Below are 57,671 nucleotides of genomic sequence, written 5' to 3'. Positions count from 1 at the left end.
TGGCATGGCTGTTTAGCCAGCATAAGAACGCGCCAGCAGAAGAGCAGCAACGCCAATTGGCCAGTATACAAACGGTACTCCTTGCCTTGAATCGCTTGCCTGAAGCGACATCTCCACAACGGCTGGCAATCTTTGCCCAGCGTCTTACCGGCGATCCACATTGTCTGGATGTGGGGCGGCCTGCGGGTCGCCTCTTCCTCATGGCTCTGAATGATCTCACTGATCCACCACTGGATGCCGCTTTCCAGGGGAGGGCCATGGAACTTCAGCTCTATCACAATGCTCATTTACTTGTCGATACCATCTCATCATCAGTGGCCGTTTTTAATCTGGCGCATGCTGTGGATCTGGATGACAAATCTGATCCATTACTAGAGGCGGCTGGTGCTCGCATCCTTCTGCTGCCGCTGGCGCAGCTTCTGCGCTGGCGACGCATTACACCAACCGCGCCCACTATCTATTTGATCGAGAATCCGCAGGTTTTTGAGGAGGTTGTTGCCAATCTGGCTGACTCTCCAGAGTCCAGGGCTCCCACCGTTATTTGCACATCTGGCTGGCCTGGAATGGCTGTGATGAAATTATTAACTCTTCTGGCGCAAGATGCTTCTGACCGTCATTTTTATTATAGCGGTGACTTTGATCTCAAAGGTTTGCAGATTGCGTCCTATCTGCAAGATGCCTATCCGCAGCACTGCCGATTTTGGCACTTTGATCCCCAGGATTATGCTATGGCATTGGGAACGGGTGAGGGCATTGTGGCCTCCAGTGATGAATTGCAGCAACTTCAGTTACTTAGCGAACGTTTTGGCTCCCTGATAGAGCAGATGCGGATGATTGGACGCTGGGCTTATCAGGAAGGTATTGTTTCTTTGCTGATCTCCGATTGTTGTTTGACCTGACTAGCAATACATTGCATTGCCTCATCAGATCTCTGGCACCGTCTCTCTTAGGGGTTATTTTCCTGCATCAGCGAGCGCTTGTTCTAGAATATCAGCGACGCCTAGATGCGGTGCGAATTGCCTCAGGTACACGGTATCTAGCGTATTTCCTCGTTTGATCACTTCAACGATATCATTCCATTGTCGTGTGGATATTCCTCCTCCCATTTTCCATCAGTTGAGTTTTGTGAGAATGACATCTTCTGGCGAGGCCACGTAGAAGGGGCGGTTTCCTGGTTCAATGACCTCCTCCCGCGCACGCCCGAGTTCGTGGCGTGCAAACTCGCTTGACTTCAGCACGAACACGTCAACTTTGATGCCCGTATCATTGTGGAGCACGTTGAATGAAGACTGCTTCACAATGGCCCCTCGGATCATAGAACCGTCAATGTAATAGTCATTTTCAAGCACGTTCACAAGCGTTTGGACATGATGCCGCTGAATGGCCGCAATAATATCGACATCTTGCGTTGCTCGTCTTCTTCCGTGAACGGAGCTCGCCACTGATCCTCCGATAAAATAGGGGATGTTGAAGCGATCGAAGGCATCAACAAGAGGCGTAATCGCTTGAATAATCTCTGGGGTATTCATGGGCGAAGAGGAGGACATGCGCATTTCCTTCCTGCAAAGTGAAACTATTCAACTGTGTATGGGACCGTGCCTGAATGTGTATACTGTTATGCCAGATCACGATACTGGTGTTTCGCTATGAATGCCGGCGTCGATGAGTGCCTGTGATAAGAGTGCTGCAATACCGAGCATTGCGGCCCGTTGGCATAAAGAGGTGACATTTATTGTCGGTGCTTGTACCTTGAGGAGACCCAATATATCGTTCCATCGATCATCGGCGGCATTCTCCTGTCTCTGATAATCAATGAGATTCAGCAGTGTCATGTCTTCAGGCGATGGGAGAAACAGTGGGGCGCTTCCTTCGATGAGCATATGGGGTTGTCGACGCTCCAGGGCCTCTTTTTCAAGTGCAGTAGAGGGAAGGATGACGTCGATTTTTATGAGACGTGAGCGATGCAGAACGCTGAAAGATTCCCGTTGGAGGAGAGCAAGGGTGATCTCGTCTGGATCGAAGGCATAGGTGTGCTTCAGATGGTCACAGAGGAATGCAATGTGGTCCTCATTGAAATTGGCTAGAAAGTCAACATCCTGTATGGATCTAGGGAAGCCGTAGATTGAGCTTGCCATGGAACCCATGATAAGGATAGGGATGCCGATCTGTTCCGCGATCTTGATGATCGGGAGGGTGGCTTCCTGAATGTCTGGAGCTTGGAGGTTCCAGGGATGCTGTGTTTCAATCGCATGAGCAAAGAGGTGTGCCAGGTGACTTCCGTATTCGCGGGCGACGAATTCCATTGCACGGTCCTGTGGAGATGATCCGGGTGTTGTCTCAAGGTTGGCATACGCCATAGATTGTGTCCAACTGCGGATCGACGTGAACTTTTTGGCAACAGAAAAGGCACGGATGCGAGCAATCTGTATCCGTTCGAACTCGGGAGATGTATCGACCGATTGTGTTCTCATTGCGCCTGCTCCATGATCTGTGTTCTTCTCGAAGGATACCGAATGTTGACGAGTATGTCAAGTTCCGATGCTTATTTAGTAGTGAAAAGATGTTTATTATTTATGGGATATATAAGATGCTTTACAGGAAAGACCTACCTATTGCGTTCTGTTCTCTTTGTTTCCAACTCAGCACAATAGCGCCCTCGCTTTTTCCCATCTTGTCGAGATAGTTGCCTGTAACAATTTCTGTTTTTCTATGTTGCATCACGTGCTCGATGCCGTAAAGTGAAGCAAAGGCCATATGCTTTCATGTATCACGCTTTACACGGTGTGATTCGTCTTTCTTTTCTCCAGCGTAATCAGCGCGGCCCCAGAAGGGACACAGATCTCGACGCCTTCATGCTGAAGCTCGGGGGTGATCCTTTTTAGCTCATCAACAAATTTGGATGGCGCCCGATACCACTTCGCAAACGCATCGGGGAACTGGTTAGAAAGGAGCTCCTTGAACTGTTTGGCTGTTCCAGACCACTCTCGTTTCTCTTGCATCAATAAACAGATGGGCTGAAAAAGAGGAGATGCGCGCAATGAGGCTTTCAACTCTGCATCCTCTTTTTCCTGGTGCATCTGTTTGATCTCGGCACCTATTGCCTCATCGCTGAGCTCTTTGCCTGCCATTTGCAGTCGTGTCTTTGCTTCGGCCACCTGCTTGATGTCGACTTTTCCTAAGATGCAAATGACAGCATACAAAGATTCGGGCTTAAGAAGCTCTGCTCGTGAATAATCGTCATTGGCCTCCTCATACCTGAGCAATTTCTTCAACACACCGGCTCTGCCGACGAGTAGCGAGGGATTTTTCGGGCTCCGCTTCAGCGCTTTATTATAGACAGAGAGTGCCTGTTCATACCGCCCCAATTTCTTGAAGGCGTGGGCTTGAGCACTATACACCCTGATAAAATCTGGATTGAGGTGAAGGGCACGAGCGTACGCTTTGGCGGCCTCGGCGAACTGCTCAAGCTCGCAGAAGGTATCGCCGATCTTTTCATGTACCAGGACATCCTTCGGATCAAGCTGGGCCGCTTTTTGATAGGCAGCGAGCGCGCCTTCGTACCGTTGCTGTAAGGTCTGGATGTCGCCTTTCTCTTTATAAACAGATGGTTTGGCGGGGGAGAGCTCTTGGGCCTGTTGGCAGGTGGTCAATGCCTCATCATAGCGTTTCAGGCAGACGAGGACACGGGCTTGAGCGAGATAGAGATCCTCATCTTGAGGATCTAATCGTAGCGCTTGCTCATAGGCGGCCAGGGCCTCATCATAGCGGCCCAAATAACTCAACATGCGACCTTGCCCCTCATATCCCTCTGCCCATTGGGGATAAAGCGCGATACACCGCTCGCATGCTGCTAATCCGTCTGCATATCGTTTGTGGTCTGAAAGGAAGAAGAGCTTCCACTGATATCCCTCGAAGCTCGAGGGAGTGCGCTCGATAAATTGATCGTAGGTCTCCAGGGCATCTTCGTCACGACCTACTTGTGCCAGCAGTCTGGCTTTGTCTTGGTACAAAAACAAATCGTAGGGGTCTAGGCAGATCGCTTGATCGTACGCGGCAATCGCGTCCGCATTGCCTCACCAGAAAATTTCCTCCTTGCCTTTCTTCAAGTGAGTTCTTCTTCTGCCTCTTGAGCGAATTTTCCCTTTCATATTTCCTCTTTCTTTCACCTGGAGATACGATCTGGTACGCAGGGGTCAATAAAACCATTGAGCGTGTGCGCCCCAATGTCATCGTTACGCACTCCTGTGGCGCAATCTGGCAGCAAAAAGGTTACATCGTGATGGTTGCCGCACAGACGGTCGCCGTTTGCCAGGCTGCCCCGGAAAGTGTGGTGGTGGCAATGCACATGAACGCGGTCGATCACGCCACTATTTAGCGTACCGACCTGCGTACATTCGCCAGCGAGCAGGGCATTCGTGACACACAGCTTGTGATTCCGCAGTACGGTGAAACGCTGAACTTTGATTGATGTGTTAACCTTCCTCATCCATGACCTGGATCATGTCCTGTTGCGCGGTGCCTCGATTGGCCTGCATCTCCAGTACTTCCCAGTGGGATTGATCGCCCTGTTGCCAGAAACGCAGGGTGATGGAGCAAGATCCAACACGGAGGTGGTGGAGCGTGATGTCGGGCAACCAGTTGGGGAGCGTGGGATGAACGTAGAGGCGTTTGTGCGGTGCGTCAGCGCGTAGCCCCAGGATGGTACGCAACATATGGAAGATGCTGCCGGTGGCCCAGGCCTGTGGGATGTTGGCGCCCGCCGGATAGAGAATGGGAAAGTCTACCTCGCCAGCACGCTGCACGCCCGCGAAAACCTCTGGTGGCCGGTAGGCATCAAAGCGTTCGATGGCATCAAAGATGCCGCGGATGATCCGATTGGCTTCCTGCGCCAGCCCATAGCGCTTGAAGCCGTCGGCGATGATCCCGTTGTCCTGGGGCCAGATGGGGCCGCGCTGATAGGCAAAGGGGTTGTACGCAGCATTGTTGCGCGAGAGCGTGCGAATGCCCCAGCCACTCCACATATCTTCCTGCAAAAGCCGCCGCGCGGTGCGCTCGGCCTTATCCTGATCGGCGATGCCACTCCAGAGACATTGACCAGCGTTGGAGGCGACCGAGGTAATCTGCTTTTTATCAGGATCAAGCCCAAAGGCGAAGCAGCCCTCGTCCTCCATCCAGAACTTCTGGTTGAAGCGCTGCTTGAGTGTTTGCGCCTGTTGCTGCAGCGCCTGCGCCTGTTCTTGCTCGCCGAGGGCCGTGAAAACTTCAGCCATGCGCGTTTTGGCGTCATAGACGTAGCCCTGCAACTCGCAGAGCCCCTTGGGCTGCTTGACAGGTGTGCCATCAGCGTAGACAACGGCATCGCCCGCATCTTTCCAGCCGACATTGTCATAGTGGTATGGTGAGAAGCTTTTGTATTCCTGAAAACCGTCGCCGTCAATGTCGCCGTAGTGGTCGATCCAGTGCAGACATTTCTCGGCCACTGCGCGATATTCTTTGAGCAGTTCAACATTCCCTGTCCAGCGATAGGTTTCAGACAGGACGATCAGATAGAGGATGGTGGCATCGGCGGTGGCGTAGAATGGTGTAAATGGTACTTTGTGGAAATGCGCTAACGCTAACTCGCCAAAGCGGATCTCATGCATGATCTTGCCCGGCTGGGCGTCACGCTGATCATCGCGCTCCTGCGCCTGATGTTCCGCTAGCCGTTTCAGGGCGCCGCGCGCAAATCCTTCCGCCACAGCCATATTTTGATACGAGACGGTCAGGCTATCACGGCCAAAGAGGGTGACAAACCAGGGCACGCCTGCTGCGGGTATCTATGCCTCGTCGGAGACATCCATATCATAGATACGCAGCGCACCCATATCTTCTACCGCCTGTTGATACACACGATAGATATGGTGATTTGAAGTCGTGATACCTGTGCAGTGTGCCTGCCAACGCTCCTGTCGCTGCTCAAAATCGTTGCTTTGTTCTCGTCCTGATGTCAGAAGTGCTTTCGTTGCATTCATGTCCTCAGATGGCTGGCTGCATGATTCTGGCGCAGGCTTTTTCACGTGTTGCCCATGCTCAAGCCTTATCTCGCAACAGGTATGCCAGTGTTGATTGGGTGCCAGGGCTATCTCAATGCGGAGACGTCCATTCGCATAGCCCACCGCCACCTCATTGAGAATACAATAGCGTATCGCACGATGAAAGTCCTTGTTATCATAGGTCGTGTAGAGTTGCCTGTTTTGGGCATCCCATTGCGTCTGTTCCTGGCCTCGTTGGACGATATGTTTTGACTTCACCTCGAAGAGATCGGCGAAGTCGGAACGCATTGATAGCTCGAGCAAGAAGTGGATGGATTTGCCCGTGTAGTTAGCAATGTCTATATCTTCATGAATCCCTTCGTGCACGACACGATTAATTGTGACGCGCAGGGTTTGTTCATCAATGACTCCATCTTCTGTTTCGATGTGTGGATTGGTCAGGTGATAGCGCGCGGCATAGAACGTAAGCTGGCTTGAATTAATGACCTGTAACGGTACCTGGTTGATATACAGGCGATAAAAGCTCAGGAAGCGTGTATCGATGGCGTACACTCCCTGATCAGTATTTGAAATGATCTCTCCCGCCTGTGTCGTGACCATAAAGGTACGGCCCTGGCTGATGGTGATCGTAGGTGGACCTACTCGTATTTCGACTGGCATTCTGTTTTTCCTCTACCCTCTAAGCTGAGGCAAGCTCAGCACTTATGATGTTTGCTTCAAGTCCTTGAAGCTTTAGTCATAAAGGTTGTCTGATGTCGGGCGCGCATGTCCGCGATGAATATTTAGAGCTTTATCCAGGTGGTAGCAGGCGGTAATGAGTGCGAAATGGGTGAAGGCCTGGGGATAGTTGCCCAGGGCCACGCCTGCCGGACTGATCTCCTCGGCATACAGGCCAACGTGATTGCTGTATGAGAGCAGCTTTTCTAACCGCAGGCGTGCCTCGTCAAGTTTGCCCGCGCGCGCCAGGTCTTCTACCAGCCAGAAGCTGGCATGCGCTAAAGGTTCCTTCGTGCCCTTCTAATCCGTCATCCGCCGCACCCTGTGTGTAGCGCTTCACCAGGGCGCCGGCGCTCAACTGGCGCTTGATGCGCTCCACGGTGGAGAGCATGCGCGGCTCTCTAGTGCCGGTAAAATTCGTGATCATCAGCAGTAGGGCGCTGGCATCGATGGCATCGCTTCCATAATATTGCACGAAGCTTTGCTCTTTCTCGTTCCATGCCTTGTCCATGATCTGCTCATAGATCTGAGAGCGGATCTCCACCCATTTCTCGGTCGGGGCGGGCCAGCCGCGATCGCGCGTGATACGGATGGCGCGGTCAAAGGCTACCCAGCTCATCATGCGTGAGTGCAGGAAGTGCTTTGGACCTCCGCGTATCTCCCAGATCCCCTCGTCAGGCTCCTGCCAGTGGTCTGCCAGCCAGTCCAGAAGACGGCGCACATTGAGCCACAGATCATAGCTGATCGCCTCGTACTTATTGAAGATGAAAATAGCATCCATCATCTCGCCGTAGATGTCCAGCTGCGTTTGTTCATATGCCCCATTGCCAATGCGCACGGGACGGCTCTGCCGGTATCCCTCTAAGTGATCGAGGGTGATCTCGGTCAGTTTCTGCTGTCCATCGATGCCGTACATTGGCTGTAGCGTGCCGCTGTCATTCAATTGATGGCAGCGTTCATCCAGCCACCCCATAAACGCTTCGGCTTCCTGCGTCAGTCCAAGTGAGAGCAGGCTATAGAGCGAGAATGATGCGTCTCGTATCCAGGTATAGCGATAGTCCCAGTTGCGCTCTCCTCCAATTGATTCTGGTAAGCTCGTGGTGGCCGCCGCCACAATCGCTCCGCTTGGTGCATAGGTGAGCAATTTCAGGACCAGGGCCGAACGCTGTACCATCGTCACAGATCGGATCAATTTGTGGTCATGAGCAGGTGTACCAACCTCTGTCGGTTGGGGCGATACGGAAAAAACCGGCCTTATCCGCATCCAGAAGCGCGCCAAAGATGCTTGGTGAGTCAAAGCGAGGCAGGCAGCACCAGTCAATGGAGCCATTCTTACCCACCAGCGCTACGGTGTGCAGATTGCCTATGAGCGCGTAATCCTCAATCGGGAGATATTTTTGTGTTTCTGACATATATCTATCCCCTATAATCCAGCGGTAGTACGTGGGAGCCCACCTTCGATAAAGAAGGTCGCGCCTTCGTTCGCAAACTGAATAGCGATGGCACTGCCAATGCCACTATCGGATCCGGTAACAATGGCGATCTTCTGATCGATCTGTCCCATATGAGTATCCTTTCATTTTTTCAGCATATATTTATTATGTAAAAGAAGTTATAAACGCACGTATTGCTTGTACAAGAGCTTTTACAGCGGGCCAGCCTGACTGATTGCTTTGTGATTTCGCCCAATTCACCTCCTCGTATCGCTACGATAGTAAGTGGCTTATGCAAAGTGTAACTGGCGATGGTAAGGAAATAGTAAAAAAAGATGAACGCGAAAATATCCATTGCTTCCACTCAATCCCCGCTCATAGTGCCGCTGCAAGAATTTTTACCAAGTTATAACCAAAAGAATCTACACTATTCACATCAGCGTAACGAGAAGCCAACAATTTATAGATATTAATGCAGGCCCGGAGCCTGTTTATGCTGTAGAGTTCTATAATTAGCCGGAGAAGGAAGAACAAGAAATGAGTACAAAAGTCAGCGACTTTCTACTAGAACGTCTCTCGGAATGGGGTGTCAGGCGTATTTATGGTTATCCTGGTGATGGTATCAATGGCATCCTGGGTGGACTAGAGCGTCATCAGGATCTTTTTGAATTTGTTCAGGTGCGCCACGAAGAGATGGCGGCCTTTATGGCGACCGCGCATGCCAAGTTTACTGATGAGGTCGGCGTCTGCCTGGCTACCTCTGGCCCGGGCGCGATTCACCTCCTCAAGCTCTACTGGAATGACAATAGTACGCTCGGCAAGGAATGGATCAGGTTCACGAGAAAGAATGTGCCGGTGAATAAGGATGTCGTCTATACTTCGTTGGATGACGAGGTTCCGGCCTCACCCTGGCTGGCCCTGCCTGGAGGAAAAAATCTAGGCATTGGTCGGCACTGGCATTTCTTCTCCGTTATCTTCTGGATACTTAATGGGCTGATTTATGTGGTGCTGCTCTTTGCCACCGGTGAGTGGGCGCGTCTCATTCCGACCTCGTGGTCGATTGTGCCGGCAGCCTTTCACACCTTTCTGACCTATATCACGTTGCATATCCCGCCCGCCAGCGAATTTCATCCTTATGATCCGCTGCAGCAGCTGGCTTACGCTGGTGTCGTCTTTTTGCTTGCTCCGTTTATGCTGCTGACGGGGGCGACGATGTCGCCGGCGGTGGCCGCCCGCTTCCCCTGGTACATCAAGATCTTCGGGGACGGCAGGTTGGACGTAGCCTGCATTTCTTGAGCTTGCTGGCCTTTATCGGCTTCATCATTATCCATGTGTCCCTGGTGCTCATCGTTCATTTTCAGAACAACATTCGCGACATCGTGCTTGGTAGCGACCGGGCTAACTTCTGGTTGGCGCTTGGTATTGCTATCGCGGCATCTGGAGGCCAGTCTGGATAATCGTCTGTCGCTACAGAGCGAAAAGATGCAGATGGCGACATTCTCGTGGTTCGCGTCGGGGCACCAGTTCGATGCCCAATTTTTCAATCAGATGCTACAGGGGGAGTCTGGAAATGAATTCACAGCCGACAATCCGTCATATATCAAGTTTATCGACATCCACACGGGGAAGACGCTCTACCATTCATCTAATCTGAAAAGCGAAAGTTTTACCCTCGATCAGACCGATACGGAAACGATTCAACAGGGGCAGAATGTATTTCGTACGTACCAGCAAGATGGAACCCTGCAGGTGCGTACCCTGACTTTTCCGATACGTGATCACGCCCATGCCATTATTGCGATTGCCCAGATTGGTGGCTCACGGGCATCGATCAATGAAATGCAACGCGTTCTTCTCTTATTTCTGGCTGCGGGAATGCTCGTCGCGGCCTTGTTGGCCTACGTCATCGGCTCTCTCGTTGCCAATCGAGAGCTACGCCCATTAAGTAATTTAAGCTCAACCATGCTCGATTTCAGCGTGGACAGTCTCGGTGTGCGCCTTGCTCCTACATCATCGGCCACTGAAATACAACAATTGACCTATGCCTTCAATCACATGACAGAGAGATTAGAGAAAAGCTTTCAACTCCAGCACCGATTTGTTGCCGATATCTCACACGAGTTGCGCACCCCCCTGACAGCCATTCGCGGACAGATAGATATCCTTTTGATGGACCCCGATCTTCAGGGCACCGCTCATCAAGATGTACAAGAGATTAACATAGAGCTCCGGCGTGTCTCATGGCTGCTAACAAATTTACTGCTGATGGCCAGGGCTGAAGTGGGCATTGTACCTGCGCTGGACGAGAAGCATGTACAGGTTGTAGAACTAGATACGCTCTTGATCGAGATCTTACGACAACTGCAAGGTGATAAACAGCCCGTTATGCTGGAAATGGGGCAGCTAGAGCAACTCAGCGTACGGGGCGACAGAGATCTGCTCAAACATATGATTTTGAATATCTGTGATAATGCGTTGCAATATACACTGCCCGGGGGACATATCTTCGTGGAATTAACCATGCACCAGGATCCTCCTCACAGTATAGATAGCGAGTAGTGTAATCGGTGCACCTCATGGGCTACGATTCATATCTGTGATACAGGTCCAGGTATCGCGCCCAAGGATATACCACATATCTTTGAACACTATTACCGTGCACAGCAGCCAAACTCCCGCAGTAAGCATGGTGCCGGGCTAGACCTCTTCGTTTCCCGCCTCATCGCTAGCGCGCACAGTGGCGATATCACCGTTGATAGTCAACTCACAAAAGGATCATGCTTCTACATATGGTTACCAATGAAGCCTGTTAATTGACCGTCTGTCAAATCCCTTGCCTATCGGGAAGCTGAGCTCTATACGTTTTTTCGCTCAACTGCATCGCTGTATCTTTTCTTTCCACCGGGCCGTACTGTCATTATGGCACCTTCTCCTAATCTTTTACTATCACAGCAATATCTCGGATACGGCCAGGTTCTACCTACTCGAAGCCACACCCAGGCTGTGGTGTGAGATCCCGCTACTTATCGCATTGCCTCACCAACATTTTCCTTTTTTGTCCTCACAAATGCTATAGTTGGGGAACGCATCAGCAACCACCAGGCTTACTTCCATGGATGGCTCTATCTCTCGCGCGCGAAGCGCAGCACTAATGCCAGCATCGCTTCCTCCGATGATTACCAGGTGCATAATTGAAGCTGTCCTTTCACTGGAGGATAAACGTGATACGACGTCAGGCAATGGGTGTTAAGCCATGCGTTGCCCTACACTGTCAGCGTTTTGTGTTGATAGCGACGTTCGACGAGTGTCAAAAAGTAGCGAATCCGGGTGGTGAGCTGGGTAGCTGTTCGTTCAAAGGCCTGATAGCGTTCCTCTTCTGACCCTTCTCCCTGGACGGGATCGGGAAAGCTCCAATGAATGACCTCAGCTTCAACCGGCCAGGCGGGGCAGGACTCACGCACACGATCACAAACCGTAATGACATAGTCAAAATGCAGATCGCTCAGTTCATCAATATGCTTGGAACGGAGGTGGGTATGATCAACATCTAGGGACGCTAACACCTGAATGGTAGAGGGATGGACACCGGTGGGCCGGGTTCCTGCACTGGCGACCTCGACCCGCCCAGCGCTCATCTGCCGCAAGAGGGCTTCAGCCAGTAAGGAACGTGCGCTATTATGGGTACAGAGGAACAGAACACGCAGTGGTCGTTGCGGGATTGGCCACTGCTGCGGATCAGATGGCACCTCCAGGCTCCCAATCGCTGGATGTAAGACGTTGCCTGCGCTCAGATAGAGCGCACGCAGTGCTTCGAGATCAAGGCTATAGTACAGTGATCGCTCATCAGCGCTGCTGCGCCGCTCTTTGACCAGATGTTGTTCTCGCAGTTTCCGCAAATGATACGAGACGACATTCTAGCTGAGTAAGCCTGTTATGCGTCCTGAACCCTTATGCCAGGCTCGTTGACAGGTACCATTCTTCATGTTATGATCACCATAAATCCCTATTGATAACAATATTTTCTCTTGATTTGCTAACAAGTGGCTCAATAGTTGTTGCAATATTGCTCAGGATTATAATGGCAAAGAAGAACACAAGCTACCGGGTTATTTACGATCAATTACGTCGGCATATCTTTTCAGGTCACTATCGTCCAGGTGACAAGTTACCCACCGAAATGGAATTGGCAACGACCTTTGGTGTAAGTCGTGCAACAGGGGGTGCTGCGCTTAAAGCGCTTGAGCATGAGGGGTTAGTCAGTCGCTCTCCTCGCAGCGGCACCATCGTAACTCACCGCATCCTCGCTTCCCAGAATGGGAATAACCAACGCCTGATCGCCTGGATACAGCCCATCAACGATTTATATGCCTCGGAGCTCCTGCGTGCATGTCAGCATGCTGCGCATGAAGCCGGCTACTCTTTCCTCTTTCAATTGACCGATGATACTATCACCGAAGAAAAGGCTATTCAGCAGGTACGAGCCATCGGTGTCAGCGGAATCATGTTATTTCCTCGTGATGGCAAATCCTATAACATAGAGGTGCTACGTCTGATCGTTGATAAATTTCCGTTGGTGCTTCTGGATCGCTACCTGCGTGGTGTTGATTGTGGCGCAGTTTACAGCGACAATGTTAATGGTGCTCGCGATGTTATACGCGAACTGATCAATGCGGGGCACCGCAATATCTGTGCTGTTAGTTACAATACACAGGGAACGACCAGTATTGAGGATCGTCTTGAGGGGTATACCCTGGCGCTCACCGACGCAGGCATCGCCATTGATCGTTCACATATTTACATAGAAGAGCAATACCATTTGTTGTATCAAAACGAGCCCGTCTCGCAATCGCTCGTTGAGCAGTTTGCGGAATACCTGCGCAATAAACCAGAGATAACCAGCATTTTTGCTACCAATGGCCTGCTCGCCGAGATGGCCATGCGGGCGGCATTATACCTTGAGCTTGCTGTCCCGGAACAGTTATCAATAGTTTGTATCGATGCGGTGATGTCACCTTTGCAACTTACGCCTCTTTTTACCTATGGGGGACAGCAAACTCAAAAGATAGGGGAGACTGGCATTGAATTGCTCCTTGAGCAGATTGCAGGTTCTCCGCCTCGCCAGGTTGTTCTCCCCATGAAAGTAGTCTCTTCAAATTCAGTTATGCCTCCGTATGATCGCACCACGAATGCATAAGGTTATGCAACGCCTCCCTATGTAGTTTGTGGTGCCGTACTTGAGTATCTGGCAAATATTTGAGGTAGGGGTGGGATCTCTTGCTCACCCCATGAGCCAGGTTGGTCAGCCAGTGTAAAATGTAACACGCCTCCATGTACAATCTCATGATGGCGCAGCCATGCTCGTTGGAGTGGCAAGCCATTGAGTGTCGCCCCTACAATATAGCGTTGCCTTTCGCCAGCTTCAGGTGCCTCGATGATGAGATGGCTACCTTCATTTCCCAGTGCAATCTTGATACGTTTAAAGGCAGGAGGTGTAAGCAGATAAAGATCCTGTCCCATCACGGGATAGAGTCCCATACTACTACACATATACCATGCGCTTTGACAACCCATATCCTCATTATCGCTGAGTCCGTCACGTGTGGCATGGAAGTGTTGTTGGAGGAGTGTATATACACGTTCAGCTGTTTTGTCTGGCCGGCCAGCATAAATATAGAGGTAGGGAGTATGGAGCATAATCTCTTTCGATGCGTAATAGCCGAGCTCAAAAAAAGTATCCAGGTGTTGTATAAACGCTTCGGTTCCTCCATGACGTTCAATCAATCCAGCGAAGTCTTGCTGAACATTAAATGACCATTGCCAGCTATTACCCTCATAAAAATAAGGATCAAGCCACTGAAATATATGTTTATGTGTTGGATCAAATGGTTCTACCCAGGAACCATCATGGTTTTTGGGGGCAAATGTATGGAGGTCATCACGCCATAGATTCCATACGCGCTGGGAATAAGTATGGTATTCTTGAGCCGTCTCATATTGTTTCAGATACATGGCCAGTGTTCCGATGCACCAATCTTGATAGGTATATTCGAGATGTTTGGAGACGCTACTAAGTGGCACATCGGTAGAAACATATCCCAGGGTTGAGTAGTCTTGCAGATACCTTCCATAGAAAAGGGGGTCTGGAGATTGCACCTCATTATTTTTGCGCATGTAATGCAATGCTTTCTGATAATCAATTCCCTGTAAACCTTTGAGCGCGGCCTCACAAAATAGAATATCAGCAGAGCTACCACCTTGTATTTTAGCGCTGTGACCTGCGATCCAGGCATCAGGTAGCCAGCCAGTATGCTCTGCAATATCCAATAGGGCGTTCAGAAAGGCTATCTCTAGATCAGGATGAAAGAGCGTGATCAGAGCATTGGCGTTGCGAACGCTATCCCACACACAATAGAAATCCGTAAATTGGCGTACACCAGAGTGCCAGGAAGGGTTTTCGTCATCCACCCCCAGGTCACCAGGCATACAGAGCAAGCGGGTAAAGAGTGTGTAAAAAAGTGTTTTTTGCTCAACTGTTCCTCCACTCACGCAGATGCGAGAAAGCTCGTGTTCCCAGATTTCTACAGCTTCTGCATGGATCTGGGAAAAGCTTTTCTGCCCCACCTCTTGCTCGACGTTTGCGCGTGCCTTAGCAATACTGACATAGGAGATGCCTACAGAAAGATTGACCTCGTGTGCCAGACCAAAAGAGGCCAGTGCCTGGCAATTAGGACCGACCGCAAATAGATTTTGTGTTGAATCATCCTGGCTGTATGCTGTACGTTGGAGTGCTTCCTGATCGAAGTGTGCGTAGAAGTAAATGGAATAAGGAAACTGATGACCCCAACCACCCTGGAGATCGGCTCGCCCAACAATCTCAGTCGTCGAAATCCATTCGATGTGCCCGCTTATCGAATGCGCACTGTCCTCCCTGCTTGTTTGAATTACTGAGCCAGCGTCAAGCAAGATCTGTGCCTCCGCTCCATCTGGAAATGTATAGCGATGAACACCAACATGTGAGGTGGCAGTAAGTTCTGCTTTGATATGTGCAGGTTCTAACATTACATGGTAGTAGCCAGATCCAGCCTGCTCTTGCTGGGCTATGTATCCCTTCTGAGCGGTATGTACATCAGTGATAAAAGGGAGGATGCCAATATTGCCGTAGCGCCCTTCGCCACCTGTGCCGCTGACGTGAGTATGACTAAAACGAATGATAGGCTGCCCGCTCTGATATCCATTGGGTGGATGTGGAATAGCGGTGTCAGGTCCTGGCCGGACCAGGCTCAATGGTAGATAGGGTCCACATAGACAACTCCCCCAATTATCTACGCCAATAAAGGGATCAACAAATTCCTTCATCCTCCAATGATCCTTTCAAACCTGTTTGTGTGAGTCGCGCTTGCTGATGGCACTGAGCAATTTTTATGCATGTATGCCCTGGTTACGCTCATCTCTTCTTGCGATATATAGCCCCGAAATAGGCCGGGGCACATCGCGTGTGAACGCAGTGTGCCCCGGCGTTGATTTTCTGGCTTTAAGTTCGGGGAGTCTTATGACCAGAAGTCTTTGTGGCAGTGCCGAAGGTTAAGCCTGCCCGCTCTGGACAGGCTTAACCTTTATTGTGCTGTCACAGAAATGTTGCGCCAGCTTGCCGTTCCACTGTGAGTGCGTATTCCGATCTGACCGGTTGTAGAGGAACAACCATTGTCAGTATAATTCAAGGTACCCTGGTCGGACGAACCTGCAGCAGAGGCTGCAATTGACAATGTGCAGCCCTGTACACCAATATTCAGGTGATACCAGGTATAGGTAGAGACGCCGCCGGGAATAGTTCCACTGCCCAGCGTTGTCCAACTGCCGTTGCTCTCACGTCCCAGATAGAAGCCTCCACTGCTGATGCCAACGACATAGCCGCTTAGCGCATCAATGCCGGTTGAGGGATCTGTGACGCGAACTATGAAACCAGCATCATCATCGTTGGCGGTGAGTTGTACATCACCAGACAATGTATAGTTACTCCATGCAGTGGAACCAACGACAGCTTTGTCTCCCTGACCACTGTATGAGGTATCGCTATAGACGCCATTAGAGACCGACCAGTTTCCACCATAGGTTACCCAACCTGCGTCAGTGCCACTGGAGAAGGGATCGTTATATGGTAGCACTCCCGCATTGGCCGAACCTGCAACAATCTGACAGTTATTATCTGCTGTTAACTGACCTGCCAACTCAAGCAAGCTACTGCCGTCGCTAGAAGGTAAGAGGGAGGACGAGTAGTTGGCACAATGATCGCCGCTATTTGGTATATTGACATTGAATGGAGCTGTCATTTTGTACCAGGTTCCGGTGCCGCTGAAGTCGGTGGTTGTCAAGAGCGTCGAACCACTTCCTCCATTGGGACTGTTACTAAGGTATTTGCCAACGAGGATTAATTCACCATTTGGTCCGCCCCCAGGACTCCAGACCAGGCCGGTCGTGCTGGTGAAATAGCTACCATCACTTGCCTGGGGTATAGAACCAAGATTAGATGCATTTCCCCAGTTGTCTCCATCAGAGGACGTTCGTACATGAACCGAGCAACCAGGATTCCCACACACCTCATATGCCATTATGTATGAGCCGTCAGGTAGTTTCACAACGCTGGCCATGCCGGGACGAGTATTATTGTCATTGACCGCGACATCGTATACTTCAGATCCCCAGGTCTGGCCACCATCTGTCGATATGACATGTCCAAGTAATTGATTATAGCCATCGCCTTGATGGCGCTCATCTGAGAAATAGCATATCAGGTTCCCATTATTATCTATTGCGAGATCTGGCTCCCACAGACCTTTTCCGCTCCCTTGCCCACCAGTCGCGACGTAGCTCAGAAAATTCCAGGAATTGCCTTGATCTGTACTATACCAGATACCAATGGAAAGGCCAGTGCCAATAGTTCCGGCCAGTAGCAGGGTCCCGGCGCTCAATGATCCCGTCTGCTGAGGTACCTCGAAGAGTGCGACACAGCAGTTGCCTGCGGAGGCATCGGCAGGGCTGACCGTACTGAGATAGTTCCAACTACTGCCACCATTAATGCTTGTATAGACAGGGAAGGCCTGACCATTGTTGGTATCAGCTGACGCAATTAAGGTTCCGTTTGGTAAGCTCGAGTTATTACTATGCGCCAGGCGAATAACACGTGGATAGTCCGTCAGGCTAGTTCCAACAGCAGTCCCACTCGCAGCATGAATTGGCGATACTTCATAAGCAGCCCGAAGGGCAAAAAAACTGAGGGTGAGTGCACATACCAGAGCCAGCTGACTCAACATTGACCAATGAGATTTCACCATCATTGTGGTTTCTCCTTCATCAAGGATAATCTTTGATGAGCAAAGGAGTACAACCATCATAGCTGTACTGCTATTCACGTCATGAAAAAGCTGTTGCATGTCAAATACTGGTTGCGACAGCAAAATAGCGTTTCTACACCTCCTGTTGCTATGAGGCATGAATTCAATTGACGGTAAATATTCATAAATTGCTAACAATTTAGCTGATACATATGTATCATATCAGGTTTTGCGTTGTCAATAGTGCCGATGATAAACTCTGCTCGGATCCTGCTTTTGTGCCTATCTACTCTGCTGTACTGGCTCTAGGAGCTTAACGATATCGATGAGTATTTGAACGGAGGTAAAGGATGACGAGTTGGGTCTGTAAAAATGTAATGCCTAACTGATCATAAAATTAATTGTTGACAATTAGGAAATTATTGTTTATATTTTGTTCATAGCCTTTCAGGTCACTGTCGCTATGTTGATACTTTACCCGCGTATTTATTGTTTTGTAACAGCTTTTTTTATTTAAGGATTGATAGCAAGAGAACCAGGAAGCAACTGCCATTTTCTCAGGAATGTTAGGTTGGCTTCTTTTTCCTGGTGCTTCTCTCGTGTATCAGTCAGGAGAAGAGCAACAATGTGGTACACTTCTTCCGAGTTGAATGCGCAGGATGCATCAACTCATACTCGCACTTGTGGGCGCTGGTTGTCCTTTGTTTCTGTTTCTATGTTGCTTCTGGTGGTGTTGCTTTCGGCCTGTGGAGGCTCAACTACTGGGAGTCAACCGAATATTACCTTAAAGCTTATTACCTGGAACAACCCGGCAACCGTCAAAGCATTGACCAAACTGGACAATGCATTCCACCAGAAGTATCCTAATATTACAGTGCAACCAACAATCGTTAGTTCGGACACGTACGATTCGCAGCTGGCGCCTACTCGCTTGCAGGCAAATGATGTAGATATCTTGTCTACCGAGGGGGGTTCACTACAACGCCTCAATCGTGGACACCCAGTGCCGCAAAACCAACCTGGCAACAATGGGTAGATGCTGGTCTGATTAAGGATCTTTCTGGTCAGCCTTTCTTGAATAACTTTTATGCATCGGCCATCAAGAATGCCTCGACGTACAATGGGAAAGTATACTCGGTGCCCAGTGGCCTGGTAGCGTATACGGGCATTATGTACAACAAAGATATTTTTTCAAAGTATAATTTGCAGGTACCTAAAACGTACAGTGACTTTGTGCATGTGGCTGATGTACTGAAATCCCATGGCGTAAGTGTAATTACTACTGGCGCGAAAGAAGCATGGCCGGTGAACTTGATGGCCTACAGCATTATGGCAGGTTATCAACCCGATCAAATGGCGACACTTAAGGGCTTGTGGACCGGCTCAGTGAAATTTACTGATCCGAAGATGGTACTGTTGCTACAGCATGCGCAGAAGTTTTTGAGCTATATGGAAACCAACTTTACTGGTGAAGATAGCTCTGCGGCACTTGGTCGCTTTGCCAGTGGGCAGACCGCAATGCTATTAACAGGCTCATGGGATGCCCCAACAGCGTTGTCGACAAATCCTGGCATACAACTGGGTTACTTTCCCACACCTCTGAGCGATACTGCCAGTGATAATTTACACCTACAAGGAAAATATGCTGATGAATGGTATATCGCTGCGCACTCTAAGAACCAGGATGCAGCTTTGAAATGGGCTCCAGTTTTTCTCTGATCATCAGAATTATGCAACATTTGCCGGCACTAATGGCATCTTACCGGTTCAAGATGTCTCGGTGAATGTACCGCTAAGTGCTGAACTGAAGCCTTATATTGCTGACTTCCAGGTCGCCTGGGACCAAATCTCAATCCAACCTAGCAACGTTGGCCAATATGCCGTTGGCGTCTATCCAAACCTATCACTTCTCTCTCCAGCCGGTAACATCGCAGGAGCGCAGGAACTGGCACAAAAAGCAGAGTCAGATTGGGCGGCTGCACTACAGAAAAAATAGTACATCCAGGTAAGATATGAGATGAAGGTTTCGTTGCGTGCTGATGCATGCAATGAGACCATCTCGTCGATTTGCACCGTGCCTGCCTGGTGTATGCGTGCAACATCCTCTGCATTTTTTTGTTCATACCGCTTTACGTGGTTGAATCATATATAGAAAGGAACACAGAATGTATGGTAAAGGTTGGTCCAGAGCTGTTCCATATCTATGCTTCCTCCCTGGATTATTGCTTTACGTGGTGATTACGCTTGGCCCCTCGCTCGCCACAACAGTGTTTTCGTTTACTGACATTTCAGGTACGCCCAACACGCCCTGGCATTTTATAGGCCTGGCTAATTATAGTGAATATCTCTTTGGAAGCAATGCGCGTGATAATCTGGCTGCCTTCCAGCGTACAATCATTTTCTGTATTTCCGTTACGCTGATACAGAATGGTGTTGCGCTTTTCCTGGCAGTACTGCTCAATCAGAAAATCAAAGGGTCCACTTTTTTTCGCACCCTTATCTTTTTGCCAACCGTGCTTGGTGTAACGGTCATTGGACTGGTATGGACCATTATATTCAACCCCATCAATGGTCCTGTTGAGCAATTTTTGCATCTTTTGAACCAAAACTCCCCCTTGTTGGGCTCTTTTAACCTGGCATTCCCACTTGTCATCTTCGTCCAAATCTGGTCATCAGTTGGATTTGCAATGGTGATTTACCTGGCGGGAGTACAGACCATTCCGGCTGAACTGATTGAGGCTGCACGTATTGATGGTGGACGCCCCTGGCAGGTTTTCTGGCTTGTGACCTTCCCCTTGCTCGCATCGTTTGTCACCATCAATGTTTTGTTATCCATTATCAGTTCTTTGCAAAGTTATCAATTAATCTATGTACTCACTGGTGGTGGCAATGGCAATGTAGGTGGTTTCAACACTAGTGTGCTAAGCTTACAAATTTTCAGTTCTGCATTTTCCCAGGGGATGCGCCAGGGATATGCTTCAGCGCTAGCTGTGCTGCAATTTCTTCTGGTTTTGATCATTGCGCTTATTGCCCAGATATACCTGCGCCGTAGAGAGGTTCAACTATGAATAACTATCTATCCAAATCGACTGCCACTAGAGATGATCAGGCAGTGGATGTACCTGTAGCAATCTCTCAACGGAGTAAACGCTATGTCAGGCCTGACTCGATGCAAAAGCATCGTCTATCGGTGTTGACTGTTGGAAGCTATGCTATCATCTTGCTTGCCACGGTGCTGTATCTCTTCCCTCTGGCATACCTGGTGAATATCTCATTTAAGACATTGAGTGATTACTTTCAGAATCCGACCGGTGTGACAAAAACGGTTGCCTGGGTCAATTATGTAAATGCCTGGAATGAGGGAAATTTTGGCGCCTATTTCTTCAATACCGTCTTTTATACCATCGTTGCAACAGGTGTTTCGGTGCTTTTTTCGCTTTTTATCGCATTTCCTATAGCGCGTGGATATGTAAAAGCTAGTCGCTTCTGGTATACGCTCTTTGTTATTTCATTGTTCTTACCATCGGCGCTTATCCCTCAATTTCAGCTCATTTTGCATCTGGGACTCTACGATACGCAAATCGGCTATATCCTTGTGGCTTCCAATCTAGGTCTGGGTCCATTTTTGATTGCCGGTTACCTCAAGTCAATTCCAAAGGAACTGGATGAAGCAGCAACCATCGATGGCTGTGGTTATGTTCGCTATGTTTTGACGATTATTATTCCCTTGTCCAGACCTATTCTTGTGACTGCGCTCCTGTTGCACGCTATTGATGTGTGGAACGACATCATTGGTCCAACAATCTATCTCTCTAATCCCTCGTATTCTCCCATTTCTCTGGGCCTATTCTCGTTTTTTGGTCTCTATACTAATGACTGGGTTACGTTGGCAGCGGCGACAGTGATTGTTGCAGCACCATTGATTGTGCTCTTTATTTTTCTTCAGCGCTACTTTATATCGGGGGCTTTATCCGGTGCCCTCAAGGCATAACTTGTCATATGGGCCTTCTGGGACTCATTGCATGGGTGAGGATCAGCCCTTACAGTATCGACCATAAGGGCTGATTGTACTTGATTGTACTATCTGATGTTTCTATGGAAGAAGGTTATACTTGTACCAGTTGCCATTGTTGATTGGCGCCACCCCAATAGCTCCATTGTTGGATGGTCGCGCCATCACTGGTCGATTGGCCATTAACATCAAGCACTTTACCACTGTTGCGATTAACGATTTCGTCGTAGCCACCGCCTACGTCGACCAGGCTCCACTGCTGATTCGTTCCACCATTATCAGTGTACTGGTCCACTCCTCCTCCATCCGCCGTTGACTGGCCGCTGACTTCGAGGACCTTGCCACTCCCGACGTTGACGAACTTATAGTAGCCATTTCCTACAGAAACCATATTCCAGTGTTGATTGGCGCCACCATTATCATGGAACTGGATGATCGGCGCGCCATCGTCTGTTGATGCCAGGTTCACATCAGCCACTTTGCCACTGTTGCGGTTGACTAGTTTGTAGGTCGCTGTTGTGCCACCACCTCCACCGGTTCCTCCGTTATAGGTGGTGTTGGGAATAACGAAGGTAGTGATCGATTGGGCCGGCAAGGTGGTGCTGAGTGTGTTGTTGGAGATAGAGAGCGCTGAGAGTTGCTGCAAATTCTCGCTGGCCGTGGTTTGATAGGGGGTCGCCGAACTACCAACGCTGGTGAAGGCGGAGAGATCATACGAGACGCTGCTGTCGCTGCTACTATTGTTGGTAGCGACGATGGTTAACGAATTGCTGCCGGGATTCAATGCGGTAAATGTGCTGGCATCGTTGTTACCGATCATGATAGAGCCTGGACGGACGAATTTACTGTAGTTACCCATTGCGTAGTAGCGAGCCGGATACGAGATATTGTTGTTGCCATCGCGTAATGCCAGCCCCCACACATCCTGTCCGTTCGCGCCAGCCCCTCCCTCGTTGACCGCCTGCCAGGCAACCCAGGCGCTGGGATGCAGATGTTGCTCATCATCAAGGACCTCGTTTGAAAGCGCGAGCGCCGCATTGATATCTGAGCCTTGCGAATAGGCACCCCATTCGGACATCCAGAGCCGCTTGTTATCGGTCTGCCCGATGCTGGCGTATGCGGTATTGCGATCGCTATCACTGCCGGCATAGGTGTGGGTATTCCATTGGGCCAGGTCTGCTTTCGTGCTGCTCGAGTATGAATTGTAAGCATTGACCGAGTTGCCTACGGAGAAGTCGTCCGGGGCACTGATTTGCGTATAGGCTGAGGCGCCGTTCTGGTTCAAGGCAGTGGCGAGCAGGGGAATGATAGTATTCTGGGTGCTGGTCGAGACATACATGCCTTCCTGGGTTCCCGTTGAGTTCCAGTAGGTACCACTGGGTTCATTGAATGGATCGACGGTTTGCAGCGTGATGCCGAAACTATCATGAAAGTGCTGGTCGATGGTTGCGATATAGTTCGCATAGTCATTATAGTGGGCGGAATTAAGATTCTCGGCTCCGTTGGGTCCGCCGGCGGTGCAACTGTTGTTGAGCATCCAGGCGGGAGGAGAATTGACAAATCCCTCGAAAACGTTCGCTCCACGCGCCTGCGCCGCCTGGGCGAACCAGAGCTGATTGGCATCCTGTGTCCAATCGAAATTGCCCTGAGTCGGTTCAAAGGAAGGTACGTTTCTCCCCTCGCCCATCTGATTATGGCAGACGTTGCCCGGACCGTCTGCGCCAAAGTTGTAGCGAACGACGTTAAGGCCGATACCTTTGTTGGGATCATAGAGAGCATCGGCCAGTGAGGTCCGTTGACTATCGCTCCAGCCACCGATAATATTGGCCCACCAGGCGAGGCTCGTTCCCCAACCTTGAAGCGTCTGGTATTGTTGCCCTGGTGAGATGACTATCGAGGTTGCGGCAGAGGCTTTGGATGCATTAAATAGCTGAAGTGAAAAAAGGGTCGCTCCAATGACCAGGAACGAAAGGCCAGCCATGGCGTATTTTTTGCAATGTTGTAACACGTACACTCTCCTTGTGGAATCGCGATACCTCATTGTGCGCAGAAGCAAAAGGGCTACCTATTGCTCCTGTACAATAAAACAATCTGATATTCAGAGAGCGAAAAGACTCTACAATCCTTGTAGTTTTTCATAGTCAGTAAGTACTTGCTCTCTCAATGTTTATTATATTAACATAAATAAAGGCAAATAGATAGAGTGGCGGTGTTTTTACATGGATAGAGTGGCATGTCCTGACGCTTCTAAAACGGCCTCACCCTTGCCTGATCCTATTTGTAGCACCCTTGTAGCGTTTACGTTATGCAGGGGTAGCCCATTAGTCATCGGGCATTATAGTATGTTCTATGAACATTTATTATATTAACATAAGTACCTGGAGATGGATTGAGGCCGTTGCTCTAACGTCTGAGGAAAGAACCGCCATGACCCCTGCCGTCGCTGAGCGCATGCGCAATTCGGATGAAGGCGGATTCAGGAGGAAGCGTGGTTATCAGCAACCACGCTTCCTCTTTTTCTATTTCACATCATGATTCCTCTTGCCAAAAATGCTTGCCTTGCCTGTGTTTTAATTCCTTTTAACAAAAAAACCAACGGAAAATCAAATGCATTTAACGTTGATTTAAAAGGTACTTGGTATATTTAAAAAGGTGTTGCTATTAAAAACAGGATGTTGCTTTTTTGTGAAAGGATTCATCTCATGGGTGCCTCTTTTTATTCCCGGCGTACGATGCTGGCGGCGGGTACACTTGCGTGCCTGGTCGCGCTGGTAGCTTCCCTGGCCATCAGTGGTTTCTTAGGTACGCCCCACACCTACGCGCAGACAACGCTTCCCACTCCCAGTCATATTGTACTGGTCATGGAAGAAAATCACTCTTACAACGAGATCATTAATTCAAGCAGTGCCCCCTATATTAACTCTCTGGCCAATAGCGGCGCACTGTTTACCCAATCCTTCGGGGTCACCCACCCCAGCGAACCAAATTATCTGGCGTTATTTTCAGGATCTACGCAAGGAATTACCGATGATTCGTGTCCCCATACATTTAACCCTCCTGATCTGGGTGGAGAATTAATCCAGGCAGGTTTGAAATTTGGAGGCTATTCGGAGAACCTACCCTCGACCGGTTCGACGGTATGCACTTCAGGGAACTATGCACGTAAGCATAATCCCTGGAGTAACTTTACCGATGTCCCATCCACTGCTAACATGCCCTTCACCAACTTCCCCACCTCCAATTTTAGCTCGTTGCCAACCATCTCTATTGTGGTGCCAAACCAACTCAATGATATGCATAGCGGGACCATCCAGCAAGGCGATAGCTGGCTCAAAACTAATATCAATTCGTATGTTCAATGGGCGAAGACAAATAACAGTCTCCTTATCGTGACCTGGGATGAGGATGATAGCTCACAAAACAATCAGATCCCTACTATTTTCGTTGGCCCCATGGTTAAAACCGGTCAGTACGCTGAACAAATCAACCACTACAATGTGCTGCGAACTATGGAGGACATGTACGGGTTGCCAGCCGCTAATAACAGCTCGAGTGCCTCGTCAATCGCGGATTGCTGGCAATCTATAGCTACCCCCACACCGAGCCCAACATCGACGCCAAGCCCAACGCCCACGGCAACGCCAAGCCCAACGCCAACGGCGACGCCGAGTCCAACGCCAACGGCGACGCCGAGTCCAACGCCAAGTCCAACGCCAAGTCCAACGCCAACGGCGACGCCGAGTCCAACACCGACGCCCAGCCCCACTCCAATTCCTGGCGGTAGCAATATCCTGAACAATAGCGGTTTTGAGAGTGGTTCGAGTTCCTGGACTGAGAGTTCTTCAGGTGGCTATGAGATCGTAGATAGCAGCAATCCCCATACTGGTAGCAATAGTGCCTACCTTTGTGGCTACGATTCTTGTACCGATACGATCTATCAAAAGGTCACTGTTCCATCCAGTGCCACGAAGATTACACTGAGCTACTGGCTTTATATCAGTACCAATGAAACCAGTAGTAGTACATGCTACGATTACTTCCGTGCACGTTTGCGTACAAGTAGTGGGGCAACTATCTCAACGCCACAGACACAGTGTAATATTGATGCGCAAGGTTGGACCCAGTATACTTTTGATGTGACTTCGACGCTGTCAAGCTATAAGGGTCAGCAGGTTCAGATTGCCTTTTTAGGCACTACCGATTCTTCGCTCTCATCATCTTTCTATGTGGATGATGTTGCTCTGACTGTTCAGTAACGATTCCTTACAGCTAAAACCGAGGACTTCTCAGAGGTGCGTTCTCTGATAGTATCGTTCGAGCCTGATTTTCCTTTGGTTGATTGAGTCTGGGTGCATGTTCCCCTCTTTGATGCTCTCATGAGGGGGATGGCACCCACCAGGCTTGCTACTTCTTCTTAGTGCGTACCCAGGTAGAAGTGGCGCTGAGGGGTGTCCGTTTTTGTCCTATCTAGAAATCTTAAGCCAGAAGCGTTATACCGAGACAGCTAATCCTTGCATAATAAATTGTGCTGTCTGGCTGGCCTGCGCCACCAGGGTCTGTTCTGATTGGCCCAGTACGCGGGCAGACAAGATAAAGGACTCTGTGAGTGAGAGCACCATGAGCGCGGTGGCATCGATATTGTGAACGCGAATTTCTCCCCGAGCCTGAGCCTCTTCAAGGACCAGTGCAATAACCGCAACGTAATCGCGGAGCAGTTTGGTTGCCTCTGCCCTGAAGGCTCGATTGACGCCATACAGCGCGCTCATATAGACATTAAATGAATCGCTCTCTTCTTCGGCCAGGCGTACGAATGCCAGGAAGAGCTGCTCTAAACGGGTCTGAAGATTCCCATGTTGAGCCAGCGCCCCCCGGATAGCGGCTAACTGTGATTGTGCAATAAAACGGAGCATAGCCAGGAAGAGTTCACGCTTATTTTCAAAATAGAGATAGATGGTGCCCTTTCCAATGCCAGCTTTTTCGGCAATGAGGTTAATATTAGCTTGATCAAAGCCGAGACGAGCAAACTCTTTGGCTGCTTCATGAATGATATGTTGGCGTGTGGCCTCTCGCATTTGCTCATCTACAATCTTGGGCATCGTTTCCTCCCTGATTATCTACATTTTTTGCTAACGTGTCCTTTATCGTACCACATTTATGGGCACTTAGTCAGTAAAAAAACACTGCTTGCCAGGGCTATTTAATGTTTCTCTTTGGCGCCTGCGGCGCCGGGTTGGGTGTGTGGAGTGGGCGACTGCGGCCGCCCACTCCACACACCCCACACCTGAAAGATGTACATTCTCTGAACGAACATTAAATAGCCCAGACTGCTTGCGAATATTCGATAGGACATTTGCGTGTTCCCTGAGATATTTTACATGAAAAAAGATTCATCGTGTTTGTCCCGATTGCACAGCAGGGTTTTCTAATGTTCGTCTAGAGAGCGCAGGGAGAGCACGAGCAAGCGTTACGATGTCCATCCTTTCAGGTGTGGGGTGTGTGATGGGCGGCTGCAGTTGCCCATCACACACCCCACACGTCCCACCCCGCGCCGCAGGTGCCAAAGAGGAACATTAAAAAGCCCTGATTGCGCCGTTGTTTTTTATTGACTAGCTGCCCATTTATGTTGTATGATAAGAATACTTATTTTGAAAAGGCCCATGATTAGAGACATTGCCTTATCTGCGATATCTTTTTTTATGCTCATTAATGAGTGGGCGACCATTCATTAATGAGAGATTTCAGCGTTTGTTTGTTAATACAGACAAAGGACATGGAGTATAACATATGGTTCCAGAATCCACCGGAAGCGCCAGTTTTATGCGGCGCCTATTGCGTTTTAGCCGCCTGCAGCGTAGTTTTGAAAGTCCTCGTTACCTTTTGAAGTGGTTAGTATTAAGTTCATTGATCGGGATTGTGGCCGGGGTAGGAGCCATTGTGTTTTATATGGCCATTCACTATGCCAATCACTGGTTTATCGAGGATCTTGTCGGGTATGTGCAACCGAGCCCGGCTGGTGAGGGACCCACAACGGTGATGTCTTTCTGGAATTCGGCGCGCCCCTGGTTGCTGCCGATCATCACCACGCTTGGTGGATTGGTGGCTGGTTTTATTGTGTTTACCTGGGCCCCTGAGGCTGAAGGACATGGAACGGACGCGGCGATTAAAGCCTTCCACGAAGGCACCTCTATTCGCGCGCGTATTCCACTGATTAAACTGGTGGCTTCGGCCATTACCATTGGCACGGGTGGCTCCGCTGGCCGCGAAGGGCCTGCGGCACAAATCAGTGCCGGCTTTGGTTCTATTATGGCCAACCTCCTCCATCTGGATGCGCAGGATCGACGGATTGCGCTCGCCACTGGTATGGGTGCTGGTATTGGCTCGATCTTTAGCGCGCCTCTGGGAGGAGCTATTCTGGCGGCTGAGATCCTGTACAAAGATGATCTCGAGGTGGAAGCGATTATGCCCGCCTTGATCGCCTCGATTGTCGGCTATAGCATCTTTGGCGCCTATTCTGGCTGGCATACGATTTTCTCGGTGCCCGCTGACCTCGCCTTCAGTTCGCCCCCACAATTGCTCTATTATGTCGTGATTGGTATTCTCTGTGGACTGATCGGTCGTCTCTATGCACGTGGATTTTACGGCCTCACGGACCGTTTTCATCATCTGGCACTACCCAACTGGGTGAAGCCGGCGCTGGGTGGGTTGCTCGTTGGTTTGATCGGCCTGGCCATTCCTCAGGCTATCGGGATGGGTTATGGCTGGGTGCAGGTCAGCATGGGTGCCGGTCTGCTCTCGCTTCCCCTCTGGGTAATCCTGCTGTTACCATTTGTGAAGATACTCACGACGGGACTCACAGTCGGATCAGGAGGGTCTGGTGGTATCTTTGGTCCTGGCATGGTGATTGGAGGCATGGTGGGGGCCGCCGTGTGGCGCTTGAGCTACCACGTGTTGCCTGGCTTGCCCGCGATTCCGGGTCCTTTTGTGATCGTGGCGATGATGGCGCTGTTCGGCGGAATTGCGCATGCCCCGCTGGCGATTATGCTCATGGTGGCTGAGATGACCGGGAATCTTTCGTTGCTCGCCCCGGCCATGATTGCGGTCAGTATCTCCTCCATTTTAGTAGGCAAAGATACCATTTATATGAGCCAGGTCAATACGAAAGCCGATTCGCCAGCGCACCGCTTGCAAATGTCGTTTCCGCTACTTTCGACGCTCACTGTGCACCAGGCGATGGCGGCGTTGAAACTGTGCTTCTCGACCACGCAGACGGTGGCCGATGCCGAACAGATGCTGGCGGATGATGTTGTTAGTGGAGCACCGGTGGTAGATGATGAAGGAAATTTACAGGGCGTGGTGACCCAGGCTGATATTCAACGTATCCCCCTCGCCGAGCGCGCGGAACGACCAATCAAAGAGATCATGAACACCGAGGTGTTGACGCTTGATTCGTATGCCACCCTCGATGAGGCACTGGAACAATTGACCAGTGCACGCGTGAGCTGGGCTCCGGTGATCGAGCACGATCCCTTTACTCCGGAACGAAAAATCCTTGGTATCTTGACGGCTGCCAGTATTGCGCAGATCTATCGTAAGACGCTGGCCAAAGATTCGCGCCGGATGCGTGGGGTAGTCGAAGGAACTGTTATGGTGGAAGCAAAGATCGAAGCGCAGGCGCCGCTGGTGAACAAACCCTTGCGTGAGGCGGGCATCCCTGCTGAATGTTTGATCGTATCGATCCGTCGCGCTGGCGAACTGATCTTCCCACGCGGGAGTAGTGTGATTCAGGCTGGCGATACGGTGACGTTCCTGGTGAGTCCACACGCAGAGGAGCGGCTTCAGGACTATCTAGCCAATCGTCTTGCGGCGGTCCCCGTTCTCCAGGCAAGTTGATAGAGGTACCTGTGTAGTTCTCATGCCCTGTTTGTTACCTGATGGGCATGGGAATTGCTCTTTATCTCAATAAGCTAATGTAGACTCCGAACTATAGCATCTGGCCGGGCGGGCAGCCCTGGTACCAGATGCTGTTTTAATCTGCCTTGATTGGGGTGGCATCATAATCCCCGCTTGCCTGTGGCGGTTGCTGATTGATTTTCTCACATTTTTTCCAGCCATAAATAATACAAATCAACGCTAAGACAAAGCAGCCAGTACTCATCCAGAAGAATGTCCATTTAATATTTGACAATGGAAAGCTCAGCGCGCTCAGGGAGGCTATTCCTAGCACGAGATAGAGAAAAAGCTGCGTCCAATCATTGACGTGCTGCTTGTGCGTTGAATTTTTACTTTGTAACTGGAGCCAGGTGGAAAATAATTCTGGATTGGCATTCTCAAGCAGTGTTTTTTGATGAAGCCTCAATGTGGATGTTATTATCTCGTGGTGAGCACTCAGGGCCGCTGTAAACAGAGCAATAAAGCCGACGCCAATGTCGAGGTATGAAAAGCGAGGCTGCGCGAGCGACGCAGCAATGAGGCCGCTAGATACTGTGACAAAGCCAAAGAGTATCTGGGTTTGTAGTTGAAGCCTGGCTGTAATTTCACGTCCCATATCCCTGTATAAATCATTGCCGGCTATATCTGGTCTTCTTTCTTCAGTCGACATAACCTGCTCCATGTAACCAAATGAAAAACGTATTGGTGTGGCACGTCTGTGCCATACCAATACGCCTTCTTTGAAGATCTTGGTGGCTACATCCTGGAGCCGTAAAGATCCTCGTTGTTGGACAACTAACTCAGGCGCTCTAGATCAAGAGCGGCATTTATCACAGGGGTCGTGCCACCAGTATCGGTCTGGAGATCAACTGCGGTGAGTGAGGTGTGATTGACCAGGGTGACGTCATCGCCTGCTGTCAGGGAGACGATTACTTCACCATGATTTAGCTGTGAACCACCGAATGACCCATATGAGGTACCTGGTATTGGAGTACCATTATCAAAAACAGTGAACTGGCTGGGTTGTGTGGTCTGTGTACTGAAGTCTATTTTATAGACACCGGTCGCGGCCACGATAACATTAGCAGATCCTGGTGTATGGGTGAATCCGCTTGTCAGCGGTCCATTGGTCTCAAAAGCCACCGGGCTTTCGAGCGGGATATTCTGCGCAGATTCGTTGTAGATGTAAGCATAATCTACAGTAGCAGGGGTGCCAGCAGGACCTTGAGGACCCGTGGGGCCGGCGGGACCAACAGGGCCAGCAGGGCCGGTATCACCTGTGTCACCCTTAGGTCCAGCAGGGCCAGTGTCACCTATGGGGCCTTGAGGGCCAGCAGGTCCAACTGCGCCATCAGCGCCGGCAGGACCAGCAGGACCGGCAGGTCCAATAGGACCAGCGGGGCCAGTATCACCTGTGTCACCCTTAGGGCCAACAGGGCCGGCAGGGCCAGGAGCGCCATCAGCGCCAGTGGGGCCAACCGGGCCAGCAGGTCCAGGAGCACCATCAGCGCCAGCAGGGCCTTGAGGGCCAACAGGGCCGGCGGGGCCAGGAGCGCCATCAGCGCCAGCAGGGCCAATAGGACCAACAGGACCGGCAGGGCCAGTGTCGCCGGTGTCACCCTTAGGTCCAGGAGCACCATCAGCGCCAGCAGGGCCAACCGGGCCAGCAGGTCCAGGAGCACCATCAGCGCCAGCGGGGCCTTGAGGGCCAACAGGGCCAACGGCGCCATCAGCGCCAGCAGGGCCAATAGGACCAACAGGACCGGCAGGGCCAGTGGCACCATCAGCACCAGCAGGTCCAATAGGACCAACAGGGCCAGCAGGGCCAGCAGGGCCGGTATCACCTGTGTCACCCTTAGGTCCAGCAGGGCCAGTGTCACCTATGGGCCTTGAGGCCAGCAGGTCCAACTGCGCCATCAGCGCCGCAGGACCAGCAGGACCAGCGGGCCGGTATCGCCAGTGTCGCCCTTAGGGCCGGCAGGGCCAGCAGGTCCAACTGCGCCATCAGCGCCGGCAGGACCAGCAGGACCAGCAGGGCCGGTATCGCCAGTGTCGCCCTTAGGGCCGGCAGGGCCAGCAGGTCCAACTGCGCCATCAGCGCCGGCAGGACCAATAGGACCAACAGGGCCAGCAGGTCCAGTGGCACCATCAGCACCAGCAGGTCCAATAGGACCAACAGGGCCAGCAGGGCCAGCAGGGCCGGTATCACCTGTGTCACCCTTAGGTCCAGCAGGGCCAGTGTCACCTATGGGGCCTTGAGGGCCAGCGGGGCCAGCTGCGCCATCAGCGCCAGCAGGACCAGCAGGACCAGCAGGGCCGGTATCGCCAGTGTCGCCCTTAGGGCCGGCAGGGCCAGCAGGTCCAACTGCGCCATCAGCACCAGCAGGACCAATAGGGCCAACAGGGCCAGCGGGGCCAACTGCGCCATCAGCGCCGGCAGGACCAATAGGACCAGCAGGGCCAGCGGGGCCGGTATCACCTGTGTCACCCTTAGGTCCAGCAGGGCCAGTGTCACCTATGGGGCCTTGAGGGCCAGCAGGTCCAACAGCGCCATCAGCGCCAGTAGGACCAATAGGACCAGCGGGGCCAGTAGCGCCAGTGGCACCCGTATCACCCTTTGCTCCTTTGTTACCTTTAGGGCCTTGAGGACCAATAGGGCCTTGAGGACCAACAGCGCCAGCAGGTCCAGTATCACCTATGGGACCGGCGGGACCAGCGGGGCCAGTGTCGCCGGTGTCACCCTTAGGACCGGCAGGGCCAGGCGCGCCATCAGCGCCGGCGGGCCAACAGGACCGGCAGGGCCAGGCGCGCCATCAGCGCCGGCGGGGCCAACAGGACCGGCAGGGCCAGTGGCACCATCAGCGCCAGCAGGTCCGGCAGGACCAACAGGGCCAGCAGGTCCGGCAGGACCAACAGGGCCAGGAGCGCCATCAGCGCCAGCAGGGCCAGCGGGACCGGCAGGTCCAGTGGCACCATCAGCGCCAGCAGGTCCAACAGGACCGGCAGGGCCAGGAGCGCCATCAGCGCCAGCGGGCCAACAGGACCGGCGGGTCCAGGAGCGCCATCAGCACCAGCAGGGCCAGCGGGACCAATTGGGCCAGCAGGTCCGGTGTCGCCGGTGTCACCTTTATCTCCTTTGCTGCCCTTAGGACCGGCAACTCCTTGAGGGCCGGTAGGACCGACGGGACCGGTAGCTCCGATAGGTCCCTGGGCACCAGTGGGACCTTGAGGACCAGTAGAACCTTGAGGGCCGGCGGGGCCATCAGCGCCAGCGGGACCTGTAGGGCCTTGAGGACCCTCAGGGCCTTGAGGACCGGTAGGACCAGCGGGACCCACTGGCCCTGGAACTGAGTTTTCTATATGGGTAATAATAAGGGGACGATTTTTGTTTGAGATGGTGTGATCCAGAGCAAATTTTTGTGTAGAAAGTAATTGCTTTGTTGTTGTGCTTTCAAGCACAAAATTGTATATATGCTGATCACTTACGGATGCTTTGAGAACCGCACGCGTGATGGTATGCGATTCATTACTTTGCGAACCCTGTAGTGACGCTGCATGTGCACTCTTAAGGGGTACAGCTAGTAATGCGCCTGCAATCAGAAGCGTGCCTGCTATTCGCTTGTCCAGCTTGGGACATTTACGTGGTAGCAAGCAGCGACGATTCCACTTTTTCATGGATGGCTACTCCTTCTTCTTTTGGAAGCTCTAATCGTACGTGAACAAAAATGTCATTAGCTGGATAAGAAAGATAAAAATGAGGTAAATCTTCATCTTGCGGTCCTTAAGAGATTTATTCAACATTCAGTCACTTATCCTACTACCCTCCTAATATAAATTGCGAGAGAACTAATTGTTCTAAATGTATATATCTTTTTAAATCAAATTTACATAAAATAATTAAAAATGTGTATTGCGTTTAATAATCTATATAGAGATTTATAAATGAATAAAAATATCCATCTTCTATGTTTCCGCATATCACTACAGCGACCCCCATCTTCTTATGATGGGGGTCGCTATTTGCACTTTCTTCATTTAATCTTTTTTCAAGCGAACGGTTGCTGATATGTCAATTCTTAGAGGGCGGTTGATCCATCTGTGCCAGCACATAGCAGCGCATCAAAGGCACTAAGCTAAAAAGGTCATCTTTCTGGCTCACCAGGGAAAGTTGGAGTAATTCTGCCAGGCCAGCATCACGAGCCCCTTCATTGTTTCCCAGTCCACTTACCTCTCCAAGCTTGTTCCTGCTTATCCCTTCTTCAGCGAGTGCTAATGCTTGTAGTAATTGATAGGTGCCGCTCTGGCGAATACGTTCAATTGCTTCACTAAAACAGAAATGTGTAATATTGCTGTGATGATGGTCAAGCTGTTGCAGCACTGAATTTATGCCATAGCCCAGACTCATCAAGCCGATACTCCACACAATAGCAAGAGGAAGGCCACCCGTGCGCTGATATAGAGCATCTGCAATAAGAGAGGTAAGCTGAATATTTTTGTGCCTGGCTTCAAACTGTATCAAAGCTAGAGCATCCCGATATGAAAGATCATGTAAACGAATGGTGTAAGCAACGTCAATACGATGGCGGGTAGTGACAATGGCTTTGGTTGGTTCCGGCAGTTCAAGCAGGAAGGCGAGCAACGCTTCGTCATCGATCTCCTCAAGGTTATCGACAACCATCAGCGTGCGTATCTTACTTAGTGCATAAGTAATCAGGCGGCGATGCTGGTTAAGTGGCGCCTGGCGATCAATTGATAAAGCGAGAACCGCCTCTATCTCTAGATAGAGATCTAAGAGATTGGTAAAAGTCTGGGGACGTTGCAGAATTCTCTGAGCCGTTAAGACCCTGCGCTTGGCTGAGATCCAGATGAGTGCATCAAAGTGCTCTTGTAGAGCTAATGAGCCATAATTCTCGTAATAATAATACATTGCTTCGAGTGCCAGCGTGCTCTTTCCAATGCCGCCAATACCATCGATAGCTACGAGAAAATAGCGGCTTCGTGGATAGGGCTGAAGGAGGGTGCGAAGAGTTTGCAACTCCTCTTGCCTCCCAAAAAAGTTCTGGTAGTAGCGTTGCGGCAAGTTATGATATGGGGGTCTCTTTTCTGTTGCTGGTGAGATACATGAATGATCAGTCATAGATGCCTCAGAGTCCGATGCAGGGGGATTTGCAATGAGTGCAAACCAGGCTGCATCAAACGCTTCATTCAAAGCTGCATGCTGCCAGAGACTGCGTGCTTCCTGTTCTTCAGAACCAATAGTAAATGCCCCCAAGCGGATATATGTTTCGATTACTTTTTTCAGGTTGCTTGCCTTTGGAGCGCTGATAGCACTCTCCCATTTGCGGATAGTTGTAGTACTAACCCCTACCTCCTTACCCAGTTCATTCTGTGTCAATGTGGCTCGATTGCGGAGCATTCCCAATATATTGCCGAGATCATCTTGATGGTATCGACTATTCATAAATAGAGCCTTTCTTGCAAAAGGACATATGCGATAGAAATGGAAAACCACCTTCTGTTATTATACACATTTACGGTTAATTATTAACATTTTTGCAGCAGTTAAAGGATATCGATTAAGATGAACAATGTGAGTGAAACAAAACGCAATAGAAAAGAATAACCCAACCTAACTACGTGATGGTTCTGCTTGCCTATACTTTATGTGTAGAACAAGGTTATTTATGTAATATCTATAACACTTTGGGGTTTGAAAGAAAGGAATTGTCTACTATGAGAAGGTTAGGTATGCTATGTCTGGCACTCCTACTCTGCCAGATGGCAAGTTTTGGCATCCTGGTAAACGGAGCCTCAGCCCATTCGAATCCGAGCCATTGGAACTGTAGGTTTTATTGTCCGCCACCATTTCCCGTTCCACCACAGATACATACGGGACCTCAGGGACCTCAGGGACCTCAGGGACCAATAGGTAATACCGGCCCCCAGGGGCCTCAGGGGACTCAGGGACCTCAGGGACCAATAGGTAATACCGGCCCCCAGGGGCCTCAGGGGACTCAGGGACCTCAGGGGCCAATAGGTAATACCGGCCCCCAGGGACCAGCAGGTCCTACTGGTGCCCCGGGAGCCATAAGCCACAACACATTCGCGGGCCCTCAAGAGTACGGTTACTTTTACAATGCGTCCGCACAAACTATACCAATAGGAAGTAGCATCACTTTCGAGGGAAATGGAAACACAACCTCAGGAATTACCCATATCCCCGGATCTGCTAATATCACAGTGGCCTCGACTGGCGTCTATCGTATATTAGTTGATGTACAGACCGTACAGCCTAGCCAGTTCACCCTTTATAAAAATGGTGTGGCTGTTCCGAATGCTACATTTGGTGCTTTTGATGGTTCACAGATAACTTATGGTGACACGATTATCACCCTGGCAGCGGGCGATGTGCTTAGCCTGGTCAATGACACTTCACTTACTGGTGTTGTACTGCAAATTAATGCGGGTGGGGTAAAACCTCCTCTTAACGCATCATTTGATATTGAGCGCATTGGCTAGTTAAGCGACGACAAAAATTCTGTTTGTTCCACCAGAGAAATAGCAAGGCTGATAGAGGGTGCATTTATATGGCGTTGCAACGCCATATAAATGCACCCTCTTGGTGTTTATCAGGAATGGGTAGCCTATTCTGGCTACGTTTCATTGTGTATCAATATATATCAATTTTATCTATGTTATGCTATGCACAGCAATAAGCAGGCAGAGAGTATACTGTTTGTTTCAAGAAGAAGCGAGAGACAGTAGATACCTTATTGTCAGGGTCAGTAATAAGCCAATAAAAAATTTAGTACTTAATACTCCCTATACTTTCAGTTTCTCCGCGCCACATTGACCCGGGATGGTTATCAGGGCATAAAGGAGTAGCAATCGATATGTACAAGAGGTTATCATGTTTAGCTTACGTCAGGACAACCGATTGACAGAAAAAACTACCCCAACCGCTTACAATGCTTTTAGCCGTAGCATGGCTTCAATTCAGCATGAAGGGGTAAAGCCTATCAACGCTTTACTGCTGATGCTGGTTGCTATGTTACTACTGAGCTCTACCTTCCTCTATTCCAGGCTACATAGAGGGATCACAAACGCTGATTTTAGACATATGGCCTCTCCTTATGGAGGAGGGCCAGCCGTGGGACTTACGCCCCAAGACCTCTGGAAACAATATAATTTACCCGGAGTTAGTGGTGGAGAGGGCCAGCTGGTGGCCGTGGTGATTGATGGTGGGCTGCCCTCCATCAACTCAGACCTGGCCGCATACAGCCAGAGATTTGGGCTCCCTTCGTGCACTGTTGCCAGTGGCTGTCTGACCATCAAATATCAGGGTGGTCACCCTATCCCTCCCGGTGCCGACGAGGCTGAAGGTACCCTGGACCTTGAGACAATCCATGCCGTTGCCCCGAAAGCAAAACTGTTGCTCTATAGTGTGCAACAGAGTATCGCCGGTCTGGCCACGGGACCATCGGAGATCATCAACACTCCTGGATTGAAAGCTATCAATATGAGTTATGGTTTTACTGGCAACACCCAGCAATATCAGTCACTTTATGCGAATAATCCCAATCACGTGGCGCTCTTTGCAGCCAGTGGTGATAATGGTCATACACCAACCTCCCATCCAGCGAGCTATCCAGGCGTAATCGCAGTTGGTGGAACAACTCTTAACGGAGGTGTTGAGGCAGCCTGGAATGGTTCTGGTGGTGGCTTATCAACCTATGCGGAGCCTGCATACCAGAAAGCTTATGGAATTCCCCAGGCCAATGGCATGCGTGGTGTACCTGATGTTGCAGCGGTTGCTGGAACCCAGATATCCACCTACCAACAGGGTCGCTGGAGAGGGATGGTCGGCACCAGTGTTGCCGCCCCGATCTGGTCCGGTATTGCGGCCCTGGTAAACAAGCCTATCACCCCTGAGTTGCTCTATACTCTGGCGAAGCAGCAGCCAGACTCCTTCCGTGACGTTACCAGCGGCACCAATGGTAGGTGTGGTTTTGTTTGTACCGCCCATCCGGGTTATGATTATATCACTGGTCTGGGAACACCCAGGAACTTTGTGCAAAATGTCAACGCCATGCCCTAAGGCATAAGTTGTGAAAAAACGTCCATGGTCCACTCTGCTGGACCATGGACGTTTTTGCGTGCGCTGCTGTTGTAGGAAGGAAGTATTGCACCTAAACTTCTGGAGCTTCTGGAAATGGAAACTTACGATCCCTCAGGCGTTGTAAAAGTGCTGGTCTGCGTGAATGGGGGATGAGCCAGTTGCGGAAACGTTTTTGGAACTCTTCAGTTTCATGAAAGTATTCGGCGACTTCTCGCAGCTCCACTAATAGTCGTGTCGCTTCGTCATAACCTGTACTGGTTTTGCGGATTGCTGCCTGATCAGCCTGATACCAATAGTCGCTTTGATGATCATGGATATTTTTCATGTGCTGTAGACGTGCCCGCTGCTCCTCTTCACGCTTCGCACGTTCATACTTTTCTTTGACTCTCTTGCTTTCAGCAAGCAGAGTAGAGTAAGCGATCCGTATATTTTCTGTTGAATCTGCCTTGTTAGCGGGCTGGCCGAGCTCGCGTAATTCTTTTATCAGCAAGCGACTCAGGCCAGGTTCATTGCGAGCCAGGCGCACCAGATAATCGCTGCGACGCTTCTGCGGTAGTAACTCAACCCACGCCGCAAAATCATCTTTAGTTGTTTGTTTGGGTATATCACTACTATGCAGGGCCACTGTCATCAGCAACTCTGGTGGAACTTGCAATAATTGTGCCAGTGCCCGTTGTGCCGCAGTCAATTTTTTAAATCCGGGTGGCACCGGTGGGGTACTATTCGTTTCTTCGTCTGCGCCCTTATCTTCATCCCCGCCAGTTCCTCCTCGATCTCGTCCTCCTCCCTGTCAAATCCGCCTTCATCCTCGTCCTCCTCGTCCTCCTCCTCATCATCGTAGTTGCTTAGCATATCCTGACTGGCCAACCAGGCTATATAAAGAGCACGTAGATCTCCTTCCATTAACTCATCCCGAATGGCGATCAGTGAGCCTAGATCATACTCAATCCACTCATCAGGAGCTTCCAGCCCACCGTAGCTAAAATGAAGGATATCGTATTTTGAATGCCGGGTAAACGTAACGTACTCATCGCAATCGTAGTCATGGAGCAGATCGGCGGGTAAAATGCCATGTGGGAAGCGCAATGCAAACTCAGGAGAGCCCCAGTTGGCCCAATAGAGGAAACCATCAAAGTATTTGTGGAGTACTGCTATCGGATCGTGCTTGAAATCTCCCCAGTTATACTCGATGAAGGCATAGGTGGATGATGCTTCGATATGGCTGGAAAGATCCTCAACCTCAGCAAGTTGTGTGTGTGTCAGAGGTTGATCAAGCGCCATGAATTCGTAACGTTGATATTCACTCATGCATTTGGCCTTTTTTACGATTACTACGACTGCGTATAATCTAGTGTTTGCGATTCTTCTTCCTGGATTTCTGAGCCATTTTCTGTTTAGTCTTTTTCGTTGTGGCTAAATTCTTGTATTTACTTTTGCCTGTAGTCGAAGGATTAAAGGGTGACGGAGGCTCACGGTCATCAAACTTGGAAGCAAATGATTCAAAAAGAGAAAACGGCGGTGATGGGGGGTAAAGCTGATCGAATTCTTCTTGAGTGATCAACCCGAATTCTTTTTGTGTCAGCTCCCATGGACCGGTAATCATTTCGTCCACGTGCTCAGCTTTAAATGCCCTCTCTATTACAGGCAGTGCTTCCTGGGCCTTGAGTCGTGTCAGGCTTATAATCATGAATGCATTTAATTCATAGTCGTCTTCTGCAAATGAAGGAAGTTCTTCCATTCTCTTCATTTGTTCGATTAGTAGATTCACTGCCTTTGCGCAGGTTTCGGGCCTTTGTAGCGCCACCTTTCCTATGCTCTCGATGGCAGTTGCGTGTGTCCAATGATTGCGTGTAGGGTCGGCCAGTATCGAGCCGAGTATCGATAACGTGTCGGGTCCTATCAACGCCAATACTTCTGGCAATTCATCCTGTGCCCACTCAGAATCTTCCATAATGGCCGGAATAGTTAATAGGGGCTCAACGGCTGATATAGCCTCCTCGCGCAGCACTCCCAACGCGCGCCAGGCATGAATCGGTCCCCAGCTGATATCAGTTTCCGAATCAGTATTCAGTAGCTCTTTATTCGTCGCCAGGCGGATCAGCTCGGGATGTCTTGCGCGCTGATTCCCAATGCCAGGTAATCAGGCCAATCTTTAGCACTTACAATCTCTGCCTTTCCCATAGTCAACAACTGTGTAACCGGGGCAGTATAGTTGTATTTTTCTGTTTTCTCCATAAAAATACCTTTGCTCTATAAAGCTCAACAATCATCTGGTCTAGAATATTGTGCCAATAGTAGCATAGTATTGCCATTAAAAAAATAGCCAGGGACCATTGACTGGTTTGAAATGTTTGATGATTCTATTATGCCATGCGAAGTTGTTCTATCATTGGACCCAGTGCCAGGGCAGCGAAGTAGGTAAGTCCGACCACAACGATGGCTGTGACCAGGAATCTCAGAACAGTTGTCTGCTCTTCTATCGAAATTGTCTGTGCCTGCGTATCTATACTAAGAGCAGGCACATGTTGCGCTATGTTAGCGGCCTGACGAGTTATGAGCAGAGTAAATGGGAGGGAATATGATCTGGATTGGTACTTCGGGTTGGGTCTATCCACATTGGATGGAGCGCTTCTATCCTAAGAAGCTTCCTGAGCGAGAGCAACTGGCCTATTATGCTCGCCATTTTCCTACCGTTGAGATCAACCGAAGTTTCTATCGCTTACCGACGCGCGAGCAATTTGCCGCACTATATCAGCAGACACAGGATCATCCGGGTTTCCGTTTTGCGGTCAAAGGGAGCCGTTATCTGACGCATATGAAGAAGCTCCATGAGCCTGCTGAAGGTATTAGTCGTCTTGTCACCGCAGCCGAAGGCCTGGGCGAACGCCTGGGACCCTTTCTCTATCAACTACCACCTCATTGGCATGTTGATCTGGCGCGCCTGGAAGCTTTCGTGCAGCAACTTCCATCGACACACCCGGCGGCCTTTGAGTTCCGCGATCCAAGCTGGTTGCAGCCAGAGCATTTTCCTCGACTCGCAGAGATCCTACAAAGTGCTGGCTATGTCCTGGTGCTGGCTGTGGGTGGGTCACTGCCCACTCCCCTGGATCTGCCTGCCGTTGGTCCCTTCACTTATGTACGGTTCCATCAAGGAGCTCACGGTATCGGACTAACTGAAGAAGAACTGGCATTCTGGTCCCAAAAATTAACGGCCGAAGCAAACAATGGGCGCGAAATCTATACCTATTTCAACAATGATACCGACGCCCAGGCCATCTACAACGCCCTGCGTTTACAAGAGCTGGTCGGCTCCCTGGCCGTACCTCCATCCTGACAATGCTGATGGACCTTTTAAATGTTTTGTTCAAGTAAGTGCGCATATGCGCACTTACTTGAACAAAACATTTAAAAGGTTGCGTGCCGCAGGCGCGAACAAAGGTACAAAGCACTTGCTTTTCGAACATGCTTATTTGAGAGCTATCAAAACCATAGAAAGTACAGCATCATGCAATAATAGCATAGAAATGATGTATAATAGGGGGAGTGGTTTATCTTCTTAGCAGCCCAATTGTCGTGTGTCTTCCTACCCAAATTGCCTAATTGATCCCAATATAAGCCGAAACTTTTTATAATGTGTCATAGTTTTATGTAGAAGAAGAACTTATATTTATCAATAAATCTAGAAAGACAGAGTGATATGGCAACCGGAATGCGCACCGGGGAAACACCAACGCCGGAAGAGGAAAGTACTCTTCCGATGGTTGCGCCGAATAATGAGGTAGCTTCCCAACGGCGTCAACCTATGAAACTCCCGGCCTATAGTCAGGCTGCCGTTGCCCAGCGTCTGGGTGAGGCCCCTGAAGCGCCAACCCCAGGAGTCATGTATGAAGGATCGCATAAACGTCTGCATGAACCTGGCTGGCATACCAAACGCTATCTCAAACGCAAAACACTGCGTGGTACAAATACACAGGTGGAGATCAGAGCACGTAAGACAACGCGCACAATGGTCTCGGTCATTATCAGTGCTTTTTCTGTATTATTAGTGGTACTGATTGTTTTTGTCACCTACATGGGTTTTGCTAACGCCGTTGACCAACAGTATCAAGGTCGTGTCATGACCTTGCAAGACACCCTGCCAAAAGACAATTTAAAAATATATGATGCTCAGAATACCCTGATTTATCAGAAGTCTGATGAGGGTGTCCAGACAACGCTTCCACTAAACAAGATTTCGAAAAACCTGGTCAATGCCGAAGTGGCTATTGAAGACCAAAATTTCTGGAAAAATAGTGGCTTTGATATTACTGGTATTATTCGTGCCGCTATTTCAGATCTGACCGCCCATGGAGTTGTAGCTGGCGGTAGTACTATTACGCAACAATTAGTGAAGAATACGATCGTTGGCAATAAAGATACGGCTCTCCGTAAATTACAAGAGATTATTCTTGCCCCTGAGATAACCCGGCATTATACCAAAGAGCAGATTATGGGTATGTATCTCAATACTATCTATTACGGCAATATGGTCTATGGTGCTGAAGCTGCGGCGACCAGGTATTTTGGATTGCATGATACCCCGACCCAGACTGCGGCACAACAACTGGATATCGCACAGTCCGCGACCCTGGCTGGTATTCCCAGTAATCCTGAGCTACGCAATCCCATTGCCTATCCGCGCAATAGTTATAACCGGACCCTGCAGGTATTGCAACAGCTATATGTGCAAGGCTACATCAATAGCCAGCAGAAAGCTGATGCGATTAAAGAGATACAGCGGCCAAACTTTGTAAAGGCGACCGGCCTGCCCCCTGAGCAAGCTTCAACCTATGTCAACTATGTGATGGATGAGCTAACCACCGATCTACGCGTCAAAGCCTCGGATCTCTCACGCTCTGGATTAGTGGTGAAGACGGCGCTGGATCTGAAGCTACAAAACTATGCGCAGGCCAGTGCTAAATTGCATGTGCAGCAAATGACAGCCCATCATATTACCAATGCCGCTGTGGTGGTCATGGACCAGCATACAGGTGCTGTAAGTGCGATTGTGGGGAATATTGATCCAAACGATCCAAAGTATGGATCTTTCAATGTCGCTACCCAGGGTTATCGTCAACCAGGCTCATCGTTTAAGCCATATGTCTACGCGACAGCTTTCCAGCAAGGTGTGGCCAGTCCAGGCTCAAAGGTACTGGACGCGCCCCTGACCATTCAGATGTGCTGTGGTTTGCCCGCCTATCAGCCACATAACTATAGCATGACCTATGGTGGCTGGATGCCGTATCGAGTGGCATTGGACAACTCATTGAATATTCCCGCTATTAAGATCGAGCAGGCTGCAGGTATCGATGCATCTTTAAAGACGGCCGAGAACATGATGGGGATTAGCGATGGAAGCCAGTCCAAGTCTGCTAATGTCTTCTATGGCACACCCAATATTACCATGGTGCTGGGCGCTTTAAGTGTGCGCCTGATTGATAACACACAGGGCTATGCTACCTTTGCCAATGGTGGTGTACGCGTCCCTTACCATGCCATTAATCTAGTGACTGACCAGAATGGCAAGACCGTGTTCAAGCCTAATACAACTGGCCAGCGTGTGTTAAGTCCGGCTGCCGACTTTATGATGACCAATGTCCTATCCGATAATCCATCTCGTAACATTGAATTTGGGCCGTGTAGCGCTCTGTATCTGTATACCAACAGTACCTCGCAATGTTATGCAGGCAATCCAGGTAAGATTATTCCTGCCGCTGCCAAAACCGGTACCTCCAACTCGTTTGTTGACAACTGGACGATGGGTTATACCGCTCGCTATACAGTGGGCGTCTGGGCCGGCAATAATGACAACTCGCAGATGATTAATGTCACTGGTGTGGATGGCGCAGGTCCTATCTGGCGTGATGTACAACTCTACCTCAATGCCAGTAAACCAGCGCTGCAGTTTCCTGGCCCACCCTCCACTGTTACCAAACAAAACGGGGATTGGGTTTTAAAGAGATAGCACATTAATCCATAGGACAAGTACACAGGCACCACATTGGCTGAGCTAAAAAAGGTCAATGTGGTGCCTGTGTAGTTTATATGTAATTTTCATCTATGCAATCTCCAGGATCACAGAAATCGACTTAATGTGATGTATCCAAAAAGTCGTGAATGGCTGTGAGGAGTTCGTCGATATCAAAGGGCTTATTCAAAGCGAACAGATGGCGTGCTAAGACCTCATCCTTTGGCAGTGCCGCGCTGATAAGAATGGTCGGAACATGCTGAAACTCACGGCGCTGCTGTAGAAAATCATAGAGTTGAATCCCATTCATATGTGGCAGGTGATAATCGATTACCAGTAAATCTGGCAACAAGTCTTCAAATACCTGTAAGGCCTGCTCTGGATCGGTTACTAAAAAGGCTAGATGCTGGGTTTCCTCTACAATAATTTGAACCAGGCTCGAACCAACGCTCCCATCATCTTCTATTACCAGAATCGTTTTATTGTGATCTTGTGGATTTTTATAATCGGATGGCATAACAACTGTATCCTTTATCATTTGTCTCTAAATAAACTCGCGTTTTCTGTACTACGCTCAAAGAGGTCACAGAGCTTCAGTGTAGTAATTTCTAGTCGTAATTGAGTTAAATATACGCAAGCATGAGATAATTGTATCCCGCAAGACCGGTTTGCCGCTTGTGGACCTGCGTAGTAAATACTAAATTCATCCTTGACACGGTATGGCAGAGTTGTTATGATCATGACTATGAACGATTTACAGTTAAACCGTGTGGCGGCCATTACCTGTGTGCTGCGCATGGTCTACCACCACCTCTATCCAACACGTATCGGCCATGTCTTTGCCGCATAAGCAGCCTGGCGCTGAAATGCTTGTGCGGCGGATAGTAGCGCTGACCTGAAGGCATGCTGGCTCTAAATAGGCATGCTTAATTTGGCGTTGAGCTACTTTCCTCCTTCCTGTGATCTCTTCTTATTCTCTCGCTATTCTGCTTTAGCATTTGCTTATGCAAGCTACTTGCTTTGCGCTAGCGGATGAATAAGATCAAAAGCGCCACCTTCCCCGTTCTGTATTCACGCCAGGCCCCCAACATGTTTTCTCTGTTACTTATCTGACCTCCATTTTTTGAAAGGGCCTGCTTGTAATGAATAAACCTGTGCTAGAGTTGCCAGCGTCATCTGGACTCACGCCACAACCTTTGCCCTGGCGCCGCTGGTTGGTTGGCTTCTTCTGCTATAACGGCACCATGCGCCTGCTGTTTACCAGCGCCATCTGGATGATCTATCTGGCCTCGCATGGCTACTCGCCATTTATGATTGGCCTGTTAGAGATGACTTTTCACCTGGCCAAATTTGTGGCCGAGGTGCCGACCGGCATCTTCGCGGATCTCTTGGGACGGCGCAAAAGCTTGATCGTCTATTGTTTACTGGGAGCCATCGAGACCCTGTTTTTTCTGGTCCCCAGCCTGCCATTTTTGTTTATCAGCTTTGTGGTATCTGGCATCTCCTATGCCTTTCTGGGAGGTGCCAACGAGGCCGTACTCTGGACCCTGACCGGCTATGCCGCACCCGATGATGTGCAGCAGCAAGCGGCTCGCTATAGCAGGTTGTTGAGCATGACATTGATGCTAAGCGTTGTAAGTGAAATGATTGGCACTACCCTGGGTGGCTACCTTGGCAATACGATGCAGACGCTCCCTTTTATCTGTCGTGCTGTCGTGTGCCTGCTGGCGATTATTCCCCTGTTGCTGCTCCCAAAGGCAGCGACAGAGCCACAGCAAGCAGCCGAGCATGAGCGCCCACATCCCTTGCTGCACCTCAAAAGAGGCCTGCGAGTGGTCTGGCATTCGCCGAAATTGCTGGGACTGATCTTGATCTCTGGCCTGGTCGAAAGTTGTGGCACCACCATCTACTTTTTTGTCCAGCTACAATTTCATGAGCTTGGTTTTGCGCTCAGTAGTATTGGTATTATTATGGCGATCAGTAGCCTGAGCCAATGTCTGTTTACCGCACTGGCGCCATATCTGATGCGGCGGTTAGCGGTGCGCTTGCTCATTCCTGTCTGTGTTTTGTGCCAGCTAGGAGGCTTGCTGCTAATGATTGTTCCCAATGCCATCGTCAGCCTGGTGGGCTTTCTCATTCTGTTTCAGGCCTCAAGCGCGATCCTCTATCCAACCGTCAGTACACGCCTGAATGAAGATAGTCCTGAGGAGCAGCGAGCAATGGTGCTTTCCTTTGAAACCGGCATGTTTAGCCTGGCCATGATCGTTCTCTTTCCCCTCTTTGGGCTGGGATTAACAAACTCGACCTATAGTACCGTCTATAGCTGGACTGCTGGAGCACTAGTGAGTGGGAGTATCGTCAGCTATCTCCTGGTGCGCATCCGGAGCGCCATGCTGGCTCATTCTTCCGCGCACAAAAATAGCAATCGATAGCTAAGAATGTTGCCATCTTTTTCTGGCCTGCAATTTTTTGCAGGCCATTTTGCTGCTGACTTGCAATTATATCGTAATACGATATAATTAAAGAGAAATGATTATTGTCTTTGCATAAGTAAAGGAGATGTTTCGTCTATGGCATCCACTATTTCCGGGCGTCGGGCAGATGTATTAGAAGATCACAATCGCTTGACGCAGCCAGGAGATTTTACTACTACTCCTCGCATGCTTTTTATTGCTGTGCTGGCTATTGGTATTGGTATCTGTAGTACTTTTATTGCTGTTATTTTGTTGAAGCTCATTGGTCTTTTTACCAATCTTTTCTTCTATCAGCGTTGGGACACAACTCTGGTCTCTCCTGTGGGGAATAAGCTGGGCATTTTTGAAGTGCTGGTGCCAGTGTTGGGAGGTTTAGTGATCGGCTTGATGGCGCGCTATGGATCTGAGCGCATTCGAGGACATGGTATCCCTGAAGCCATCGAGGCTATTTTGATTAATGGGAGCAAAGTAGAGCCGAAGGTAGCGATCCTAAAGCCAATTTCTTCGGCTATCTCGATCGGTTCAGGTGGCCCATTCGGTGCTGAGGGTCCCATTATTATGACCGGTGGAGCTTTTGGCTCGATGATCGCACAGCTTTTTCATCTGACCAGTGTTGAGCGTAAAACGTTGCTGGTCGCGGGCGCGGCGGCAGGTATGTCTGCGACCTTCGCCTCACCAATTGCCGCTATCTTGCTGGCGGTAGAATTGTTACTGTTTGAATGGAAGCCGCGTAGCCTCGTACCTGTGGCGCTGGCCAGTGCCGCCGCTGCTATTCTGCGCCACTATCTGCTTGGCAGTGGACCACTCTTTCCTGTTCCCGCTCATAGCGCCTTTATCGGCCCAACGGGTTTTCTAGGATGTGTGGTGGCCGGCCTGCTGGCTGGCGGTTTATCATCCCTGTTGACCCTGCTGGTCTATGCCTTTGAGGACCTTTTTCACCGCTTGCCTATCCACTGGATGTGGTGGCCGATGATCGGTGGTTTAGTCATTGGTATTGGTGGTTTGATTTTTCCGCAAGCACTGGGCGTCGGCTATGATACAATTGGTTCATTGTTGCAAGGCAACGTCTCGGCTCAGATCATACTGGGAGTGTTGCTGGTCAAGTCCATTATCTGGTGTGTCTCGCTGGGTTCTGGAACCTCAGGTGGTGTGCTGGCGCCCTTGCTGATGATGGGTTGTGCGCTGGGTGGGATCGAAGCGATGTTTCTACCCCACGAAGGAGCAGGCTTCTGGGCTTTAATTAGCATGGCAGCTATTCTGGGTGGTACAATGCGTTCACCTTTTACCGGCATTATATTCGCGCTGGAATTAACCCATGATGTCAACGCGTTGCTGCCATTAGTAATTGCTGTGATTATTGCTCACGCTTTTACTGTGCTGTTGATGCGGCGTTCCATTCTAACGGAAAAGATCAGTCGTCGTGGCTACCATCTTAGCCGCGAGTATGCGATTGATCCCCTGGAATTGATCTTTGCCCGTGAAGTGATGAGGACAGATGTGGTGGCCTTGTCTGATACGCTTTCACATACGACTCTTCCACAATTGGTGAACGGCGAATTAGCGCGGCACGAACGTATGCAGCACCTCTATCCAGTATTAAATAAAGAGCAGTTGCTTGTGGGAGTGGTAACCCGCTATGATTTGCAGCGTTTCTTGCAACAAGAGCATATAAATGCTGAGGACGGCTCAATTGGTGAATTGATTCAGCAACGACCAGTTGTGGCCTATCCTGACGAGCCGTTGCGTCATGTCATCAATCGCATGGCCGCTAGCGGCTTCACACGCCTACCAGTTGTTGAAAGTGAAGCTTCACCTAAACTATTGGGAATGATTTCGCTCAGCGCACTCCTCAAGGCACGCTCACACAACCTGGAAGAGGAGCGCTTACGTGAGCGTCCTCTACATATTCGTTTACTCCTACCCAGACGTGGGCAGCCGAGTAAGGCTGAAGTAGTAGAAGAGGAGTCAATTCCTGGATAATGGACTTTGAATGGTAAGTCCGCAAGAATGGAGTCTGTAGTTATGTTTGATGAAGATCTGTCTGATAATGATTATTCTGCATTGAGCGAGTTTCGCTATGCTATCCGCCGCTTTATTCATTTTAGTGAGGAAGCGGCTCGTGCGGCGGGGTTGGAGCCTCAACAGCATCAGCTATTGCTGGCCGTCAAAGGCCTCTCGTTGCACGGCTCGCCAACTATCCGCGATATTGCTGAACGGTTACAGTTACGACACCATAGTACGGTTGAACTACTTGATCGCATGGCCGAGCATGGCTTGATTGAGCGCACCCGCGACACCACTGACCAGCGTCGTGTGCTCATCACTCTGACCCCTGCTGGCGAAGAAATACTCAAGAAATTATCACTGCTCCATCGAACAGAATTGCGCTCAGCAGGGCCTGCCCTGGTGGATGCCTTGAACTCCCTGATTGGCTCGTCTGCCCAACCATAGCCAGACGGGCCAATCTCCAGGTACAATGAAGTGAAGGCCCACCCATACAAGGGTTTAAAGATTATTTGCCGATGCAGGCTTTGGCGAACATGCGCAGGGATTCTAGCTGGGCAGAGTCTTGCAGGAAGATGATCAATTCCTGGGCTCCAGCCTGTTCGATTTCCTGGACACGCTTGTAGATGGCGTCGGGCGTACCTACCAGGGCTTGCTGACGGATACGATCCGCCGGGACGTTGCGCTGGTAGGGAGCGCTTTTGGCCAGCGCCTCTTGATCGGTTTCAGCAATCGCGCAATTAAATAGCACGGTGCGCCAGATTGAATTATAGTCGCGACCAACGTTATCACAGTGTTCTTTGATGATCGCGAACTTGCGGGCCAGCCCTTCATTGTCCAGGTGCTGGATGTTACAGGCATCGGCATATTGCGCTACCAGTTTCAGGGTAACCTTTTCGCCCGCGCCACCGATCAGGATGGGAATATGCGGCTTCTGCACGCCTTCAGGCTGATTGATGGCACCATTGACATGTAGATATTTACCCTCAACTACAGCCTCTTCCTCTGTCCACATAGCACGAATAATGCGCAGCGCATCGCGTAGCTGGCGCAAACGTGTTGGACCATCCGGGAAATCATAGCCATAAGCATTATATTCATGCTCATACCAGCCCGCGCCGATACCAAAGTTCAAGCGTCCATGGCTGAGCACATCCACGGTGCTCGCCATTTTGGCGAGCAGGGCCGGATTGCGATAGCTATTACAGGTAACCATCTGGCCGATGCGCACCCGTTTGGTATCGCGAGACAAGGCTGCCGTACTGGTCCAACACTCAAAAGTCGGCTCCTGGGTTGGCTGTGGCACTGTATGGAAATGGTCAAAGAGCCAGATCGAATCAAAGCCAAGCTCCTCAGCTTCCCTGGCCACACGCGTCATCGTCTCATAACCTTCAACTGGATCAGTAATGCCTACCAGATCCATGCGCCATCCCTGGGGAACAATCACACCAAATTTTAAAGCCATGAGGTAGAGGGTCCTTTCTTATTGCTCTGATAGAAAACGATTACTTCTTATTATTTAATGATGATACGCGACCTAAATGTCAAGTGTTGGAGAATATTATTTGAAATAATTGCTTGCTACGAATTAGCTGCAGGCTGGATTACCGGTGGCGATATCGCTATTATAATCAGTGACGTGCCAGTTGCCCCAGAAGTCTTTGCTCAGTGTGAGGTGTAGATGATAGGGCTTGCTTAGATGAGTGCGATTAATCGTATAGTTATGAACCTGGGAGCCATTGGGGGCAGAGGTATTGGTCTCGCTATAGCTGGCTACTGGTCCATAGCAGCGGTCTTCGCTCTGTGCTTCTTTAATAAAAGCATCATGGCCATCGACCGAGGCACCTAGATCGTTGTAGGCCTGCTCATAGTTGCGGGCGCGTACCGCATTCATAAAGTCTTTGGCGATTGCCGTGGCCTGAGAAGGCGGGTTGCGGTTGTTGAGATAGGCATAACCTGCGAAGCCCCCGGCACAGAGTAGCAAAGGAAGTATGATTAAGGCTACTACAACGCCACGAGCGCAGCCCGCAGCCTTTTTGACCACCGGTTTAGTTTTTGTAACTATTGACCGGGTGCGTTTATCGCTGATGAATTTTGGTGTTGCTGTTTGTGGCTGAAATTCGGTTGAGGCCGGTGGCTGAAATTCAGTTGAGGCTGACTGCTGGAATCTTGCTCCCGCAGGTAATTGAGTTGTTGATACATTATTTGTTCTTACCTCTTCATTCCCAAATGCCGGTGTGCGTGGCGTCGCTACTGTGTTCGTGATTGTTTCTCCGCTCCCGACGGTCTGTTCAAGTGCATTGGCAAACGCTTGCACACTTGGAAAGCGATCATGCGGATCTTTGGCCAGGGCTTTAAAAAGGACTTCAGTAAAAGCATGTGGTATATTTAGTGCCCGCTCGTCAATCGGTGGCGGAGGGGCTGTAAGATGCTGGGTAATCAGTTCGACAGATGATCCAACAAAGGGCCTGTTGCCAGTTAACCATTCGTAGATTACAATCGCCAGAGAATATTGATCGCTGGCCGGGCGAGCTTTGCCCTGGAGTTGTTCGGGTGACATATAGGCGATGGTGCCGATAACAGCCTCTTCGGTTTGCTGACTCTGCGAATTCTGTTCAATCAGGGCGATGCCAAAATCACTGAGTTTGACCTCTCCATGTTGAGCCAGCAACATATTTTGTGGCTTTACATCCCGATGGATTAGCTTTTGCTCATGGGCATACTGCAGGGCAGCGGCTACCTGCCGTACATAGGGCATGAAGGTTGTTGGCGCCAGCCTGGACCCTTTAAGGACCTGCTGCCGCAGCGTACCTCCTGGAGCATACTCCATCACCAGAAAAGGAGTTGCTTCGTCCACGCCAAAGTCCAGTACACGGATGATATTTGGATGTATCAGGTGTGCAATGACCAGTGCCTCATTGCGGAAGCTATCTATCTCCTCTTGCGCGATCTGTGTATGCAAGATTTTGATTGCAGCCTGCGTTTTGAGGTAGACATGCTCACCCAGATAGACATCTGCAAAGCCGCCGTGGCCCAGACGTTTCAGGATGTGGTAATTCCCTAATTGTGTCCCAATAAACTCCATCATAAATATGGTACGGTTTACAAGTGGATTGAAGATACAGAATAAGCAGGCAAGCCGGGAAATAGGGTTATACCAGGTGGCATATTTGCACAATCCCCCTGGTCTGGCTGGATTGTGAGTGGTTGCTGGCTGGGTATGACGCCTGAGTGCTTTACCTTAAGTCAGTTTGCCCGCCGTCTACACAATCAGTGATGTTATAACCTTGCCCTTACCAACCTGATGCTGTTATTCTGGTGGGTAATGTTCCGCCTGCTCAAAATTAGAGCTAACGTTTAAGCTAAAGATAGAGTGCATACATTTTCACTATTGTGAGTCGTATTAAGCTATCTCCAAAGTGAGGAGTTTATATAGAAAGAAAAGGACGCTAAATGGGGATGACTGATAATTCAGAACAGCCATTTGTAACCGAGAAGGAGCGAAGTGAGCCGTATGTGAGCCGTCTCTGGTTAGTGCGTCATGGGGAGACGGACTGGAATCGTGAGGGACGTCTCTGTGGGCATCAAGATGTATCCCTGTCATCCACGGGTGAGATGCAGGCGCGCTGGGTTGGAGCACAATTAAACTCCCGGCCGATAGTCGCTGTATATGCCAGTGACCTGCAGAGGACGGTTAAGACGGCCGAACTGCTGGCACAACAACACTCACTTCCACTAACTATCCAGACCCAATCCGCGTGGCGTGAGCTTTCCTTTGGTGAGTGGGAGGGACTGACATACGCAGAGATCGCCGCGCGCTATCCTGACCAGTTAGACTTTTTTACCAAACCGCTACACTCATCACCTCCAGGAGGTGAGACCCTGGCTGAGTTGCTGCAACGTGTGCAACCGGCCTTTGCGCAGCTGGTGCGAGACGCGCGGACTTTACCTGCTGGCGAGCTAGTACTGGTGAGCCATTCCGGTGTGCTCCGAGTCCTGGTCTGCTCATTATTGGGTATCCCGTTTGAGCGCTACTGGCAGCTAAGCTTTGCCTACGGCTCAATTAGCGCAATTGATTTTCTGGCTGATGTAGAAGATGTGGCCGCAACTACGACCCTTTCTCTACTTAATCACCAATCGTTGTATTTCCTATAGACTATAATAGATTATGAAAGAATAACATTTGGAGAGCTTTGCCTGATGCCTGAGACACAACCGTTTGCCCCGCCAGTTTCTACCGAGCCAACCGACCCGGTACGCCAGAGTTGGCTATTCGAGCAATATAAAGAGCTGGTGGCGGCTATTCGTTTTCTCACGACGTTGCCTGTTCCAGGGAGCACGCAACTATTTCGTACTGATGGTAGAGACAACAGACTTTTTCTGGGCAGCGCCTATTTTCCGCTGGTTGGTCTGTTATTGGCGGCCATCTTAGTGCTGCTGAACTGGATCATTGGTTCCTTTGTTTCTTCACTTGTGCTGGCCGCCCTACTGGTAGTTACCTTGATTTTGCTAAGTGGGGGGTTGCACCTGGATGGTTTGATGGATAGCTGTGATGGTTTGTTTGGTGGGCGCAGCCGCGAACAAAAGCTAGAAATCATGCGCGATAGCCGGGTTGGCAGCTTTGGTGTGCTGGGTGGCGTTAGCATCATATTGCTCAAATTCGCCTTGCTGGCGAGTCTGGATATTCAATGGTTACCCTGGGCACTCCTCACTATTATCCCCATCTCCCGTTGTATGATGGTGCTGGCTATGTATATCTTTCCGCCGGCGCGTCCAGAGGGCCTGGGAGCTGCCTTTCGCCAGACGGTAACGCGAGGCCGTCTGCTCTGCACTGTTATACTGACTCTGGTTATTGCCTGGTTCGCCGGACAGCTTACTGGCCTGGCGCTCTGTTGCGGCGCAGCATTGTTGACCTGGTTGGTGGGTAAATGGATGGTTGCTCAACTGGGTGGTTTGACCGGGGATAGCTATGGTACCCTGGCCGAGCTAATGGAGGTCATGCTACTCTTGCTATGGACGTTATTGCACTTCTGGCTATGATATGTGAGAGATAAAATAATATGAATATAAATAATGAAGTAACAGCATTAAATGACCCCCCACGCCTGGTCCTATTATTGGGAGGGGCGCGCAGCGGCAAGAGTACCTTCGCTGAACGACTGGCTGTGCAGAGTGGTAGAAGCGTCGCCTTTATCGCTACAGCTATAGCTACTGATGAAGATATGCGAGATCGCATTGCCCGTCACCAGGCTTCCCGTGCCGCTAACTGGCAGACCATTGAAGAGCCGCTACACCTGGTTAACGCTGTCCAACAGGCTGCCGTCGTCGCGGATGTCATCATCCTGGACTGCCTGACGGTCTGGCTTTCTAACTGGCTCTTCTCACAGGGAGACGCAGAGCAGTTAGAGGAGGATACCGCGATCAGTGCGCAATATTATGCGGGTGCCTTGCAAGAGATTGATGTCCTGCTACAAGTGGTTGCGCAGCTAGCTCCGGGCAAGACCTTAATCGTAGTCACCAATGAAGTCGGGCTGGGTATTGTGCCAGCCTACAGCCTCGGACGTATCTATCGAGATGTATTGGGGTTAGTCAATCAGCGGGTAGCGGCCGCCGCTACCCGTGTCTACCTCATGATTGCCGGATTGGGCGTCGACATCAAACGCCTGCACGAAACAGCAACACTTTAGCACCACCGAGAGCGTTTTTATAGGTTGTCCCAGGTGTGCACAGTACACCTGGGACAACCTATAAAAACGCTCGGGCGCGTCAGCGCACGTATGCACTACCTACCAGTTTGACAATTATTCCAGGACAGGACTCCTATCCAACTCCATATCCTGAAATGTAACAGGATCCTCTTGTGGTTCAAGATGAGTAAACACCGTACTATCTGGCAATGCCTTATGAATAGCCATTTCAATCTCTTCACAAATAGTATGTCCTTTCAGAACAGTCCATTTTCCTGGCACAATCACATGGAAAGATACAAAGCGCCTGCGCCCCGCCATCCTACTACGTAAGGCATGGAAATCAATACCTTGCTCACGATAGATATCTATAACCTTATTTATGACCTCAATATCCTCACCGGGCAGGGCAGTATCGAGCAATCCCAATCCTGTCTGGCGTAAAAGTTTGACTCCTGTCCAGATAATATTGATCGCGACCAGCAGTGCTACGATAGGATCAAGAATATACCATTTAGTGATAGCTACCAGCAGAACACCGATCAGAACCCCAACGGTTGTAACCACGTCGGCAAATAAGTGGTGGGCATCGGCTTGCAAGGTAATGGAGCGCTGCTTCTGGCCTGCCTGCAGCATAAACCAGGCGAGCACCCCATTGATAATCGCGCCGACAACAGAGAATGACAGACCCACGAAGGCTTGCTCTATTGGCTCGGGATGAAAAAGGCGCGGGATAGCTTCCACCGCAATAATGAGTGCCGCGACCAGGATTAACGCACCCTCAACGCCGCTAGAAAAGTATTCGGATTTGGTATGTCCATACGTATGGTCTTCATCAGCAGGGCGTTCAGCCAGGATTAATGCCCAGAGGCCCACGAGTGCCGCAACCAGATTCACTATCGACTCAGCCGCATCCGAAAATAAACCCACCGAACCTGTTAAAAAATAACCGATAAACTTTACTGCCATAGTTACCAGTGCAGCAGCTATCGACAAAAACATGTATAAACGTAATGAAGGGTGTTTCATTTAATCCCCTTATGCTATGGATGATCCTATGGTGAATTTGCTTATAGTCATAGAAAATGCTTATCTCTTAACTGTAGTACGAATGAGCAGCGCTATCAGGTTAGATATTTTTGAATTTGCTCTTAGTATGGTTTTTAAGTGTCTGATTATAACAGGGTGTTGTTATCAATATGCTTAGCATACAGACCATCCTTTAATCTATTGAGTGGGTTCTATGCGTGATAACATAGAAGAAAACATGTCTGGAGGATTTTGTTGTGAAGCAGACAGATAATTCCGGGCGCACCATCCTGGTGACCGCACGGTTGGAAGATAGTTGGAAGGCGCGCATCCAAGAGATTGCGCCCGATTTCCATGTGGAGTCGCGGCCCTGGGCTAAGGTTGGAGATATTTCCAATGAGCTATGGAAAGAAGTTGAGATCCTCTTTACTTTGAATACTTTCCCTACGCCTGAGCAAGCTCCGAATTTGCGCTGGGTCCAACTCTATTCCGCCGGAGCCAATCAGGCCTTTGATAGTCCTTTAGCGCAGTCTAAGGCTACCATTACTACCGCCAGTGGTGTGCATGCCGTCAATATTGCTGAATATACCTTGACTACCATGCTGGCCTGGTTCCATCGATTCCCGCGTTTTGAAGAGTGGAAGCAGAAAGGACAATGGCCTGATGAGCAAGGGCGCAACCTGTTTATGCCTGAAGAGCTACGTGGCAAGACGCTCAATGTAGTTGGCTACGGTAGCATCGGTCGTGAGGTTGCCAGACTTGCCAGGGCTTTTGGCATGCGTATCATTGCTATGGAGCAGCGACCCGATCATCGAGATCATGGCTTCATTTTCCCTGATATCGGTGATCCAGAGGGCAAGCTACCCGATCATTACTATCCCAAAGATCAATTTCACCAGGCGCTGGCTGAGAGTGATGTAGTCGTGGCCGCGGTACCACTGACTCCTGACACTAGAGGTATGTTTGATGCGGCGGCTTTCCGGGCCATGAAAGATACAACCTTCTTTGTTAATATCGCTCGCGGAGATGTCTGCAATGAAGCGGATCTGATTCACGCCTTGAAAGAAAAAGAGATTGCCGGGGCAGCCCTGGATGTTTTTACCGAAGAGCCGCTACCTTCCAGCAGTCCCTTGTTTGGTATCCCCAATGTTTTCATGAGCCCTCACATCTCAGGAATGACTCCTCACTATGATGAACGAGTGGCCATGATTTTCACTGAAAACCTGCGCCGTTACGTCAAAGGCGAGCCACTCTATAATGCAGTTGATCGTGAGCGTGGCTATTAATATAAAATCGTGCGTGCCATAGGGCTTTGTAATGTTCGTCCAGAGATCATGAGCAAGCGATCCGATGTCCATTCTTTCAGGTATGGAGTGTGTTTGGTGGGCGGCCGCGAAACACACTCCATATTCCCAACCCGGCGCCGCAGGCGCCAAAGAGGAACAGTAAAAAGCCCTGTGAGTACCATTTTGCGCATTGACATGAGTAGATAAAGCTTTGTATACTACCTGATGTAAATAACTCTACATTTTTATTTCATCAGGTGGTCAAGACAAGCTGTCTTGGCAGAATAGGGAAGTCGGTGAAAATCCGACGCAGTCGCGCTACTGTAACTGGCGTCATGCTTATTGCCTCAATGCCACTGTTCGGTATATGAACGGGAAGGCCGGATAAGTATTGCCAGAAGTCAGGAGACCTGCCTGGTGAGTTATGCTCTTCATCCTTCGCGTAAAAGGAGCGAGCTACCAAGGCATTCTCCTGTCTTATCTCTTTTTGTCTTGGGCTGGCTACTATTTTTCGCGAGGTGACTGTGGGCGTTAGCTAGAAGGATACGAGTGTATGCGCACCCATGTCATCTCATTTCGTTTATTAACGGTCTTGTTACTGGGCTTACTGTTGACCCTGGCTGCTTGTGGACAGGGTGAATCTTCCCAGCCGTCGAGTGCTACCCCGGCCACTACTGTACAATCTACGCCTACCCCTGCGTTGGATGCGTACGGGACCCCGATTGTGATCCCGAAAATTGCTCCCATGCGTATTGTGTCGCTGGCACCCAGCGTCAGCGAAATCTTAGGCGCCTTACAACTGCAGAATCGTGTAGTGGGCGTGGATGCTTTTACTAATTATCCCGCTTCTCTGGCATCTATCAAAAAGGTCTCCAGTAGTTCAGGTATTAATGTGGAAAGCATCGTGGCGTTGAAGCCAGACCTGGTATTGAGTTCGGGGGGCTGTCCAAGAACTATGATAACCAGTTATCTCAGTTGGGGTTGCAAGTAGTTGATCTCCCTTCGCCCAATGTTGCCCAGACCCTGGATCAGATTGAGCTGGTTGGCCGTTTAACGCATACCGAAGAGGTGGCCGAGCCGCTGGTGAAGCAAATGAGACAACAGATTGCCCAGATCCAGAGCCAGGTGAAAGGTACGCCAGCTACTAAAACTCTGCTTGAAGTTGATAATAGTACACCTGGAAAGCCCTATGTCTTTGGTGGTGGCTCCTTTGGTGATGAGATGGCCCAGTATGCCAATATCGCCAATATATTTCATAGCAATATCAGCAATGGAGGCTATCCGCAGGTAACCGATGAGTCAATTATCGCTGCCAATCCCCAATACATTATTCTTACTGAAGACCCCCTTTATGGCGGTCAACCATCTGCAGTGTATAAACGCGCAAACTGGGGTGGTATTGATGCGGTAAAATCTCATCATGTCTATCGTCTCAATTCTGATATTATGCAGCGTCCAGGGCCACGTATTGTACAGGGTCTGCGCTGCCTGGCCCAGGTTGTTCATCCCGATAAATTTTCAGGGGCGTTACCGGATTATTGTACGGCCAGCGTATAGGATTAGCTGGTTTCATTCCTGAAACCCTGCGCTACTTTTTATACTGATAACGTCAT

54 protein-coding genes, 2 pseudogenes and 1 riboswitch (1 of these 57 running past the window's edge) are annotated in these 57,671 nt (G+C 50.0%); of the genes and pseudogenes, 28 read left to right on the top strand and 28 right to left on the bottom strand.

Going from position 1 to position 57,671, the window contains the following annotated elements:
* Positions 1–899, top strand: partial view of a TIGR02679 family protein gene (locus EL645_RS04320; protein ID WP_126548879.1) — the 3' portion only. Its footprint begins 484 nt before the window's first position; 899 of the gene's 1,383 nt are visible here — the last part of the coding sequence; the start codon falls outside the window, past its left edge; its stop codon occupies positions 897–899.
* A gap of 213 nt (positions 900–1,112) precedes the next feature.
* Here the strand turns inward: EL645_RS04320 and EL645_RS04315 are convergent, their stop codons facing one another.
* The 3 genes from EL645_RS04315 to EL645_RS04305 form a co-directional block, all read right to left on the bottom strand.
* On the bottom strand, positions 1,113–1,547 hold the full coding sequence (locus EL645_RS04315) for a hypothetical protein (protein WP_136625164.1): 435 nt from the start codon (positions 1,545–1,547) through the stop codon (positions 1,113–1,115).
* A 78-nt stretch (positions 1,548–1,625) separates the two neighbouring features.
* Complete coding sequence (locus EL645_RS04310) at positions 1,626–2,471, bottom strand: ferredoxin reductase domain-containing protein (RefSeq protein WP_126548877.1); 846 nt, start codon at positions 2,469–2,471, stop codon at positions 1,626–1,628.
* 303 nt (positions 2,472–2,774) lie between these two features.
* Complete coding sequence (locus EL645_RS04305) at positions 2,775–4,010, bottom strand: tetratricopeptide repeat protein (protein WP_161977102.1); 1,236 nt, start codon at positions 4,008–4,010, stop codon at positions 2,775–2,777.
* Between the two features lie 116 nt (positions 4,011–4,126).
* On the opposite strand from EL645_RS04305, the gene EL645_RS04300 reads away from it, so the two are divergent.
* Positions 4,127–4,375 (top strand): hypothetical protein, encoded by a 249-nt coding sequence (locus EL645_RS04300; RefSeq protein ID WP_126548875.1) that lies wholly within the window; start codon positions 4,127–4,129, stop codon positions 4,373–4,375.
* Positions 4,376–4,472: 97 nt separating this feature from the next.
* On the opposite strand, the gene EL645_RS40665 is transcribed toward EL645_RS04300, so the two are convergent.
* The 5 genes from EL645_RS40665 to EL645_RS40655 all read right to left on the bottom strand — a co-directional run bounded on the left by EL645_RS40665 (position 4,473) and on the right by EL645_RS40655 (position 8,313).
* Complete coding sequence (locus EL645_RS40665; protein WP_218031731.1) at positions 4,473–5,801, bottom strand: amylo-alpha-1,6-glucosidase; 1,329 nt, start codon at positions 5,799–5,801, stop codon at positions 4,473–4,475.
* Positions 5,802–5,816: 15 nt separating this feature from the next.
* Positions 5,817–6,692 (bottom strand): glycogen debranching N-terminal domain-containing protein, encoded by an 876-nt coding sequence (locus EL645_RS40660; protein ID WP_218031730.1) that lies wholly within the window; start codon positions 6,690–6,692, stop codon positions 5,817–5,819.
* Between the two features lie 283 nt (positions 6,693–6,975).
* Positions 6,976–7,923 carry a glycoside hydrolase family 15 protein gene (locus EL645_RS04290; RefSeq protein ID WP_246035515.1) on the bottom strand — a complete coding sequence of 316 codons (948 nt, stop codon included), beginning with the start codon at positions 7,921–7,923 and terminating at the stop codon, positions 6,976–6,978.
* Between the two features lie 25 nt (positions 7,924–7,948).
* The gene (locus tag EL645_RS46210; RefSeq protein ID WP_246035276.1) at positions 7,949–8,161 is read right to left on the bottom strand and encodes a trehalase-like domain-containing protein; all 213 of its coding nucleotides are present in this window, start codon (positions 8,159–8,161) and stop codon (positions 7,949–7,951) included.
* An 11-nt stretch (positions 8,162–8,172) separates the two neighbouring features.
* Complete coding sequence (locus tag EL645_RS40655) at positions 8,173–8,313, bottom strand: hypothetical protein (RefSeq protein WP_218031729.1); 141 nt, start codon at positions 8,311–8,313, stop codon at positions 8,173–8,175.
* Positions 8,314–8,719: 406 nt separating this feature from the next.
* On the opposite strand from EL645_RS40655, the pseudogene EL645_RS45260 reads away from it, so the two are divergent.
* The 5 genes and pseudogenes from EL645_RS45260 to EL645_RS45250 all read left to right on the top strand — a co-directional run.
* Positions 8,720–8,968: pseudogene (locus tag EL645_RS45260) on the top strand (thiamine pyrophosphate-binding protein); the annotation flags it as partial.
* Positions 8,969–9,031: 63 nt separating this feature from the next.
* Complete coding sequence (locus EL645_RS45255; protein WP_371865719.1) at positions 9,032–9,478, top strand: cytochrome b/b6 domain-containing protein; 447 nt, start codon at positions 9,032–9,034, stop codon at positions 9,476–9,478.
* Positions 9,475–9,639, top strand: a complete 165-nt coding sequence (locus tag EL645_RS39060) for a hypothetical protein (protein WP_161977101.1) — start codon at positions 9,475–9,477, stop codon at positions 9,637–9,639. The genes EL645_RS45255 and EL645_RS39060 overlap by 4 nt, the downstream gene beginning before the upstream one ends.
* A gap of 31 nt (positions 9,640–9,670) precedes the next feature.
* A complete protein-coding gene (locus EL645_RS04275) occupies positions 9,671–10,741 on the top strand; it encodes a histidine kinase dimerization/phospho-acceptor domain-containing protein (RefSeq protein WP_161977100.1) in 1,071 nt (356 codons plus the stop codon).
* Between the two features lie 27 nt (positions 10,742–10,768).
* The gene (locus tag EL645_RS45250) at positions 10,769–10,999 is read left to right on the top strand and encodes an ATP-binding protein (protein ID WP_126554023.1); all 231 of its coding nucleotides are present in this window, start codon (positions 10,769–10,771) and stop codon (positions 10,997–10,999) included.
* A 446-nt stretch (positions 11,000–11,445) separates the two neighbouring features.
* Here EL645_RS45250 and EL645_RS04265 read toward each other — a convergent pair whose 3' ends face one another.
* Positions 11,446–12,078 carry an arsenate reductase ArsC gene (locus EL645_RS04265; protein WP_126548872.1) on the bottom strand — a complete coding sequence of 211 codons (633 nt, stop codon included), beginning with the start codon at positions 12,076–12,078 and terminating at the stop codon, positions 11,446–11,448.
* A 182-nt stretch (positions 12,079–12,260) separates the two neighbouring features.
* On the opposite strand from EL645_RS04265, the gene EL645_RS04260 reads away from it, so the two are divergent.
* On the top strand, positions 12,261–13,376 hold the full coding sequence (locus EL645_RS04260) for a GntR family transcriptional regulator (RefSeq protein ID WP_126548871.1): 1,116 nt from the start codon (positions 12,261–12,263) through the stop codon (positions 13,374–13,376).
* A 17-nt stretch (positions 13,377–13,393) separates the two neighbouring features.
* Here EL645_RS04260 and EL645_RS04255 read toward each other — a convergent pair whose 3' ends face one another.
* Positions 13,394–15,538: a GH92 family glycosyl hydrolase gene (locus tag EL645_RS04255; protein ID WP_126548870.1), complete on the bottom strand. Its 2,145-nt coding sequence runs from the start codon at positions 15,536–15,538 to the stop codon at positions 13,394–13,396.
* Positions 15,539–15,795: 257 nt separating this feature from the next.
* Complete coding sequence (locus EL645_RS04250) at positions 15,796–17,514, bottom strand: 3-keto-alpha-glucoside-1,2-lyase-like domain-containing protein (RefSeq protein ID WP_161977099.1); 1,719 nt, start codon at positions 17,512–17,514, stop codon at positions 15,796–15,798.
* Between the two features lie 622 nt (positions 17,515–18,136).
* On the opposite strand from EL645_RS04250, the gene EL645_RS04245 reads away from it, so the two are divergent.
* From EL645_RS04245 to EL645_RS04225, 5 genes are all read left to right on the top strand, one after another.
* A complete protein-coding gene (locus tag EL645_RS04245) occupies positions 18,137–18,547 on the top strand; it encodes a type 2 periplasmic-binding domain-containing protein (RefSeq protein ID WP_126548868.1) in 411 nt (136 codons plus the stop codon).
* Between the two features lie 8 nt (positions 18,548–18,555).
* A complete protein-coding gene (locus EL645_RS04240) occupies positions 18,556–19,230 on the top strand; it encodes an ABC transporter substrate-binding protein (protein ID WP_126548867.1) in 675 nt (224 codons plus the stop codon).
* Positions 19,231–19,291: 61 nt separating this feature from the next.
* Positions 19,292–19,507, top strand: a complete 216-nt coding sequence (locus EL645_RS04235; RefSeq protein WP_126548866.1) for a hypothetical protein — start codon at positions 19,292–19,294, stop codon at positions 19,505–19,507.
* A gap of 169 nt (positions 19,508–19,676) precedes the next feature.
* Positions 19,677–20,579: a carbohydrate ABC transporter permease gene (locus EL645_RS04230; protein WP_126548865.1), complete on the top strand. Its 903-nt coding sequence runs from the start codon at positions 19,677–19,679 to the stop codon at positions 20,577–20,579.
* Positions 20,576–21,502, top strand: a complete 927-nt coding sequence (locus EL645_RS04225) for a carbohydrate ABC transporter permease (protein WP_218031728.1) — start codon at positions 20,576–20,578, stop codon at positions 21,500–21,502. Before EL645_RS04230 ends, EL645_RS04225 begins: the two co-directional genes overlap by 4 nt.
* A gap of 115 nt (positions 21,503–21,617) precedes the next feature.
* Here the strand turns inward: EL645_RS04225 and EL645_RS04220 are convergent, their stop codons facing one another.
* Complete coding sequence (locus EL645_RS04220; RefSeq protein ID WP_161977098.1) at positions 21,618–23,531, bottom strand: RICIN domain-containing protein; 1,914 nt, start codon at positions 23,529–23,531, stop codon at positions 21,618–21,620.
* 694 nt (positions 23,532–24,225) lie between these two features.
* Here EL645_RS04220 and EL645_RS45245 point away from each other — a divergent pair.
* Positions 24,226–25,101, top strand: a pseudogene (locus EL645_RS45245) (alkaline phosphatase family protein); the annotation flags it as partial.
* Positions 25,102–26,013: 912 nt separating this feature from the next.
* Here EL645_RS45245 and EL645_RS04205 read toward each other — a convergent pair.
* Positions 26,014–26,619 (bottom strand): TetR/AcrR family transcriptional regulator, encoded by a 606-nt coding sequence (locus tag EL645_RS04205; protein WP_126548863.1) that lies wholly within the window; start codon positions 26,617–26,619, stop codon positions 26,014–26,016.
* A gap of 688 nt (positions 26,620–27,307) precedes the next feature.
* On the opposite strand from EL645_RS04205, the gene EL645_RS04200 reads away from it, so the two are divergent.
* The gene (locus EL645_RS04200) at positions 27,308–29,413 is read left to right on the top strand and encodes a chloride channel protein (protein ID WP_126548862.1); all 2,106 of its coding nucleotides are present in this window, start codon (positions 27,308–27,310) and stop codon (positions 29,411–29,413) included.
* Positions 29,414–29,549: 136 nt separating this feature from the next.
* On the opposite strand, the gene EL645_RS04195 is transcribed toward EL645_RS04200, so the two are convergent.
* From EL645_RS04195 to EL645_RS04175, 6 genes are all read right to left on the bottom strand, one after another.
* Positions 29,550–30,122 (bottom strand): hypothetical protein, encoded by a 573-nt coding sequence (locus EL645_RS04195; protein WP_126548861.1) that lies wholly within the window; start codon positions 30,120–30,122, stop codon positions 29,550–29,552.
* Between the two features lie 125 nt (positions 30,123–30,247).
* Entirely contained in the window at positions 30,248–31,369 is a 1,122-nt protein-coding gene (locus EL645_RS04190) for a BclA C-terminal domain-containing protein (protein WP_126548860.1), read from the bottom strand.
* Positions 31,329–31,670, bottom strand: coding sequence for a hypothetical protein (locus EL645_RS43920; protein WP_218031726.1), 342 nt, complete (start codon positions 31,668–31,670; stop codon positions 31,329–31,331). Before EL645_RS43920 ends, EL645_RS04190 begins: the two co-directional genes overlap by 41 nt.
* A 27-nt stretch (positions 31,671–31,697) precedes the next feature.
* On the bottom strand, positions 31,698–31,967 hold the full coding sequence (locus EL645_RS43915; RefSeq protein ID WP_218031725.1) for a hypothetical protein: 270 nt from the start codon (positions 31,965–31,967) through the stop codon (positions 31,698–31,700).
* A gap of 254 nt (positions 31,968–32,221) precedes the next feature.
* Positions 32,222–33,127: a collagen-like domain-containing protein gene (locus EL645_RS43910; protein ID WP_126548859.1), complete on the bottom strand. Its 906-nt coding sequence runs from the start codon at positions 33,125–33,127 to the stop codon at positions 32,222–32,224.
* Positions 33,128–33,521: 394 nt separating this feature from the next.
* A complete protein-coding gene (locus tag EL645_RS04175; protein ID WP_126548858.1) occupies positions 33,522–34,913 on the bottom strand; it encodes a helix-turn-helix domain-containing protein in 1,392 nt (463 codons plus the stop codon).
* A gap of 272 nt (positions 34,914–35,185) precedes the next feature.
* Between EL645_RS04175 and EL645_RS43905 the strand changes: the two genes are divergently transcribed.
* Positions 35,186–35,971 carry a collagen-like protein gene (locus EL645_RS43905; RefSeq protein ID WP_176599837.1) on the top strand — a complete coding sequence of 262 codons (786 nt, stop codon included), beginning with the start codon at positions 35,186–35,188 and terminating at the stop codon, positions 35,969–35,971.
* A gap of 391 nt (positions 35,972–36,362) precedes the next feature.
* A complete protein-coding gene (locus EL645_RS04160) occupies positions 36,363–37,550 on the top strand; it encodes a S53 family peptidase (protein ID WP_126548855.1) in 1,188 nt (395 codons plus the stop codon).
* Between the two features lie 91 nt (positions 37,551–37,641).
* Here EL645_RS04160 and EL645_RS42350 read toward each other — a convergent pair whose 3' ends face one another.
* The 5 genes from EL645_RS42350 to EL645_RS39045 form a co-directional block, all read right to left on the bottom strand.
* A complete protein-coding gene (locus tag EL645_RS42350; protein ID WP_246035274.1) occupies positions 37,642–38,259 on the bottom strand; it encodes a hypothetical protein in 618 nt (205 codons plus the stop codon).
* The gene (locus EL645_RS42345) at positions 38,256–38,879 is read right to left on the bottom strand and encodes a hypothetical protein (RefSeq protein WP_246035273.1); all 624 of its coding nucleotides are present in this window, start codon (positions 38,877–38,879) and stop codon (positions 38,256–38,258) included. Before EL645_RS42345 ends, EL645_RS42350 begins: the two co-directional genes overlap by 4 nt.
* 40 nt (positions 38,880–38,919) lie before the next feature.
* Complete coding sequence (locus EL645_RS04150; protein WP_136625162.1) at positions 38,920–39,579, bottom strand: hypothetical protein; 660 nt, start codon at positions 39,577–39,579, stop codon at positions 38,920–38,922.
* Positions 39,580–39,668: 89 nt separating this feature from the next.
* Entirely contained in the window at positions 39,669–39,806 is a 138-nt protein-coding gene (locus EL645_RS39050) for a hypothetical protein (RefSeq protein ID WP_161977096.1), read from the bottom strand.
* Between the two features lie 128 nt (positions 39,807–39,934).
* Positions 39,935–40,093 carry a potassium-transporting ATPase subunit KdpA gene (locus EL645_RS39045; RefSeq protein ID WP_161977095.1) on the bottom strand — a complete coding sequence of 53 codons (159 nt, stop codon included), beginning with the start codon at positions 40,091–40,093 and terminating at the stop codon, positions 39,935–39,937.
* A gap of 56 nt (positions 40,094–40,149) precedes the next feature.
* On the opposite strand from EL645_RS39045, the gene EL645_RS04140 reads away from it, so the two are divergent.
* Positions 40,150–40,905, top strand: coding sequence for a DUF72 domain-containing protein (locus tag EL645_RS04140; RefSeq protein WP_218031724.1), 756 nt, complete (start codon positions 40,150–40,152; stop codon positions 40,903–40,905).
* Between the two features lie 363 nt (positions 40,906–41,268).
* Positions 41,269–43,575: a transglycosylase domain-containing protein gene (locus EL645_RS04135; protein WP_126548851.1), complete on the top strand. Its 2,307-nt coding sequence runs from the start codon at positions 41,269–41,271 to the stop codon at positions 43,573–43,575.
* A gap of 124 nt (positions 43,576–43,699) precedes the next feature.
* On the opposite strand, the gene EL645_RS04130 is transcribed toward EL645_RS04135, so the two are convergent.
* Positions 43,700–44,095, bottom strand: coding sequence for a response regulator (locus EL645_RS04130; protein ID WP_161977094.1), 396 nt, complete (start codon positions 44,093–44,095; stop codon positions 43,700–43,702).
* 625 nt (positions 44,096–44,720) lie between these two features.
* Between EL645_RS04130 and EL645_RS04125 the strand changes: the two genes are divergently transcribed.
* The 3 genes from EL645_RS04125 to EL645_RS04115 all read left to right on the top strand — a co-directional run bounded on the left by EL645_RS04125 (position 44,721) and on the right by EL645_RS04115 (position 48,503).
* Positions 44,721–46,010 (top strand): MFS transporter, encoded by a 1,290-nt coding sequence (locus tag EL645_RS04125; RefSeq protein ID WP_126548849.1) that lies wholly within the window; start codon positions 44,721–44,723, stop codon positions 46,008–46,010.
* Between the two features lie 138 nt (positions 46,011–46,148).
* Positions 46,149–48,032 carry a chloride channel protein gene (locus EL645_RS04120; RefSeq protein WP_126548848.1) on the top strand — a complete coding sequence of 628 codons (1,884 nt, stop codon included), beginning with the start codon at positions 46,149–46,151 and terminating at the stop codon, positions 48,030–48,032.
* Positions 48,033–48,074: 42 nt separating this feature from the next.
* A complete protein-coding gene (locus tag EL645_RS04115) occupies positions 48,075–48,503 on the top strand; it encodes a MarR family winged helix-turn-helix transcriptional regulator (protein WP_126548847.1) in 429 nt (142 codons plus the stop codon).
* A gap of 61 nt (positions 48,504–48,564) precedes the next feature.
* On the opposite strand, the gene EL645_RS04110 is transcribed toward EL645_RS04115, so the two are convergent.
* Together EL645_RS04110 and EL645_RS04105 are read right to left on the bottom strand one after the other, a co-directional pair.
* Positions 48,565–49,521, bottom strand: coding sequence for an LLM class F420-dependent oxidoreductase (locus EL645_RS04110; RefSeq protein ID WP_126548846.1), 957 nt, complete (start codon positions 49,519–49,521; stop codon positions 48,565–48,567).
* Positions 49,522–49,644: 123 nt separating this feature from the next.
* Complete coding sequence (locus EL645_RS04105) at positions 49,645–51,144, bottom strand: serine/threonine protein kinase (RefSeq protein ID WP_126548845.1); 1,500 nt, start codon at positions 51,142–51,144, stop codon at positions 49,645–49,647.
* 371 nt (positions 51,145–51,515) lie between these two features.
* Here EL645_RS04105 and cobC point away from each other — a divergent pair, with 371 nt between their 5' ends.
* The 3 genes from cobC to cobU are packed head-to-tail and all read left to right on the top strand — an operon-like array spanning position 51,516 to position 53,743.
* A complete protein-coding gene (gene cobC, locus EL645_RS04100; protein ID WP_161977093.1) occupies positions 51,516–52,211 on the top strand; it encodes an alpha-ribazole phosphatase in 696 nt (231 codons plus the stop codon).
* A gap of 45 nt (positions 52,212–52,256) precedes the next feature.
* Positions 52,257–53,096, top strand: coding sequence for an adenosylcobinamide-GDP ribazoletransferase (gene cobS / locus EL645_RS04095; protein WP_126548843.1), 840 nt, complete (start codon positions 52,257–52,259; stop codon positions 53,094–53,096).
* Positions 53,097–53,116: 20 nt separating this feature from the next.
* Entirely contained in the window at positions 53,117–53,743 is a 627-nt protein-coding gene (gene cobU, locus EL645_RS04090) for a bifunctional adenosylcobinamide kinase/adenosylcobinamide-phosphate guanylyltransferase (RefSeq protein ID WP_126548842.1), read from the top strand.
* 114 nt (positions 53,744–53,857) lie between these two features.
* Here cobU and EL645_RS04085 read toward each other — a convergent pair whose 3' ends face one another.
* Entirely contained in the window at positions 53,858–54,772 is a 915-nt protein-coding gene (locus EL645_RS04085; protein WP_126548841.1) for a cation diffusion facilitator family transporter, read from the bottom strand.
* A 257-nt stretch (positions 54,773–55,029) separates the two neighbouring features.
* On the opposite strand from EL645_RS04085, the gene EL645_RS04080 reads away from it, so the two are divergent.
* From EL645_RS04080 to EL645_RS04070, 3 genes are all read left to right on the top strand, one after another.
* On the top strand, positions 55,030–56,058 hold the full coding sequence (locus EL645_RS04080) for a D-2-hydroxyacid dehydrogenase (RefSeq protein WP_161977092.1): 1,029 nt from the start codon (positions 55,030–55,032) through the stop codon (positions 56,056–56,058).
* A 238-nt stretch (positions 56,059–56,296) separates the two neighbouring features.
* Positions 56,297–56,490, top strand: a riboswitch (cobalamin riboswitch).
* Between the two features lie 121 nt (positions 56,491–56,611).
* The gene (locus tag EL645_RS43900; protein WP_126548839.1) at positions 56,612–57,049 is read left to right on the top strand and encodes an ABC transporter substrate-binding protein; all 438 of its coding nucleotides are present in this window, start codon (positions 56,612–56,614) and stop codon (positions 57,047–57,049) included.
* On the top strand, positions 57,040–57,615 hold the full coding sequence (locus EL645_RS04070) for an ABC transporter substrate-binding protein (protein ID WP_161977091.1): 576 nt from the start codon (positions 57,040–57,042) through the stop codon (positions 57,613–57,615). Before EL645_RS43900 ends, EL645_RS04070 begins: the two co-directional genes overlap by 10 nt.
* Positions 57,616–57,671: the final 56 nt, after the last annotated feature.

The sequence above is a fragment of the Dictyobacter kobayashii genome, assembly GCF_003967555.1.
Lineage (GTDB): Bacteria > Chloroflexota > Ktedonobacteria > Ktedonobacterales > Ktedonobacteraceae > Dictyobacter > Dictyobacter kobayashii.
This window is presented reverse-complemented; position numbering and strand designations above follow the sequence as displayed.

What these genes read in the sequence shown, in the direction of transcription:
- EL645_RS04260 (WP_126548871.1), top strand. Translation starts at nt 12,261, where the DNA reads ATGGCAAAGAAGAACACAAGCTACCGGGTTATTTACGATCAATTACGT.
- EL645_RS04205 (WP_126548863.1), bottom strand. Translation starts at nt 26,619, where the DNA reads ATGCCCAAGATTGTAGATGAGCAAATGCGAGAGGCCACACGCCAACAT.
- EL645_RS04230 (WP_126548865.1), top strand. Translation starts at nt 19,677, where the DNA reads ATGTATGGTAAAGGTTGGTCCAGAGCTGTTCCATATCTATGCTTCCTC.
- EL645_RS04125 (WP_126548849.1), top strand. Translation starts at nt 44,721, where the DNA reads ATGAATAAACCTGTGCTAGAGTTGCCAGCGTCATCTGGACTCACGCCA.
- EL645_RS04160 (WP_126548855.1), top strand. Translation starts at nt 36,363, where the DNA reads ATGTTTAGCTTACGTCAGGACAACCGATTGACAGAAAAAACTACCCCA.
- EL645_RS04200 (WP_126548862.1), top strand. Translation starts at nt 27,308, where the DNA reads ATGGTTCCAGAATCCACCGGAAGCGCCAGTTTTATGCGGCGCCTATTG.
- EL645_RS04310 (WP_126548877.1), bottom strand. Translation starts at nt 2,471, where the DNA reads ATGAGAACACAATCGGTCGATACATCTCCCGAGTTCGAACGGATACAG.
- EL645_RS04195 (WP_126548861.1), bottom strand. Translation starts at nt 30,122, where the DNA reads ATGTCGACTGAAGAAAGAAGACCAGATATAGCCGGCAATGATTTATAC.
- EL645_RS40655 (WP_218031729.1), bottom strand. Translation starts at nt 8,313, where the DNA reads ATGGGACAGATCGATCAGAAGATCGCCATTGTTACCGGATCCGATAGT.
- cobC (WP_161977093.1), top strand. Translation starts at nt 51,516, where the DNA reads ATGACTGATAATTCAGAACAGCCATTTGTAACCGAGAAGGAGCGAAGT.
- EL645_RS04275 (WP_161977100.1), top strand. Translation starts at nt 9,671, where the DNA reads ATGGCGACATTCTCGTGGTTCGCGTCGGGGCACCAGTTCGATGCCCAA.
- EL645_RS04120 (WP_126548848.1), top strand. Translation starts at nt 46,149, where the DNA reads ATGGCATCCACTATTTCCGGGCGTCGGGCAGATGTATTAGAAGATCAC.
- EL645_RS04190 (WP_126548860.1), bottom strand. Translation starts at nt 31,369, where the DNA reads ATGGCGCAGTTGGACCTGCTGGCCTCAAGGCCCATAGGTGACACTGGC.
- EL645_RS04130 (WP_161977094.1), bottom strand. Translation starts at nt 44,095, where the DNA reads ATGCCATCCGATTATAAAAATCCACAAGATCACAATAAAACGATTCTG.
- EL645_RS04110 (WP_126548846.1), bottom strand. Translation starts at nt 49,521, where the DNA reads ATGGCTTTAAAATTTGGTGTGATTGTTCCCCAGGGATGGCGCATGGAT.
- EL645_RS40660 (WP_218031730.1), bottom strand. Translation starts at nt 6,692, where the DNA reads ATGCCAGTCGAAATACGAGTAGGTCCACCTACGATCACCATCAGCCAG.
- EL645_RS04135 (WP_126548851.1), top strand. Translation starts at nt 41,269, where the DNA reads ATGGCAACCGGAATGCGCACCGGGGAAACACCAACGCCGGAAGAGGAA.
- EL645_RS04245 (WP_126548868.1), top strand. Translation starts at nt 18,137, where the DNA reads ATGTGGTACACTTCTTCCGAGTTGAATGCGCAGGATGCATCAACTCAT.
- EL645_RS43905 (WP_176599837.1), top strand. Translation starts at nt 35,186, where the DNA reads ATGAGAAGGTTAGGTATGCTATGTCTGGCACTCCTACTCTGCCAGATG.
- EL645_RS04140 (WP_218031724.1), top strand. Translation starts at nt 40,150, where the DNA reads ATGATCTGGATTGGTACTTCGGGTTGGGTCTATCCACATTGGATGGAG.
- EL645_RS42345 (WP_246035273.1), bottom strand. Translation starts at nt 38,879, where the DNA reads ATGAGTGAATATCAACGTTACGAATTCATGGCGCTTGATCAACCTCTG.
- EL645_RS43910 (WP_126548859.1), bottom strand. Translation starts at nt 33,127, where the DNA reads ATGAAAAAGTGGAATCGTCGCTGCTTGCTACCACGTAAATGTCCCAAG.
- EL645_RS04085 (WP_126548841.1), bottom strand. Translation starts at nt 54,772, where the DNA reads ATGAAACACCCTTCATTACGTTTATACATGTTTTTGTCGATAGCTGCT.
- EL645_RS04315 (WP_136625164.1), bottom strand. Translation starts at nt 1,547, where the DNA reads ATGTCCTCCTCTTCGCCCATGAATACCCCAGAGATTATTCAAGCGATT.
- EL645_RS04290 (WP_246035515.1), bottom strand. Translation starts at nt 7,923, where the DNA reads ATGGTACAGCGTTCGGCCCTGGTCCTGAAATTGCTCACCTATGCACCA.
- EL645_RS04250 (WP_161977099.1), bottom strand. Translation starts at nt 17,514, where the DNA reads ATGATGGTGAAATCTCATTGGTCAATGTTGAGTCAGCTGGCTCTGGTA.
- EL645_RS43900 (WP_126548839.1), top strand. Translation starts at nt 56,612, where the DNA reads ATGCGCACCCATGTCATCTCATTTCGTTTATTAACGGTCTTGTTACTG.
- EL645_RS39050 (WP_161977096.1), bottom strand. Translation starts at nt 39,806, where the DNA reads ATGGAGAAAACAGAAAAATACAACTATACTGCCCCGGTTACACAGTTG.
- EL645_RS04175 (WP_126548858.1), bottom strand. Translation starts at nt 34,913, where the DNA reads ATGAATAGTCGATACCATCAAGATGATCTCGGCAATATATTGGGAATG.
- EL645_RS46210 (WP_246035276.1), bottom strand. Translation starts at nt 8,161, where the DNA reads ATGTCAGAAACACAAAAATATCTCCCGATTGAGGATTACGCGCTCATA.
- EL645_RS04225 (WP_218031728.1), top strand. Translation starts at nt 20,576, where the DNA reads ATGAATAACTATCTATCCAAATCGACTGCCACTAGAGATGATCAGGCA.
- EL645_RS04115 (WP_126548847.1), top strand. Translation starts at nt 48,075, where the DNA reads ATGTTTGATGAAGATCTGTCTGATAATGATTATTCTGCATTGAGCGAG.
- cobS (WP_126548843.1), top strand. Translation starts at nt 52,257, where the DNA reads ATGCCTGAGACACAACCGTTTGCCCCGCCAGTTTCTACCGAGCCAACC.
- cobU (WP_126548842.1), top strand. Translation starts at nt 53,117, where the DNA reads ATGAATATAAATAATGAAGTAACAGCATTAAATGACCCCCCACGCCTG.
- EL645_RS04105 (WP_126548845.1), bottom strand. Translation starts at nt 51,144, where the DNA reads ATGATGGAGTTTATTGGGACACAATTAGGGAATTACCACATCCTGAAA.
- EL645_RS04255 (WP_126548870.1), bottom strand. Translation starts at nt 15,538, where the DNA reads ATGAAGGAATTTGTTGATCCCTTTATTGGCGTAGATAATTGGGGGAGT.